Origin of the sequence: Rhodococcus sp. Leaf233 (assembly GCF_001426165.1) — a bacterium.
GTDB classification, from domain to species: domain Bacteria; phylum Actinomycetota; class Actinomycetes; order Mycobacteriales; family Mycobacteriaceae; genus Rhodococcoides; species Rhodococcoides fascians.
Map to the genome: position 1 here is coordinate 111,619 of NZ_LMRO01000002.1, position 43,396 is coordinate 155,014.

Annotated in this window: 40 protein-coding genes (1 of these 40 cut by a window edge); 4 read left to right on the forward strand and 36 right to left on the reverse strand. The window is 62.2% G+C overall.

Annotated features, from left to right (window positions below; all coding sequences use genetic code 11):
• Positions 1 to 1,141, forward strand: partial view of a hypothetical protein gene (locus ASH04_RS05965; protein ID WP_057473037.1) — the 3' portion only. Its footprint begins 371 nt before the window's first position; 1,141 of the gene's 1,512 nt are visible here — the last part of the coding sequence; the start codon falls outside the window, past its left edge; the stop codon is at positions 1,139 to 1,141.
• Positions 1,142 to 1,260: 119 nt separating this feature from the next.
• Here the strand turns inward: ASH04_RS05965 and ASH04_RS05970 are convergent, their stop codons facing one another.
• The 13 genes from ASH04_RS05970 to ASH04_RS27130 all read right to left on the reverse strand — a co-directional run bounded on the left by ASH04_RS05970 (position 1,261) and on the right by ASH04_RS27130 (position 16,005).
• Positions 1,261 to 1,587, reverse strand: coding sequence for a hypothetical protein (locus tag ASH04_RS05970; RefSeq protein ID WP_057473038.1), 327 nt, complete (start codon positions 1,585 to 1,587; stop codon positions 1,261 to 1,263).
• A gap of 113 nt (positions 1,588 to 1,700) precedes the next feature.
• Positions 1,701 to 2,042 (reverse strand): hypothetical protein, encoded by a 342-nt coding sequence (locus ASH04_RS05975; protein ID WP_057473039.1) that lies wholly within the window; start codon positions 2,040 to 2,042, stop codon positions 1,701 to 1,703.
• Between the two features lie 128 nt (positions 2,043 to 2,170).
• On the reverse strand, positions 2,171 to 2,605 hold the full coding sequence (locus ASH04_RS05980) for a hypothetical protein (protein ID WP_032399739.1): 435 nt from the start codon (positions 2,603 to 2,605) through the stop codon (positions 2,171 to 2,173).
• A gap of 113 nt (positions 2,606 to 2,718) precedes the next feature.
• Positions 2,719 to 3,219 carry a hypothetical protein gene (locus ASH04_RS05985; RefSeq protein ID WP_032373175.1) on the reverse strand — a complete coding sequence of 167 codons (501 nt, stop codon included), beginning with the start codon at positions 3,217 to 3,219 and terminating at the stop codon, positions 2,719 to 2,721.
• 2 nt (positions 3,220 to 3,221) lie between these two features.
• Positions 3,222 to 3,464 (reverse strand): hypothetical protein, encoded by a 243-nt coding sequence (locus ASH04_RS05990; RefSeq protein WP_032373174.1) that lies wholly within the window; start codon positions 3,462 to 3,464, stop codon positions 3,222 to 3,224.
• 603 nt (positions 3,465 to 4,067) lie between these two features.
• Positions 4,068 to 7,244: a UvrD-helicase domain-containing protein gene (locus ASH04_RS05995; RefSeq protein WP_057473040.1), complete on the reverse strand. Its 3,177-nt coding sequence runs from the start codon at positions 7,242 to 7,244 to the stop codon at positions 4,068 to 4,070.
• 256 nt (positions 7,245 to 7,500) lie between these two features.
• Positions 7,501 to 7,875 carry a hypothetical protein gene (locus ASH04_RS06000; protein ID WP_032373173.1) on the reverse strand — a complete coding sequence of 125 codons (375 nt, stop codon included), beginning with the start codon at positions 7,873 to 7,875 and terminating at the stop codon, positions 7,501 to 7,503.
• 115 nt (positions 7,876 to 7,990) lie between these two features.
• Entirely contained in the window at positions 7,991 to 8,221 is a 231-nt protein-coding gene (locus ASH04_RS06005; RefSeq protein WP_032373172.1) for a hypothetical protein, read from the reverse strand.
• A gap of 94 nt (positions 8,222 to 8,315) precedes the next feature.
• Positions 8,316 to 10,253 (reverse strand): AAA family ATPase, encoded by a 1,938-nt coding sequence (locus tag ASH04_RS06010; RefSeq protein ID WP_057473041.1) that lies wholly within the window; start codon positions 10,251 to 10,253, stop codon positions 8,316 to 8,318.
• A 116-nt stretch (positions 10,254 to 10,369) separates the two neighbouring features.
• Positions 10,370 to 12,205 carry a hypothetical protein gene (locus tag ASH04_RS06015; protein WP_057473042.1) on the reverse strand — a complete coding sequence of 612 codons (1,836 nt, stop codon included), beginning with the start codon at positions 12,203 to 12,205 and terminating at the stop codon, positions 10,370 to 10,372.
• Positions 12,206 to 12,321: 116 nt separating this feature from the next.
• Positions 12,322 to 13,626, reverse strand: coding sequence for an ATP-binding protein (locus tag ASH04_RS06020; RefSeq protein WP_057473043.1), 1,305 nt, complete (start codon positions 13,624 to 13,626; stop codon positions 12,322 to 12,324).
• Between the two features lie 184 nt (positions 13,627 to 13,810).
• Positions 13,811 to 14,782 carry a hypothetical protein gene (locus ASH04_RS06025; RefSeq protein WP_156394484.1) on the reverse strand — a complete coding sequence of 324 codons (972 nt, stop codon included), beginning with the start codon at positions 14,780 to 14,782 and terminating at the stop codon, positions 13,811 to 13,813.
• Between the two features lie 248 nt (positions 14,783 to 15,030).
• The gene (locus ASH04_RS27130; protein ID WP_057473045.1) at positions 15,031 to 16,005 is read right to left on the reverse strand and encodes a hypothetical protein; all 975 of its coding nucleotides are present in this window, start codon (positions 16,003 to 16,005) and stop codon (positions 15,031 to 15,033) included.
• Between the two features lie 665 nt (positions 16,006 to 16,670).
• Between ASH04_RS27130 and ASH04_RS06035 the strand changes: the two genes are divergently transcribed.
• A complete protein-coding gene (locus tag ASH04_RS06035; protein WP_032373169.1) occupies positions 16,671 to 17,042 on the forward strand; it encodes an Lsr2 family DNA-binding protein in 372 nt (123 codons plus the stop codon).
• Positions 17,043 to 17,101: 59 nt separating this feature from the next.
• On the opposite strand, the gene ASH04_RS06040 is transcribed toward ASH04_RS06035, so the two are convergent.
• From ASH04_RS06040 to ASH04_RS06055, 4 genes are all read right to left on the reverse strand, one after another.
• On the reverse strand, positions 17,102 to 19,321 hold the full coding sequence (locus ASH04_RS06040) for an SNF2-related protein (RefSeq protein ID WP_156394485.1): 2,220 nt from the start codon (positions 19,319 to 19,321) through the stop codon (positions 17,102 to 17,104).
• A 25-nt stretch (positions 19,322 to 19,346) separates the two neighbouring features.
• Positions 19,347 to 19,937 (reverse strand): glutaredoxin family protein, encoded by a 591-nt coding sequence (locus ASH04_RS06045; RefSeq protein ID WP_057473047.1) that lies wholly within the window; start codon positions 19,935 to 19,937, stop codon positions 19,347 to 19,349.
• Between the two features lie 160 nt (positions 19,938 to 20,097).
• Positions 20,098 to 20,781, reverse strand: a complete 684-nt coding sequence (locus ASH04_RS06050) for a GNAT family N-acetyltransferase (RefSeq protein ID WP_057473048.1) — start codon at positions 20,779 to 20,781, stop codon at positions 20,098 to 20,100.
• A 41-nt stretch (positions 20,782 to 20,822) separates the two neighbouring features.
• Positions 20,823 to 24,710 (reverse strand): hypothetical protein, encoded by a 3,888-nt coding sequence (locus ASH04_RS06055; RefSeq protein ID WP_057473049.1) that lies wholly within the window; start codon positions 24,708 to 24,710, stop codon positions 20,823 to 20,825.
• Between the two features lie 453 nt (positions 24,711 to 25,163).
• Here ASH04_RS06055 and ASH04_RS06060 point away from each other — a divergent pair, with 453 nt between their 5' ends.
• Complete coding sequence (locus ASH04_RS06060; RefSeq protein ID WP_032373166.1) at positions 25,164 to 25,541, forward strand: histone-like nucleoid-structuring protein Lsr2; 378 nt, start codon at positions 25,164 to 25,166, stop codon at positions 25,539 to 25,541.
• 65 nt (positions 25,542 to 25,606) lie between these two features.
• On the opposite strand, the gene ASH04_RS06065 is transcribed toward ASH04_RS06060, so the two are convergent.
• The 8 genes from ASH04_RS06065 to ASH04_RS06095 form a co-directional block, all read right to left on the reverse strand.
• A complete protein-coding gene (locus tag ASH04_RS06065) occupies positions 25,607 to 25,963 on the reverse strand; it encodes a hypothetical protein (RefSeq protein WP_057473071.1) in 357 nt (118 codons plus the stop codon).
• An 86-nt stretch (positions 25,964 to 26,049) separates the two neighbouring features.
• Positions 26,050 to 26,898 carry a hypothetical protein gene (locus tag ASH04_RS06070; protein WP_057473050.1) on the reverse strand — a complete coding sequence of 283 codons (849 nt, stop codon included), beginning with the start codon at positions 26,896 to 26,898 and terminating at the stop codon, positions 26,050 to 26,052.
• A gap of 183 nt (positions 26,899 to 27,081) precedes the next feature.
• Positions 27,082 to 27,426 (reverse strand): hypothetical protein, encoded by a 345-nt coding sequence (locus tag ASH04_RS06075; protein WP_057473051.1) that lies wholly within the window; start codon positions 27,424 to 27,426, stop codon positions 27,082 to 27,084.
• 136 nt (positions 27,427 to 27,562) lie between these two features.
• Positions 27,563 to 28,483: a hypothetical protein gene (locus ASH04_RS06080; protein WP_057473052.1), complete on the reverse strand. Its 921-nt coding sequence runs from the start codon at positions 28,481 to 28,483 to the stop codon at positions 27,563 to 27,565.
• A gap of 186 nt (positions 28,484 to 28,669) precedes the next feature.
• Positions 28,670 to 28,846, reverse strand: coding sequence for a hypothetical protein (locus ASH04_RS26450; RefSeq protein ID WP_156394487.1), 177 nt, complete (start codon positions 28,844 to 28,846; stop codon positions 28,670 to 28,672).
• A 34-nt stretch (positions 28,847 to 28,880) separates the two neighbouring features.
• The gene (locus ASH04_RS06085) at positions 28,881 to 29,123 is read right to left on the reverse strand and encodes a hypothetical protein (RefSeq protein WP_057473053.1); all 243 of its coding nucleotides are present in this window, start codon (positions 29,121 to 29,123) and stop codon (positions 28,881 to 28,883) included.
• Positions 29,124 to 29,310: 187 nt separating this feature from the next.
• Positions 29,311 to 29,727, reverse strand: a complete 417-nt coding sequence (locus ASH04_RS06090; RefSeq protein WP_057473054.1) for a hypothetical protein — start codon at positions 29,725 to 29,727, stop codon at positions 29,311 to 29,313.
• 86 nt (positions 29,728 to 29,813) lie between these two features.
• Positions 29,814 to 30,326, reverse strand: a complete 513-nt coding sequence (locus ASH04_RS06095) for a hypothetical protein (protein ID WP_057473055.1) — start codon at positions 30,324 to 30,326, stop codon at positions 29,814 to 29,816.
• 297 nt (positions 30,327 to 30,623) lie between these two features.
• Here ASH04_RS06095 and ASH04_RS06100 point away from each other — a divergent pair, with 297 nt between their 5' ends.
• Positions 30,624 to 31,133 carry a hypothetical protein gene (locus tag ASH04_RS06100; protein WP_156394488.1) on the forward strand — a complete coding sequence of 170 codons (510 nt, stop codon included), beginning with the start codon at positions 30,624 to 30,626 and terminating at the stop codon, positions 31,131 to 31,133.
• A 129-nt stretch (positions 31,134 to 31,262) separates the two neighbouring features.
• On the opposite strand, the gene ASH04_RS06105 is transcribed toward ASH04_RS06100, so the two are convergent.
• The 11 genes from ASH04_RS06105 to ASH04_RS06155 all read right to left on the reverse strand — a co-directional run.
• Positions 31,263 to 31,694: a hypothetical protein gene (locus ASH04_RS06105; RefSeq protein ID WP_156394489.1), complete on the reverse strand. Its 432-nt coding sequence runs from the start codon at positions 31,692 to 31,694 to the stop codon at positions 31,263 to 31,265.
• A 402-nt stretch (positions 31,695 to 32,096) separates the two neighbouring features.
• Positions 32,097 to 32,363, reverse strand: coding sequence for a hypothetical protein (locus ASH04_RS06110; protein WP_156394490.1), 267 nt, complete (start codon positions 32,361 to 32,363; stop codon positions 32,097 to 32,099).
• A 118-nt stretch (positions 32,364 to 32,481) separates the two neighbouring features.
• Entirely contained in the window at positions 32,482 to 33,099 is a 618-nt protein-coding gene (locus tag ASH04_RS06115; RefSeq protein ID WP_057473059.1) for a hypothetical protein, read from the reverse strand.
• A gap of 111 nt (positions 33,100 to 33,210) precedes the next feature.
• Positions 33,211 to 33,918, reverse strand: a complete 708-nt coding sequence (locus ASH04_RS06120; protein ID WP_057473060.1) for a CPBP family intramembrane glutamic endopeptidase — start codon at positions 33,916 to 33,918, stop codon at positions 33,211 to 33,213.
• A gap of 68 nt (positions 33,919 to 33,986) precedes the next feature.
• Positions 33,987 to 36,023, reverse strand: a complete 2,037-nt coding sequence (locus ASH04_RS06125; protein ID WP_057473061.1) for a DHH family phosphoesterase — start codon at positions 36,021 to 36,023, stop codon at positions 33,987 to 33,989.
• A gap of 214 nt (positions 36,024 to 36,237) precedes the next feature.
• Positions 36,238 to 37,542, reverse strand: coding sequence for an ATP-dependent DNA ligase (locus tag ASH04_RS06130; RefSeq protein WP_057473062.1), 1,305 nt, complete (start codon positions 37,540 to 37,542; stop codon positions 36,238 to 36,240).
• Positions 37,539 to 37,820: a hypothetical protein gene (locus tag ASH04_RS26760; RefSeq protein ID WP_057473063.1), complete on the reverse strand. Its 282-nt coding sequence runs from the start codon at positions 37,818 to 37,820 to the stop codon at positions 37,539 to 37,541. Before ASH04_RS26760 ends, ASH04_RS06130 begins: the two co-directional genes overlap by 4 nt.
• 83 nt (positions 37,821 to 37,903) lie before the next feature.
• Positions 37,904 to 38,155, reverse strand: coding sequence for a hypothetical protein (locus ASH04_RS06140; RefSeq protein ID WP_057473064.1), 252 nt, complete (start codon positions 38,153 to 38,155; stop codon positions 37,904 to 37,906).
• Between the two features lie 46 nt (positions 38,156 to 38,201).
• Positions 38,202 to 39,242, reverse strand: coding sequence for a DUF3560 domain-containing protein (locus ASH04_RS06145; RefSeq protein WP_057473065.1), 1,041 nt, complete (start codon positions 39,240 to 39,242; stop codon positions 38,202 to 38,204).
• Between the two features lie 3,294 nt (positions 39,243 to 42,536).
• Positions 42,537 to 42,902: a hypothetical protein gene (locus tag ASH04_RS06150; protein ID WP_057473066.1), complete on the reverse strand. Its 366-nt coding sequence runs from the start codon at positions 42,900 to 42,902 to the stop codon at positions 42,537 to 42,539.
• Between the two features lie 243 nt (positions 42,903 to 43,145).
• The coding region (locus tag ASH04_RS06155) for an excalibur calcium-binding domain-containing protein (protein ID WP_162247519.1) at positions 43,146 to 43,396 on the reverse strand (251 nt) is incomplete at its 5' end.

The following is a 43,396-nucleotide window of genomic DNA, read 5'->3' on the forward strand; positions in this document are numbered from 1 at the left end:
CCTCGACCAAGCCGCCGACGATTCGACCGGAGAATCCTTCGGTAAGGCCTACGCCTGGGTCGACTCCGGCATCAGGGAGTTTCAGAACGACAGTCGCTCCAGAAACTTCACTCTGGGAGTGAAGCTGACCCAGAACGGATTGAGGGCGATTCGCGGCTTGATCGACCAGATCAACAGGGGCCTGCCCGCTGAGCCGTCGGAGAGCGACATCAAGGAAGCCCGCCTTGCAGTGGCACCCCATTTCTCGAAGGTAGCGCTGTTGATGGCAACCGAGCAGAGGTACTGCACGAAGCTCAATCATCCTGTCGGAGCCGCGAATGCAGAATTTCACCGCAGACGCGCCGAGGCTCTTCTCGTCGGCGGCGACGCCGGGGAGCGCGAGGAGATCGGCGCAGTTTTCGAGATGGGCCGAGTGCTGCGACGTACGACCACACGCATTCCCGATGACGTGCTGAGAACGTTCCTGCCGAGACTGTGTGCAACGCAGGTGGCCTATCCGGACAGAATGGCAGCCGAGGAACACAAGGAGCTTGATTCCATACGCAGGCATCTCGTCGATGCAATCGACGGAGAGAAGTCGAAAGCAATGAAGCGCGCAATACAGACATTGTTTGCCTTAGCGGAGGTCGATCTCGGCAGATGCGAGGCTGCCAGCGAACGCCCGCCCGACCATCTGTCGGATCTCGTTGTCGTCACCACGTTCGGAGCTATCGGTCGAGTGCTCGTTGCGGATCATCTCCTGCGTGCAGCGGAGACGGCCGGTACGCAGAATGCGCTGTACAAGGAAAGCGATTTCCTCTCGATCAGTGGGCATGACTTTCGCCGAGCTGCCCGGTACTGGTATCGGAAAGCTCCGAGGAACATGAATGTCAGCGGAGCGTCATTCAAACTCTCCGAACGTGCCCGGGACTCGTTGCATTCGAGTGGCCTGGCGAGCGAGAGCGAACCGGATCGGTGGGCGATCCTCGACGAGGACTCGGATGGATTGAATATGTACTTCCTCAAGCAACTGGCGGTCGGGGCTGTCACCAGCAAACCGCCGACCAAGAAGCAGGCGGAGAACCTTCTGGACGAACTCGAGCCGTTCCTCACCGTTCTTCGCTCGATAAGCCAGGGCACAACCGAACCAGCATTCAGGTGACGACAGTGGTACCTACTGACGGTCACAAGTGCCGTGGTCCGGTCCAGGAAAGAAGAACGCCGCCTCGTGGGATGCGAGGCGGCGTTCCGGTTGGGAATCGAGCGATGGTCGATGTTCGATCAGAGTGGAGGCAGGGCGTCGTGACCGACGATGGTGCCTGCGTCGCGTGGTTCGCGTGGTTCGTCGCGGAGGATTCGGTAGATCACGGCTCCTGCAGCTGAGACGAGGCCGAGCATGCCGCCGGTGAGGACGACGGTCCAGGTCATGATGAAGGTGTTGCTGGGGTTGTTGCGGTTACTCCAGAACCCGAACGAGGTGATGATGATTCCGACGATCAGGAGCAGTAAGGACCACCTCGCGGCTCTGGTCTGACCCTCGGTGCGGAATGCGTACGACGCGATGGTGGCAATGATGATGACGCTCAGTCCGACGGCATGAATGGCCATGTGGCGTAGCTCCTTACGTTGCGCAGATCCAGCGTGTGGTCCTGTACGAAAAACGCCGCCTCGTGACGGTACGAGGCGGCGTTCTGTGCGCATGGGCGCTGAGGAGAGTTCGACTAGCGGGGAGTGAGCGTGTTGTTGCCGATCACGAAGGGGCCGAAGAATGTCTCTCCACCGATGTACAAGCGCTGGAAGCCGTCGTCGATGAATCCGCCGACAGGGAGGTCTTTGATCGTGTGCGTGATCGGTCCGATGGGCGAGAAGAGGGTGAGTTTGTCACCGTCTACTCGGGCCGGGGACGTCGACGGAATACCGAAGGCCGTCGTGGTGAAGGTGTAGTCACCGGAGGGGACGGCGGCCGAGGCGGCCGGCGCTGCGATGACCGAGCCGACGATGGCGGCACCGGTAGCTGCAACGGTGACTCCCACGGCGGCGATCCGGCGTGTGAACTTGTTCATGATCGTGTCCTCCCGACATATCGGCGACGACTCGGAACGGTTGCTCCGGGCGGTCGGTACCGACTTCTAGTAAGAGGGTATATCGATAGTCCGCCAGATACTCCAGGAGAAACTCCGAACGGGTCGAACTAGGGGTTCGCAGGGCCGCTGGGCGCTCCGAGAAGACCGGCCGCGTCGAGGATCTCGAACGGGTATCCGCAGGCCTCTGGTGAGTCGATGCTGGGCTCGGTGATCGCGGCATCCGGAGTTGTGACTCCGAGTTGACCCCGCTCGCCATACTCGGACACCTTCAGAACTGCAGTGATCTGTTCGGGTGTCAGGCCTGCCCGGTCCTGGTCTAGTACGAAGTCGGTGTAGGGGAGGCATAGCCACTGAGTCACGGCGCTGGGGGCATCGTCCTGCGCGGCGACCGTTCGATCGAAAGCGGAGAGCAGTGCCCACCCTGCTGCCATAGCGACGAGAAAGACGACGAGGAGGACTGCCGTCAGGGTGGCCGTCACAGTTTGCGCGAGAGTGCTCTTGGGGCGTGAGGTCGGCTGGGCTTTGGTCGATTCAGGAATCATCGGTGTCTTTCGTGAGGGCCGGTTTCCGGCATCGGGGGCGGGAACGATTCGGGCCCCTGAGCGAGTGCTCCGAGGCCCGGTGATTGGTTGTGTGGCAATTAGTGATCGAAATGTCAGTCGCCGAACTCCGGTGACTTCTTCGGGGAGGCAGGGAAGCGATCGTTCGGCAAGTTGAGGAGCTTTGTTGCGATGGTGTCGCGATCGGCTCGCAAGAGCTCGTCGAGACTTACTCCCGATGGACGCCCGAGGCGTTGCCCGGTCAAGTGGTAGACCGAGCCGAGTTCGCGCTCACCGAGCTGGATCACCTCTCGAATGGGAGTTCCGCCGGCTTCATCGGCGGGACGTTCTCTCCAGACGAGTCGGTACTTGGGTTTCGAGTCGGGGTCTGTCTGGATGTAGACCTTGTTGCAGTCCGACAGATCGGGGTAGGAACCCATTCGTTCGAGAGGCCGCACGGGGATCTCCCCGTCGCGAATTGCCGCGAGTGCACTGAGAGTGACGGTGAGCAGGCGGCGGGATTCGCCTGTTGGATTACGGGCCGCGGCGGTCGCAAGGCTCTGGAGATCGCGCTCGAAGGCCGGATGCAGCGCGAGCTCGAAGGGTGACCCGGCCATGATCAGTCCTGGTTGGTTCGGGTCTGCTTGTCGGCCCAGTCTTCGCCGACCTCACCGAGCGTTCGCGCGAAGGCCTCGAGATCGGTCGTCGCGATGGTGGTGTCCGAGTCGTTCAGACGCCGATCGAGCTCGGAGTAGAACAGGTCTTCGGAGTCGAGTACTCGACGGTCGTACTCTCGCAGACGGAGAAGGTCGGCGATGGGAATCAAGGCGGCGACAGGCTTGTCGTTGGCACCGATGATCATAGGCTCCGGCAGACCTTCGGCGAAGCGGCCGATCATCCGCAGAACTAGGCCAGGGGCCTGCGCCAAAGGTATGAGGTTGAAAGGTTCATCAGTATTCTGACTCTGAGCGTCGGGCATGGTGTTCTCTTTCGGTGTCGTGTCGCAACCTGAATCTGAAGTAGTGAAACTGGCTTCGCGGTTCCTCTCCGACGGGCTGCAAAAATCCTAGACCTGCTGGTATCCGACAAGGGGCATGTCATCTCCGGCCGTGGGGCCATCCGGGTCGATGAGAGTCCCTGCTTGGGTCAGATCGGCGGCTGGCTGAGTGTAGTGCTTACCACTTCCCTCCGACCGGTATATCAAGGTCAGCTCACTGATTGGCCGATAATTATTTGTATCCTCCATTACGTCTTCCTAATAATGTGTGACAGGTCACAAGTGGGCTGGTGGGTTTTATGAGAATTCGGGCTGGAGCCGATCAATCTGATTTTGCAGCCGCGCATTCTTTGCGTGGGGGCCTTGTGCAACTGACCAGAAGAAGATCAACTCCGGGGCGGTCGATTGGACCGCCCCGGAGTTGATGGTGAACAGACTCTGCATTTCAGGAACGATCACGCTCACCGATCAAAATGGTGTCTCCTGCCCGTCTCCGGCGACCGTGGACGCCGACACGGGTACTCGTGTGTCTATACCGACCTCGATGCCGAGCGCATTGATCTGATCGACGACATCACCTGTGACCAGGTCCGCCTCAGCGACCTCCACAATGCCGATCTCGTCATCACTCGGAGCTGCTGCGTTCTCGACCTCTCTTCGACGCAGAGCGTCGACCACAGCTTCGTAGTCGGTCTCGATCCGAGGCTTTGCGGTAGAAACACCCGCGAGGATGACCTCGTCCATCTTGGCCCGAGTCAGCGCCACGTACAGGAGGCGCTTGTACGACTCGTCCTTGCGACTGTTCGAGGTCTCGGGCTGCAGCACGACCACCACGTGGTCGAACTCCATTCCCTTGACACCGTGGACGGTCGAGACCATGAGCTTGGGGTCACGAGCGGCCATCTCCTCTTTGCGGATTGCGTTCTTCTGACCGGTCAGCGAATTCCGGATCGCGTTGTTACGAATTTCGTAGTCCAGAATCGACTTTCGCAGGTACAGGAAGAAGTTGGCATCGGTCATCATTCCCGAGGCCACCATGGCAAGCCATCCCTGGCACGGACCATTGGTCTGCTTCCACCAATCGACCAACGCATCGGTGAGGATGCGCTCGGCGATCTCGGTGTTACGAGGCTCCAGGGAGCTGATCTGCGCGCGGATCTGCTGATGGAACGTGAACGGAGCGACAGCAGGTTCGACACAGGTCACCTGATCCCAGTGACGCGCAATGAAGGTGGAGAAGGTCTTCATGCTGTACGCGCGATCGCTGACGAGGTTGTGGACAGCCTCGTCCGGGAACATCTCGACGAGAACCTCCTGAGCCATCTTGGCGTGACGGCGGGTCTGGCACAGTACGACGGTGGTGTCGCGGGCCGCGAGATTGTTCGTGAAGTACTCCGTGAGTTTCTCGCCGCGCAGATACTGCTTGAGATTCTGATCGAAAGCCTTCTGTGTTCCGCAGGACTTGCTCATCAGACGCACCGAAGCCGTGAAGCTATCCACCGTCGACGTCACGACGGAGTTGGCCTGCAGCTGGATGTTGGTGAACCGATTGGCTTCGATGTCGCTCAGATGGATATTGGCGAAGTCGAGGATTTCCTGAGCCGATCTGTAGTTCGTGGACAGTTTGCAGACCGTGAATACCCCGGAGGCCTCCAGCGCGGACAGCGCCTTCGGATTCGCCGCCCGAAACTCGTAGAGGGTCTGGCTGGCGTCGCCGACCATGTACAGCGCGCACTGATGCTTTGCTGCATAACGCATGGCGTAGACGAACTGGAAGGCGCTGTTGTCCTGCACCTCGTCGATGATCAGGTAGGCGGGGCTGGCGTACGGCTCCACAAGCCTGTCGATGAGAAGGTACGACAGAATGATCTCGAGTTCGAGAGTCGTCTGACCGATTGTGTTGAGGATGGTCACGACCTCGCTGGTGTAGCGCTCGATGAACGCACTCATCGCGATGATGTCCGCGTTCGTCTCCTTGGTGATCGAGTTGCTCACCAACCGGTGGAATTCGCTGAGGACTTTGTCGGTGTGGACCTTCGCTCCGAAGTAGATGCCCAGCGAGTTCCTGATTGTCTCCATTGTGGAGAGCTCTTGGTCGGCGAAGTTCGTCGTGTAGATCTCGTGGATCATTCTGGCGATCGTCTTGGACTCGACGCCGGGATTGCGATCTCGGATCTCGTCCGCCGCGGCGTTCGTGAAGGACAGCGTCAGAATCGAGCTGGCCGGAACGGAGCAGCCTTGGGTGAGCATCTTGATGCGTTCGGTGATCGTCCAGGTCTTCCCCGCGCCCGCGCCGGCCACCACCATCACCAGCGGATCGGTCGTCTGCACGGCCTCACGCTGCTGAATCGAGGCGTAGTCCGGAATGGTGTACCGCGCAGGATCGACGGGGCCCGGTACTGGCAGTAGATGTTTGACGGCATTGAGGCGTTGCAGTTCAGCGTTCTGCTTGAGCTGCATGTTGCGTGAGATCAGGGCCGACGAGATCGGCCCCGAGCCGTCCAGTTCGAGCAGCCCCGCATAGATCGCGGTGTAGGCCTCCAACGGAGTGGCGAAGTTGTCCAGGAACGCCAGCTCGCGGCCAGCGGAATCCATCTCGACCACCTCGACGCTCGTGCCGCGCGCCGTTGCAAGCCAGTTAGCTGCGGAGTAGAGCCGGTTGATGAAGGACATGATGGGTTCGACGACGAGCTCGGTTTGAAAGAGCTCGGCCGCGCTGCACAGGCGGTCGTAGACCGAGTAGTGATCGAGCGACCAGGAGACGAAGCCTTTCTTGTCGAAAGCCGGCAGGGACACCGAACGACCCGCCAGATAGCCCACTGTGGACTCGATCATCTCGGCCAGCGTCTCGGGGACGTTGAACGAATAGTTGATCGACACGAACGATTCGACGCCTTCGAACCTCAGCGGATCATGGGTCACGACGTCAGTGACAGCGGCGATCTCGCTGATCGACGGAGCAGTAACAGGATGGCCGTCGGAATCGAGAAGCACTGTGGTGCCGTCGACTTCGTACAGCTCGTCGGTGTGCTCACCTTCTGCGATCACGTACAGCTCCACCCGGTACCGAATGTGGGTGGTCTTGGTCCAGGCGTTCTTACCGGTGCTGACGTCCATGATGCCGCGGTCACGCAACACCACGAGCTGCGGTTCGAGGTTGAGCCACAGGCGGAAACCGGGTACACCGCCGCCGAGGGCCTTGCTCACGTCGAACATGTCCTCGACGAGACGGACCGAGACCTTCTTGCCCTTCTTCTCTTCCTCGAAGTGGGCGGTGGGCGGCACTGGGAAACGGTAGAGGTACGGGGCGGCGTCGAGCTCGGCGGCCGTCTGGCCCGCTTGGGAACGGGCGACGTCGATCGCGTACACGCGCTGCAGCGCTTCTTCGAAGTGCAGCTCGAGCAATGGCTGAGTGACGAGAGTGCGAACAGAGGTCTCGCCGTCGATCTGCTCCTTGGTCGGAGCATCGACCTTCGGTATGGGGTCGTAGCTCAGGTCGGGATTGGCCGGATGCACGGAGATGTCGATGCGGCCACGGTTGCCACCGGTTCCGCTGATGTCCTTGTGGAAATCTTTCGGGGTGTACTTCGGTTCGAGGTTCTGACCTGAAAGGTCGTCTTCGATGATGAGCGGCTGGATCGGCATGCCGGTCTCCTTTTCACGTGGTCAGTGGTGGCGTCTGTGGTGGTCCAGCTCGCTGAAGTCCCGCGATCCAGCCGGCACTCAGCCCGGCTGGTGAGCTGTCTCTGACTCCCTCCGGCGCGCCCGATGGGCGCGCGCACTGCGCTCTGCAGTCCGATCAAGGCGATGAGCCACCCCATACCGACCCGAATGGATCCTCTCGGCGAAATATCGCGACCGGGGCAGCAGCAAGCCGCCCCGGCCGGAAGGTGGTCTCAGGTCAGAACTGATCCAGCGCGAGCAGGGAGAGAATCCGGTCCTCTTCGTCGGCCCCCTCGGGCAACCAGTTGCCGATAACAGCCGTCTCGGGACGACCGCGGTCAGGCTTGGCGGTTCCGACGCCGAACAGCGAGAGTGGCGAGGTGGTGACCGAATCGGCGCGCTGATCTTCGTGGATCTGCACCGCTTGGTCGACGAGAAGAGTCAGAGCGTGCTCGAAGGTGAACAGACCGCCGTTCTCGATGGCCCAGACCAGAGCGTCGGTGGCAGACTCGCCACTGTCCTGATGGATGTTCTCGCACGAAATCACTGTGGTTGCGGCTGCTTCGGTGAGATTTTGTGCGTAGGCGCTCGGGGCCAGTTGCAGGAAAGTCATGATGTCTCCTCGTTGGTGTCCCCGTGAGTGGGGTGGGTGGGTGTCGGTCAGATGGCCGTGAGCCGTCGCGCTCATCGGCGGATGGCCCGTAATTGGGCCGAACGTGCGGCCCAGATCAGTTGTCGCCGTAGTGATTTGCGACGTAGTCGTCGATCTCGGCCTCGATCGCCGAGGCTGCACCGGGGTCTACGAGATGCGGAGCGATGGCCAGCCGGTAGCTCGATCTCAAGTCGTCTATGAGCTCGAAGACCAGTTCCTTGGTGTCGAGGTCGGCGAGTCCTCGTATGGCCTGATCGAGATCGCTGATGATCTCGTCGGGGCTGCGGGTTTCGAAAGGCGTGGTCATGGTTGTGTCTCTTCTCGGGTGGGCGAGCCTGCCCCGTCTAGAGCGCGCAGGAGCCTCGCGAGTCGCGAGACCCCTGCGCTGTGCGGGTGAATTACTAGCTGGGATCGAGAATCTCCTCGATCCAGTTCCGGACCGTCGGCTCGGCCGGCCGCGCGCCCTGGGCGGCCACGTAGCTGCTGTCGATGAAGTCGGCGATCTGGTCGTCGCTCAGCTCCTCGGGCAGTGACGCAGCCAAGAACGGGTTGGTTTTCTCGATCTCGGCACGAAGGCGCACGAATGCAGAAGCGAGCACTTTCCCGTACGTCTGCTCCGAGATCAGGTCGAAGGCGACAATCCAGGAGAACCTGCCCAGCAGCTCGGGCTCGAAACCGCCTCCACCACCATGTGTTTCGGTGAGCGCCTTCGTCAGCTGCTCTCGTGTCAAGGAGTTCGCTCCCGCCGGCGACGTCGAGCTGAAGCCCAGCGACATTCCACCCTTGGAGATCGCGTCACGACCAGCGTTGGTGGTGGCGATGATCAGAGCCTTGGAGAAGTCGACCGTTTTGCCAGACGCCATGCGCACCGTGCCTTCCTGCAACGCTGCCAGGAAGATCCGCTGCACGTCGCGGTGGGCCTTCTCGAACTCGTCGAGGACGATCACCTGTCGCGGGTTGGCGTCCAACGGGTCGAAGGGCATCTCTTTGTTCGAGTCCGACCCGACGTACCCGGGAGCGGATCCGAGCAGTCGCGTGATCGACATAGATTCGGAGTACTCGGCCATGTTGAAGATGATCGGCTCGGTACCCATGATCGAATGCGCGATCTGCCGGGCAACCTCGGTCTTACCGACACCAGAGGTACCGGCGAACATCCAGCCCATGGGCTGACGGCGCGGGAAGATCCCGCGAGCGTCCCTGCGCAGGAGTGTGATTGCTCTGGCACACACCAGCTCCTGACCCTCGATGCGGGCGAGTGCTTCCGTCAGAGCAGATTCGTCGAATCCGCGAGCGACGGCGTCGGAGCCGTGCATGCTTTCCGCGGTCTCTTTGATCACTGCTCGGGTCAATGGAAGTGCGTCCGTGGGAGCCATCAGCGCAGCGATGTCCGGCTTGTGCCTCTTGATCGTGAGCTTGGCCAGCGACCTGTCCAGGAGGGTCAGGGCACTGTCCGGGCGGTGGAGTGTGGTGAGGTGCTCGTCGGCAAGGGTGATGACGTGATCGAGAACGGTCTCGTCCGCCGACACAGACTTCTTGTAGTGGGTCAACAGACCCGGCAGGACTGTGCGCAGGACCTGCAGAGTTTGATCCTGGTTGAGCTCGGAGACCCCGATCCGGGTGAAGCGACGCGCGAACGCCGGATCCGACGTCAGACGGCGGCCCTCTTGATCGGTGGTGGCTCCGATGACCCGGAGATCGCCGCGAGCGAGAGCCGGTTTGAGCGATTGTGCGAGTTCTTCGTGCGAAGTGGAGCCGTGGCCGTCAGCGGGAACGAGCTGGTGGATCTCGTCGATGAAGAGGATGACGCCGTTCTTCGGCTCCTTCGCGAACGCGATGAGCGCCTCGAGCTTCTGCTCCATCATGCCGCGGTACATCGTCCCGGCCATCAGCGACGACAGATTCAGTTCGTAGATCGTCTTGTTCTTCAACCGCGGCGGAACCGACGGGTCCTTGGTAGCGATCCGACGAGCCAACTCCTCGACGATGCGGGTTTTGCCGACACCGGCTGGGCCCAGAAGGATCGCGCTGGGCTTGTTCTTGCTGATGAGGGCTGCTGCCGTGCGGTCGATCACTTCGTCCCGGTACTCGGCCGGCAGCGCGGAGGCGAACTTTTCGTTGTAGTCGGTGAGCATGGACTTGGCGACGTCGTCGGGGTCCTCGGGTGCCGCCCCGCCGGGCAGAAATCCGCCCATGAGCGCACCGAGTGCACTACCCGACATCGGGGTGGCCGATCCGGGACCGGCGCCGGATCCCGTCTTATCGTCGTCGGAGAAGTCGTGCATGTCCTTGGCTACAACCGTGAATCCGTTGTCGCGCAGAGCAGTGTGGTGTGTCATGGGTGAGATGTCCTCTCTCGGAATGGATCAGCAGCGCGGGGGTGGCCACGAGGTCTATGGGGAAGTTCGACTGGCGAAGGGGAGACGAGAGTGAAGATCCCGTCTCCCCGTGTTGGTCAGCGGTTGTCGAGCGCCGCCCCCGCATAGCCCATGCCGAGGATCTTGGCGTCGATGTTCGGATCGAGCGGGCGCATCGAGTTGATGAAATTGGCGCAGTTGTACTTGACCGAATCCCAGCTGTGCACGTTCGAGCGGTCGAATGCCGGGAGGTAGACGACGTTCTCCGGGTGGGTGAACATGTGCGAGGAGTTCGCGACCCAGCCGAAGTCGGTGGCGACGACGTTGAGCCGACGGCGACGGTCCACGCTGGCCTGGACGAAGTCGTAGATCAGGGTGAAGTTGTTGCCGCCCCCGACTTTTGGCACTGCGGCAATCAGTTTTCTCATCTGGTCGATCGACTTGCCTTTGACCGGCAACAGAATCTCCGGAGCGAGCAGGTGGCTGTGCGAGCTGAAATAGAAGTTCATGTCGAACTTCTTGGCCATCATCATCAGGAACAGGGCGCCGTCCATGTAGTCCTCGAGGCTCATCGAGCCGGAGGTGTCCGGGTAGTAGTGAATGTCGGGCATGAACTCCTTGCGCAGGGTGGTGCCCGGTACGTCTGGGCTGTCGGGTCGACGGCGGTTGGCCCGGGAGAAGGTTTTCTGCCGGTAGAGCCGGACGTTCTCCGACTTGTTGACTTTCGCCATGCGGTCGAGCTTGAGCCGCAGGTCCATCAGGATCTGCTTCGGCGGTGGGGCCGAGTCGAAGAAGTCATCTGCCTGGGTATCTCGGCGAGTCTTTTCTTCGAGTTGACTACGTGAGTTGACAGCCGTTCGCTGGGCATTTCGCAGCCGGTTGGCGGCTGCGCCGAGGCGGGTGATCGTCCTCATCGACATGATTTTCAAACCGCTGTTGAGCTGCTTGGTCACCCACGTCCACTGAGTCCTGATGTCGGACGGAACGCGTCGGGCGTGGGCGTCGAGATTGACGAAGACAATGGTCTCGGGGCAGATCAGTTCGCTGAGGTCGAAGGGCATCAGCGCTGCATGCGCCGGCACGGCATCTGCTGCTGCCGTGGACCGTTCGCTCTTGACGAAGGTGAAGAGCGAGTGCACGACCAGTCGGGCGAACGAGTAGTCCTCGGTGGGTGTGCCGGCGCGCGAACGCAGACGGAGAGTCTCGGTGAGATCGTTCAGGTCGATGGCTGCACACTGACGGCACTTGTCGAGAACATCCGAGGAGATCTTGCTGCTGGCGTGCAGGGCCGTCGCCACCATCATCAGATGTTCGCCGAAGCGCTCGAAGGTGTCCGGGCCGAGCATCGCGACGCCGAGGGTCGGGGGACGGAAAGTCGCCGCCAGAGCGACGAAGAACTGCGTCCATGCGGTGTCTCCCTCGTCATATGCGGTCGGTGATGCGCCGGCACCGATGAGTGCGAGCAGTTCCTTCGCTGCGGGTGAGACGGAGTTCTCGGCCGAGTAGATCACCCGTCCCGGTTCCGGGGCCGGCATTCCAAGTTCGCCCAGGCCCTGATTCAGGAAAACGTGACGAACGTAGGGATGCGACGTGCGCGAGATCGCAGATGTCGTCTGTGCCAGCAGATCCAGAGCAGCGGCATTGCTCTCAGGTGTGTCGCCGCGGGTCTCGCCGGTGAAGGCGTCGACGAGAATCGGAGTGGCCAGGACCTTTCCGAGAGCTTCTGATGAGATCGGGCTGCCCGACACCGAGTCCACGGCGGTCGCCGGCACGGTGGGGACCAGCGGCGAGAGCAGATGCGAGAAGGCAAATTTTGAGAGCACCGCGGTGGGGTCGTACTCGATGCCGGGATCGGCCGAGTCGGTGACGAGTGGCGGCGGGAAGTCGAATGCGCTGAGACGGTGAGGCGTCTGCCCCGAGATGACGATTGCCATGGGAATGGCCCTTTCTTGGTGTGCGAGAAGTGGTCTCGGATGTGTGTCGAACCATCTCCGGGAACGCCGAAGCCCCGGATCGCAGCGAAGCGATCCGGGGCCGTGGTGTCGAACGGTCAGGCTGCGAGGAAGTCGTGAATCCGCGACAGCGACAGGACCAGTGGGGCGTTGGACTTGTCCAGGAAGTAGCTCACCGATGCGGGGTTGAGCGCATTGGACGTTGCTCGGTTCAGCAGGGCGCTCTGCTGATCTTTCGTGAGCGAGGAGAGCGCGCCGTCGTCGACGATCCGATCGAGAACCTTCTTGGTGAGATCGTTCTCTGCCTTGGTTGTGAGGGCGAAGATGAGCACGTCGGCCTGCTTGTCCGTGGTCAGAGAGGACACGATCTGTTCGATCTGGTTCTGGGTCGTCGCTGCACGCAGCTTGTCCCAGGCCGCCGGGCGGGCGATGGTCATCGACCCCGGTCCTGAGCTCGCGGCGGGTGCCAGCAAGGACACCAGCAGTTTGGCGTGGACTTCGTTCGTGAACGCGGTGTTGCCGGTGTGAGCAAGCATGCCGAGCATCAGCTCGGTGGTCGTCTGCCCGTCGGGACCGACAGCTTCTTCGACCGCTAGTTCCGCCATGACCGTGGCACCGAGCTCGTTCATCCAGAGATTGAGCCCCTCGATGGTGCGCGGTGCCGTGTACTGACTCATGTCTTGCGAGTCGTCCATCTGGGTGGAGAACTCCGCCATCTGCCGATCGGAGACGGCTCCTGCACTGACGCTGGGATCATCGTCGTCGTCCGGAGTGGCGACGATCAGCCCGGCCGGGACCGGGCTCTGAAGAACCCAGTCCGGATGCTCGGTGAGCACCTGCCGGATAGCCGGCTGCATGTCGTCGCCGAGCAGATCCAAGAGGACCTTCGCATCGGGACGCACGGGGTACAGCGCGAAGCGCGTGAGCGAGGCCGAGTCGAGCATGGAGATGTTGCCCTTGTCGTTGCCGGTGACGATGAATCGGATGTTGTCGGCGAGCTTCAGATTGCCGCATCGACGAGAGGTCAGCAGTGTCAGCGCCGCCGAGGTGACGTCGGCGCTGGTGCGGTTGATCTCGTCGAGCAAGATGATGACCAGAGTGTCGGGGTTGGCCTCGGCATGATCGTTGGCCTCCTGAATCGTGTAGTGCGGGAAGAAGATCTGCACGAAACGATTGGGGTTCTTCGGATCCGGAACGGTCCGTACGCCGGTCAGATCGGCTGCGTCGGAGAGTGTGTTGACGTCGATGGAGAACACGGCGAAGTCGCCGTTCTTGGCCAGCGCGTTGACTGCCATCGTCTTGCCGATCGCGGGCGGCCCGAGAAGGCAGGGCGCGACCCGCGTATTGCGCAGGTCCGGCCGGAGGTGGCGCAGGATGAATTCTTCGTTCAGGAGGAAGGTCATGTCTGGGATCTCTTTCGTGTCGGTGTGGTGGCGTAAGAGGGGCTGTGTTCGGTCGAGAGGGGTCGTTCGCCCTCGGGGCAGGCACCTCGCTCGGACAACCTCCGGTCGCGCCTTCGGCGTCGCCGCCGTCGTTGCACGTCGAGCACTCCTGCCAGCACGCCTCTCTCAACCCACCACTTGCTCTTCAGCTCTGGGTGTCGAGATGATTCAGCGCTTCGGCGCAGCGTTTGAGCAGGTAGGAGGCACCGGATCGGCGTTCGTCGTGCTTCGCCCGAGGAGGGAGGGTGCGGCGAGCGACGTGGTGCACGACCCGCAGAACTTGCTGGGCGGTCTGTTCCGAAGTGGCCGTGGAGGTTCCGGTGATCCGGTCGATCGAATGCCTGACATGAAGTTTGGCGTGTGTGATCGCAGCAATCCGGATCAGCCGGGACATCTCCCAACGGGAGGTGTCCCCACCGAAGTCGTCGTCGAGATCCCGGGCGCTCTCGTGCCCCAGGCTTTCGATCACTGTGTGGACGACCTCGAGTTCCATCGGTGTCAGATCGGGGCCGTCGGCCAGTGCGAGCATCTGGTCGTAGTGCCCGGACGTTCCTTCGCTGGCGGCTTCGCCGCCCGGCGCGATCTCGATCAACTGCCCGAACACGCCTTCCCATGTCAGCATCTCGCCCGTTGGTTCGGCTGCCGCAGCAGAGAGCCGTTGCGAGGGAATCTGCCTGCGGGTGAACGTCGTCCAGTGGTAAAGCAGAACCTCGTACCAACGTTGCGGGTGCTGAAGCTTGGTCGCGCGCGCCGCCCGCGGGAACGACGCGATGTTCGACGGCACCGGCAGCAGCACGTGGTATCCACGCCCTGATCCCGATACCTCCGCATAGAGGGCTGCCGGCTCGGGCGACGCGGTGTTTCCGGTCACCAGACGAAGTAGCTGATCGACGACCCCAGTGGGGCACTCGGGTTCGATGTCGAGAACCATCAACCCACTCGATCGCCAGTCCAGATGAGTAGCGACGTTGCTCGCGTTCGGGAGCGCTGAGGTGAGCTCGTCGAGGGTCAGCAGCTGAGCGTCGGCCTTCGAGAGCTGAGCGCCGTGAACCTCGGAGCAGTCGGCTCTGCCGCAGCGTGAACACTGCGAAACGTCGAGGGCCGCGACGATGTCCACGGGACGTTTGTTCGCATCGGAGACTGTCCAGAGTCGTTGAGCAGCAAGCGATGAACGGATGTGCGGGTTCGTGTAGAACTCCGGAAAGGTCGAGGACGGGTGCGGGTGTGTGCCCATGAGTGGAATCGGCCCTTCTGTTCGTGAGTGGTCGGTGTGGGCGGAAAAAGCACAGGGCCGCGAGACCCTCTTTCGAGGAGCCCGCGGCCCTGTGGTGGTCGGATCCGAAGATCTGTGACCGGAGGAAAAGCTCAGGCCGGAAGTTGGATTCCCGCGCCGCCCCAGCTGGGAGAAGGCGTACCGGCGAAGGGATCGTCGGGATTCCCTGCGGGCGCACCCGGGGCTGCTACCTGGTAAGCGGCGGCTACGGGAACGATCGGCTGTACCGGAGCCATCGGCGCAGCGGGAGCGACCGGTGCGGAAGGTGCCGCGGGCTGTGCGGCTGCGGCCGGCTGGATGGGTGCCACCGGAGCTGCAGGAGCCAGGGGCGCACTCGGAGCTGCGGGAGCTGCCGGCGCGACGGGAGCGGGGGCAGCTACCGGCTGGACCGGAGCTGAAGGTGCCACGGGCGCCGCCGGCAGGCCCGATGCGTCGGTCCCGACGATCTCGTTGGGAACGTCGGTTTCGACGCCGTTGGTGGCGACCAGAGGCGTCGAGAACGTGATTCCGTAGGAGCTGAGATCGAGATTGCGCGCACCGGACTTCGGCGCGTACGGAACCTCTGGGGTCGAGAGGATGATCGCTTCCAGACCGAGACCGAGCTTCTGGTACTCCCGCCCTTTCTTGTCCTTCGACTGGAAGGTCGTGACGACGATCCGGACGATGGTGTCCCTGGCGATTTCACCTTCGACGTCGACGACCTGACGGTACGAGCCGGGGTTCTCCGGGTCCACCGTGAGCAGGACCGGAAGAGTCTTCGTGACGTTCTTCGCCTCGAATCCGAGTCCCTTCTCAGGGTTCTTCTTGTGCTCGAAGAACAGGCTCTGCACATACGCCTCTTCCCAGCTCAGCTGAACCGGGTTGGCGGGCACGATCTCGGCCTTGGACAGAACCATCAACGTGTGTGGACTGTCGGTCGGATACTGGCTCTTGGCGTTGGCAACACGACGCTGCAGTTCGACACCGTCGATCAGGCTCGCGGTACGTGCGAAGGAGATAGCTCCCTGAACGACGATGACCTGTCCAGGACGGATGTTCTCGGCGGTGGGTGTGGTCGGTGCGGTCATGATGACTTCTTCCTGTGCGTGGTGTGGGCGGGGAGGTCGGTTTCAATGTCCCGACTCGGCGTATGCGCACGAGCGGTGTTTACGTGTGCCAGTCGGGACTCACATGCGTGAGCACGACGCGCCCCGACAGGGGCTGGCAGCTCGGAGATTCTTTGCAAGAGGTAGTGGCCGGGCGCGGGCGCTCGACCTGTCTCAATCGGTATTCGGGGGTGGGCGTCCATCAGGTGAGCCGCCCTGGCGCAGTCCTGTTCTTTCAGTCCGCGCCAGGGTGGCTCAACCCCACTGGAGATGACGGGCCTTCCACAGCTCGTTGTTCTCCACTTTTCACAGACACACCGCAACCCTTCCTGCGGGCGCCTCCGGCGCGCGCGGCGGTAACGAATGGTTTCGAAGACGGCTCTTTTTTCGCAGAAGTGTCTTCACTGCCCGAACCGTCAAAAACTACAGATTTTCCTATACAAACCACAGATTTCTGCGTGATCCAGGTCATGTTTTGATGGCACATCATATAGTTGCCAAGTTTTTCCTCGATAAAAACTTTGTCCCTCCCACACGCGCCTGACCTGTGCAAAGAGAATATCCAGACCGCATCCATGTAATATTCGAGATTAATGAGGCCGGCATGGTGTGGTGGCACAGTGACACAAGGGTGAGGTTGCACGCTGATGACGATCAAGGAATCGACGACGGTCTACAGTGACGCCACGGGTGAGGTGGTCGAGAACTGGTACCGGGTGGGTGTCGTGTTCGACAACGCCATTTGGGTCGTCGACGTAGACCGAGACAAGCTGGAAGACGAGCTGAAGGCGATCACCGTCTACGACGTGGTCAAGAAGGGTCGCCGAGTCAAGAAAGTCGGTCGCAACGCCCACGGGTCATTGAACGCTGCCATGCATCACGAAGCCAGGCTGTGGGCCAAGGCCAACGGTATCGATGTAGGCGATCGCGGGATGGTCAGCAAGGAGATCATCACCAAGTACCACGAGGCCAAAGGCATCGGACCTATCAGCTTGCTGGATCCCGCACACAGCGAGTAACACCGTTTGACGGCATAAGCCACACCCCCGCACCGTCCGGAGCGGGGGTGTGTTCGCTTCTATCGACTCGAATTGGCTTCGGCGATGGCACCGGCCATCGCCGTCTTGAACTCGGACCGAGTTGCCTGCATCAGACGCTGCTGACTGGCCTGTTTGTCCGACAGAGCGCCGGGCATCGCCATGTCGATGGTCCCCTCGGTCAAGATCGTATGCACGACAACCGGTTTGCTCTGACCGAGACGATTGAGCCGGGCCGGGGTCTGTCCGAAGTGTTCGTTCGAGTCCGGCAGGGTCGTCCAGATCAGCGTGTGACCACCGAACTGCAGATTGAGTCCGTGCCCGGCACTGGCCGGATGGACGAGCATGATCGGAATCTCACCTCTGTTCCAGGCCTTCTTGGTGTCGGGCATGCCGTTGTACGCACGAGCACCGGGATACCCGGCGCGTTGCAGACGGTGGAGCAGGATCGTCTTCTCGAAGTCGAATCGATAGGCGATCAGGATCGATCCACCATCTCCGCCAGCGAAGTGGCGGTCGCAGATCTCGATCACTCGGTCGAACTTGGCCGAGTGCAGTCGCAATGTCGGCCGAGTGGTCAGTTCGGTGGCCCCGGCGTAGCCGTCGGTGTGCTTGTCGATGTCGAGATAGACCGCACCAGAGGCGAACTGGAGCAGCTTGTTTCGTAGCACACCGCCGTTGACTGCCTCGATGTAGAAGGCGGAGGCGTCATCGAGAGTTACCGCATCGTGTGCGGCCTGCGCACGGGTGCGATCCCCGGTGGTCTCGACAGCTCGACACCTGGCTGCGGCAACAAGGGTGTCGATCTCGTCCTTGCCCACGCCGTTCCTGACTGCCTGCATTCGCGCAGCATCATCGGCGGCGGTGACTGCGTACATGTCCGCTGTGGCCTCCATGGCCTCGTCGTACGCGCGGAGTCGTAATTCGGCGAGACCGGTCAGCAGGACTGACAACAGCGCGTCTCGCCCGAACGTTTCGTAGGCACCGAGTAAGTCCGAGGTCATCGGCACGACGTGGGTGACCGGTGGCGCGAATCCGATGAGCTCGAGTTCGGTGTTCTCCGCAGAGATAGCCAGATGCGAAATCGCTCGATGCAACTGGGTTTCGTTGTGGCGACTGATTTCCCACCGAGTCACTTGATTCCGAACGACTTGCTCCGGGGTGAACCAGGTTGCGAGGTGGTCGGTGTAACTTGCGCCGAAGGTGAGGCCCCGATCGAGGAGGAAGATTTGGGGCCAAATTTCGTGCGCCCCCTCGGGCGTCGGTGTGCCGGACAGTTCGATGATGCGCCGGATGTGCGGTCGCACCGCGGCCATTGCCTTCCAGCGCAAGGATTGGGGGTTTTTGAACCCCTGGGCCTCGTCGATGATGACCGTCGGGAACGGCCACAGCGAGTAGTCGGCCTTGGCGACATGAGCGGCCACCCTGAACTTGCGGCCGGTGACATCGGTGATCACCGCGGCGAGGTCTTCGCGCACTTGCTCGGAGCGAAGCAGTTTCGCCGACGTCGGATCACTGTGTGCAACAACTACTGTCGGCGGGCCACCGGAGGCAGTGGCAGGTTTGAGCTTGGTCAAGCTGGCCTCGCTGAAGGCCTTTCCGATTGCCCGATAGTGGCCCTCGATCGCGACCCTTTCATCGTCGGGTGAACCTTCGATTCGAGACAGAAGCAGTGAGGCAAAGTGGCGCTCGATCTCATCCCGTGCATCTCGCACGGCGTCGAGATCGATGACGTCGTCGTCGCGTGTAGCACCGACCGGTCGTACCCGAGGCTCGCCCGCATAGATGATCCGTCTGACCAACTCGGTGAAGCGGTCCGAGCCGACAGTGTAGAGACCGGCGGCGTCGGTTCCCAGGTTGTCCACGAGCGCTCGGAACTCCTCGGGCTTGAGGTTTCGCTGCCTTTTGCTGGGTCGTCCACTCTTGCTTCGCATCCCCGGCGGGGTGATGTTCAGCGAGGTCACGCGCAGAGGAATGTTCCAATCGAAGATCTCCTCCGGCCAAGTATCCACAGCAATGTTCCGAGGGGCGACGACCAGGATATGGCCGGGCTCGCGTAGGTAGGACAGGGCAGAGAGTGCGACCAGCGTCTTGCCGCTGCCCATGGTCATCCAGACCGCGGACGCCGGCCGGGTGAGGATGAATTCGCGTACCCGCTTCTGAAAGGGCTTGAGACTGTCCTCGATCTTTTGCATCCAGGCAGGCGTTGCTGGCTGAAGTGCGGCGGATGTCTCGGCCACGGTGGGAAGTACGGCGGTCATCGTCATCTCCAGACGTGAAATCGGGTCAGTGAAGCGGGGGAGTGGACTCAGAGCGTGAAATGTCGAGCAGGGTGCTCGATGCCGAGAGGGGCTGCGGCGCTGCTGCGCGAGATACCTGTTCGTTGGGGCAGTCGGAATGACTCGCCGCGAGTGCTGCGAAGACATCCGGGCGGATGAAGGGGCAGCTTTGACCCGGTTCGATTGCGGAACCGAGGTCGGCGACGTACAGATCGACCGATGGGAGATCGAGGGAGTCTTCGAGATCGCGCAGACGTGAGCGGATCGCTTTGACGGCGAGCTGGGCGAGATCAGAACTGAACCCGCTGAAGTAGGTCGGTGTCGTGAACGTGTTGTGTATCAGTACGATTGGAGTCTGCGCGACGTGAAGTTCACCGTGGAAGAGCTGGTAGGCGTCGGGCTCGTCATCGAGTGGGGCAGCGACTACCGGGATTTTTGCGGCCTTGAACAGGGTCTTGAGTCGGTCACAGTTCGGGCAGTGCGGCAGGGTGTACATCACGGCGTGGGGGAGCAGGGGGTGCAAGGGTGCGAGTCCGCTGAGGTCTGGTCCTTGTGCGGTCAGTTCGGAATCGGAAACGCTGCTCAATGGAGAGATCATTTGGGTGTTGCCTCTTTTCGTGGTGGTTGTCGATGATCGGCACTGCTGCTGGCCTATCGGGGAAGAGGGTCGGCCGCCGGCGATGTGCTCGCCATGTGCCCGCGTGCGAGTGACGTGGGTTTTTGGTTGGCGCGCACGGTATTTCTGGGACGTGTGAGTTCTAGACACCATCGAAGCGCGACGGCCGATTGTGATGCCTGTTGAGCGTGTGGTCGACGAATGAGGAACGATCCTGTTGTAGATCGGCGGGGGTGATCTCGAACAGCTCGGCCGCAGGGTCCGGCGGGAACGCCGATTCCCATGTCGACCGTAGTGTTTGCTGCTGCGCGCAGCGACGGAACCCCATCGAGAGCAACGCACGACGAGAGTGCTCGTTGTCGCTGTCGACGAAGGCCTCGGCCAGCTGGACCCCCTCGGACGAGAAAGCGTGGTCGAGCGCAAGAGCCAGAGCTGCTGATCCGACACCCTGACCGGTGAACCTGTGACCTATCCAGGCACCCACCCGCACTGCGCGGGTGGGTGCCTGGGTCAGCCCCGTCAATTCCATTTGACCGGCGAACCGGTTGTCGACTTCGACGACCCACGACCAGCCCAGCCCGAGCTCGATGCGCTGCATGGCGGTGCGGTGCACAGTCATCCAGTTTTCCGGACGGTTCTGCTCGGCCCATCGGGCCGCACCGTCGACCGGAACGAGCCCTTCGATGCGAGCAGCTAGACGCTCGGCATCGGCCAAGCGCAACCGCGACCACGCGAGCCCATCCAAGGGGGAGGGCTCGCGTAGTCGCAATCGACCGGATCCGATGATGATCGGACCGACCTCGGGAATACGAACTCGATTCGTCATCGGACTCCTTCGTGGGGATGAGGTCGAAACATCGAGCTTGGTCATCGTGATGCGTTGCGCCAGTTCTCTTCGTAGGAGCTGGCGGCCATCGCGATGTATGCCTCGGTGTCGATCGAGGCCAACAAGTGCTCGAGTAGAGCAGTATCCGGGTGATCGGCGATCGTGTGGTTGAACACCAGCATCGGTGTCGACGGGTCCACTCCGCTGTGCCGAGCCAGGATGAGATCTCGAGTTCGGCCCTGATGCGCCGAATCTTCACCAGCGACTGTGAGGAGGTGCTCAGCGATCGGATCGACACCATTGGGGTTCGTCGGTCGCAGACCCTTGTCCTCACGTGAGGCCCAGGTGCTCGCACTGACGACCCGTGCTTTCGCCGCGGCGATCACGAGCGGATCACCGAACAGATTCCGATCGACCGTGTCGGGTCGCACCAGAAATACCCGAGTGAAATGCCCCAACAGCTGTACCTCTGCTGCCTTCGGATGCCGATTCAAGGTGCCACCCTCACGCAAGAGCTCATCGTTGTCGGTGACGCTGCGCGGGTCACCCGGGAAGGTGAGATGCGCAGTGGCGGTGGCGTCGATGACTACTCCCGACTCAGGGTCGACCCGGTACGGCGCAGCGTAGAGATAGCTGCCCGCGGACGGTGAAGAAGCCAGCAGATTCTGATAGAGCTTGAGCAGGTCGCGAACACCGAGCTGACGGTGCAGCTCGCGTAACACTTCACGCACTGCTGCGGTGTCCATGGACTCGAAGATCGAGACCGGTCCGGTCAGTGCGTACGGAACGGGCCGCTGCTCTGGGGTGTACGCACCGGCGACGAGCTTGAAGTACTCCAGAAGCAGTCGATCGACCATTGCCGGGTGAGCCAGCGCTTTGCGCGGACTCGGCCCAGCCCAGCAGGCGAGAGTCCCGCCACCCGCAGAAGCGACGACGCGGTACCACGGCTTGCCGGCGATTTCCTCGGGTCGATACTGCGGTTCCCCGCGGCTGTCGTCGGTCAGGATCTCGAAGGACTCTTCGGCCGTCAGAAACTCGACACGGTTGTTGGAGTCCTTCGACACCAGGGTCAGCGACTCCGGTTCGATCTCGACACCGATGGCTGCAGTGTGCTGATCGAGTACCTTCTGGTTGGTCTCGGAATCGAGTGTGGAGTAGAGACCGTCCGTGTTCGTCGACACGATGCGGCCGCCGGCGAACGTTTGCGCCTGTCCGATTCGCCAGCTGAAGAGCTGCCCGATGATTCGCATGGTGATGATCATGTTGTTCATCAGGATCGGCGTGTCATGGCGCGCGTCTGCCGCACCGGACGCCGCGTTGAGGATCAGCTTGGTCCCCTCACGTAGGACGCTGAAGTTCTCACGTTCGGCGGCAGTGAGCGACTTGTCCTTACGCAATTTCCCGTATCGCTCCTTGTCGCCGAAAATCTGGCTGTACTTGTCAGGAGCAGGTTGTCCCGGTTCAGCCAGGTCTGGGTTGGTGAAGGCCGCCAGATTGACCAACATCAGAGGGTAGTAGCTGGTGAAGTCCTCATGGATGACGTCGGCCACGGAGGTGAACCGGTACTTCGGGTCGAGCTTGTTGTCATCGTGAGTGGTGCCGGCCGGGAACAACGGGAACTCCTTGCTCTCACGCGCAGTGAACAGCTCCACCCCCCGGTCGCCCTTTGGACGATCACGCAGGATCGGGTTGCTCGACTTGGATCCAGATTTGAGCATGTCCCCCCACTCGACGGTGACGATCTGATCCGTCGATGGGTCGACCACGTCGATGCGAAGCTTCTTACGGAACCACCACGCAGCCATAGCCAGACGTCCGCCTGAGTAGTTCACACCGGCTGCGTCCACGATGGGCGGCATCGAGGCCGCATTGTCGGCCACCCACTCGGTACCCGTGCGGACGATGACCTCGGTCTTCGCATCGAGAGGTTCCCCGCCGGCCGTCCAGTCCTCCATGACGTGTGCAGCCTGCAGAAACTGCTCTGCCGCCGTGTCGAGCGCGGCGCGAAAAAGTGCCCACCGACCCCGAGAGGCATTTCGTTCGACGGCGAAGGCACCGAGGTCCGCTTCTGCTCCATGGATCCCACCCGTGGAGAAAGTCGCGAAGCAGCTCGTCGGTTCACCGGCGCTGTCGAAATACGGGATGTTGCACGGCAGCTTGCCGATCGATGCGAGTTCGTAGGACACGTTGGTCGCGTGATTTCGGTCGTTGCGCCATTCGATGAGGGTCTCACTGAACGACGCAGGCCGATCCGCTGGCCAGTAGGGCTGAGCGGCATCTGCCCGGGCAAGGACGATGATCTTGAGACGATCGATGTCTGCGATCAGTTCCTTGTGCGCGATCTCCGACGAACTGTGTGTGTTCGCCCATGCGATGAGCGCCTTGCTCAGCGCCGCGAAGGTGCCGAGCGTGAAGCGACGAGGACCGTCGCCGGCGGCCGACGATGCGCCGCCGAACAGTTCGAGAAACCGCTCCGACAAGTCAGCTGTCGAGACGACGTCGCGACCGCCGGCCGATTCACGAGCCGCGGCCGCCTCTAGTTGCGCCGAGATACGGCCGGTGATCACTACCGGAGCGAACTCCTTGTGCTGTGCATCGTCGAAGTTGAGGCCTTCGATTCGCCGGTAGTACCGGTAGATGTTCTCGAAGGCCTGATGCGCGGCCAAGCCCGCCTGGGTGTCGGCCGGGACGGTCTCGAAGAAGAAGTCTCGGGTCGCGGTGAGAACGTTGGTTGCGGCACCGATGTTTGATCCGTTGTGTCCCAACGGATCAGGGTAGCGGTACGAGACGACAGGTAGATCGGCAATGTGTCCGGGAATGGCTCGCAGATCTCGGTAGGGTGCGAGGATCCTCCCAGCGAATTGCGCTGAGGAAGTGTCCGTCGTCAGACGGGGTCGCGGCCAGGTCAGGACCTGTGCCGTGTCCAGGACGGGAGTTCTGTAGTCGCCGTTGTGGTTGAAGACTGTCTCGGGATAGGTGCGCAGTAGGCCCGAGCGCAGGTCGAAGCTGCCCGTATACGTGTTGTCGTCGAACAGCAGCGCTGTGCCGACGGTGTCTGAGATGTTGTATGCGGCCAGTTCGAAGAAGTCCTCGAGAGAATCGAGGTGAGCGTTCGGGCCTGCCAGCCTTTCCGATTCGAGTATCTGATGACCGAGCATCCCCAGCAACCGCTTCAGCGCGACTTTCTGCTGTAGCTCGTTCAGCCTGGCGACATCGAGGTGGCGACCCGACGACAACCAGTTGCTCCTGATTTGAGCCGCTCGACGGTTGCCACAATGAGATAGGTACCGAGACATCGAAGGACGGTCTCCACTCTTGTGGAGGGCGAACATGTCGTTGTTGTGCGCCCTCATCTGCGCAGCCGTCACGCGATGGGGCCTGTAGTGCTCGTCGAAGCGAAGGGAAAAATACAGAGCGAGCATCGTCGTGTCGTACTGGTTCGAGTTGTACCCGGCGACGAATGCGTGGTCGGGTAGCCGATGGTCGTAGTCAGGGTGTGTATCGCAGACGATCGCGGACCTGCTGATCGGGCATTCGCTGCGCAGGTGCATGTCGCCTTTGTCCACGACGCCGCCGAGCAGCCGGGCCAAGGACCGGGCATTGCTGTCGTTCGCCAAATCCAGGAACTTGACGATGCGACCAGGCACGCTCCCTGGAGTCTCGCGTTGCCGCGCCAGCAGTGCCGGATTTGAGCGATACAGCCGAGTCATGAGCTCACCCGACGGGTCAGCAACTGCATTGCGGACCGCGTGCGACGTCAGACCGATACTCGGGTCCTCGTCGATGAGGTAGTAGACCACGGCTGCGGCTTCGGAGGTGCGATAGAGCGCGACGGTGAAGGCGTTGTTCAGTGACTCGATGTCGTAAAACAGAAACGCCGACTCGGCGGCGGTAGCCGGAGCCTTACGGGCGTACGGGGTCGGTGTCATGATCGACGTCTCCTTGTGTCTGGTCGGCCAGCGGGGGCGTGATGCGGTCAGCGTGGATTGCTCGACGGGGGTGGGTGTACAGGGTCTTTAGGTGCAGTCCAGGGCAACCGCATCAGCGATAATCTGAAGGGTCTGCAGGATTGGGTTCGCAACTGACAGTTAGGGTTCCGTCGCCAAAACGGCACCGGTCAGGGGCACGCCGTGCCGCTGAGGGGGTGCTTCTGTGGATCTGAGCTACGGAACGTTTGTCATAAACGTTGTTCTCAGCGCAGGCGTGATTGTCGTTCGCTGCGCCGGCACGACGCAGATCAAACGACTGCAGCAAATCGAATGCGCTGCCCGACGGTGGCTCCGATCACCGTGTCGATGAAGAATGCGTCTACCCAGGCTGACTACCCTCATGAAGACAAATACGGTTCAGCGTAGGAATGTCTCGATGAAAGGTCTTCGACTATGGCCAGACAAGAAATAGTTCAACTGATTGACGACATCGACGGTTCGGACATCGACGGGGCATCCGGCGAGACGATTGAATTCGCCGTGAATGGGGTCGAATACTCGATTGATCTGAAAGCTAAGAACGCCAACGAGTTTCACAAGAAGCTTGACTACTACATCGGACACGCCACGCGAATTGGTGGGCGCAAGCGCAAACCCACTCCCGCTGTAGCCGCAACGACAGCAACAGCAGGGACGCCAGGAAGGCGCGGGCCGGAGCAAACACGGGCGATCAGGCAGTGGGCCTTCGACAAGGGGTACGAGATCAGCGATCGCGGCAGAATTCCGGCACATATCGAAGCGAAATTTGAGGCGGCCCACCGCAGTCGCTGAGCTGCTAGCGAACCCGAAGGGTGGACTGCGGTAGCAGAAATGCAATGGCTGAATATGGTTGTTTACTAGGGTGTTTCGAAGTCCAGACGTTCGCGGTCGTACCGCTTGCACGCGGCAATTGCCGCTGCTGCTGCGTCATCGGATCCCCAGATGTAGCGGTAGAGCGGCGTGGCCACGTCGGGTAACTCCAGGCCTCTTCCGACGGCTGTCGGGAGCCAAGGCCGGCGGGAGTGAGTGTTGACGGTCTTCTTGCTCATGCCGAGCGTTTTTGCTGTTTCGGTTTGGCTGAGGCCGCTCAGAAGCGCGGTCTTGACCAGGGCTTGGTCGACGTAGCTGTCGGCAAGGTAGGCGACCTGTTGAACGAAGCGGCGTGATCGCTGGCGTTGCTCGGCGAGTGCATCGATGTCGGGCGTGTCAGTCATACTCACAGTATTGCGGTACACCTTGAGTACCGCAATACCGGAGGGTTGCGATGGCGCGAGGACGTCGACCAAGATGCGGTCGGCAGCTATTGCGCCGCTGCAACCGCGACGGGGCGGTGGACTTCGAGATCGTCGGCGACCGTGGGTATCCAACGCAGACCCCCCTCACCGAACATGGGTGCGGCCAGGGTGTGGCGGCCGGTCCGATGCGGCGTGCCGCGACCGTGCACAGTCGTCTCGAGAGTGATGGACTTGATCCGACCCCTGCCCTGTTCGATGCCTCCGTAGCCACAGACGGTGGAGGAAACGGTCAGATCAATGCCGGGCATGCGCCCATCCGACAAGATCAAGATGCTGGCATGCTTTCGGTTGCGCGCAAGCAAAGCCCTTGCGCGCGTGGGTGGTACATCTCGACCGTGCACGGTCGTTACGACCAAATCCAACCCGTCCAGACAAATCGAGGCGGCATCGAGAGGGTCGGTGTTTCCAGGATCGACAAGATGTACTTTTGAGAGATTGCCGCCGTGCTCGTGGACGGCAAGCAGGCTCAGGCGTGGTTGGCCGATCAGAGCGACGTGGTGACCGGCCGCGGACGCTTCGGCGACGATAGCGATGAGCATTGATCCAGCCCCGGTGACGGTCACTGCAGTTCCACGAGCCAGTGCCCCGCGCGGGAGTAGTGCGGCGAGTGGCGGTGGCGCGGGCATCGTCCGAAGGGTTGTGCCGCGTGCAGCGGCGATGAGGGGTGCTGGATCGTCGGCGGCGGCGATGGGCGCGGATGGTGCTGGTGGTTCAGGTGCAGTGATGGTGGGCAGGTCGGCGGGCGCGTGGCCACGCCGGCCGCCGGGCACGGTAGCCAGGCGTCGACGGAGGACTTCTAGCTGAGTGGCCTTGTCGAGTCCGGTGAGGTCTTCGATTGCATCGACGTTGGCCATGAGGGGCGACCTTTCGCCGGTCCAGTAGGAACTATCGACACCCTATCGAACGAGCGTTCGACTGACCAATTCGCCCGCGAGCCGATTCAGCTAGACAGGTCGTCCGCGCGGAGGGTCTTCTGAGGCGAGAGTCGGGTCGATGCGTTCGGTATCGGCCAGCGCTCGCGACGTGGTCGGGCGGGGTCAGCAATTCCTTTGTGCGGCTCCGACCGTGGTTCTAATGCGCTTGAGGTCGGCGGCGGGGCTGCGGTTCCAGACGATATAGGTGTTAGCGGCGGCGACGGCGAAGACACCGAGTATTTCGATGGTGAGGTTGCCGATTGTTGTGCCGAAGGCAAGAAGAAAATAGACGCCGACTGCGACGGCAGCGAGATTGATTGCAGTACAGACAAGTTTCAATGTGGTGCGGCGGGTGTCGTAAAAGGTGGTGGCTACCGCAAAGTACTTGCTCACGCGCTGATCGCTGCAGTCGGTACGGAGCAGTTCGCGGGCTCTTTGGTGTTGTCTCGCTGCGGTGATGACGTTCATGGTCCCCCCCCATGTGTGTCGTGATTATGGATGCGATGATGCCAGGTGTGACCGACATGTCGATATTGTCGAACCCATGTGAGCCTGGTGCCAGCTGGTGAGTTGGCTGCACGAGTGTGTTCCGTCGGCGGCCTTATCAGTTATGGCGACGGTCCTCCTCGACGCCGTGAAGCCGATCGAGTTCGGCGCGTTGCAGCGAAATTTCTTCACGTAAGTCCGCAGCGATCATCTTCTGTTCGTCGATGCGTTCGTTGTAGTCGCGGCGAAGCTCGGCCTCACGTTTGACGGCGTCGTTGCGCTGATCGGCGAGTGCTGCTGCGTGTGTTCGATTGTTGTCTTGATGTGCGGCGCGTTCGGCCGCCAGATCGGCGCGCAGGGCCTTCGCCTCGGTGCGTACCTCGGCCAGGTCGGCTTCGAGGCGGCGTTCTTTTTCGTCGTAGCGGTCGATCGCTTCGCGATGACTGGTGGTGAGCGAGGCCACGATGGAGTCGTGGTTGTCCTGCAGGGCAGTCATTTCCGCGCGTTGGCGTGCGTCGAGCTCGTCGAGGGTGCGCTGATGTGCTGCTTTCTGTTCCTCGAGGTCTGCGCGGGCCTGCTCGGCAGCGGTCTCTGCTGCCTCTGTGTGCTGCCATGCGTCGGCCGCGTCGGCGCGGAGCTCGTCGTTTTCGGCGTCGAGTGCATCGGCACGGACGGTAGCTGCGTGCGCGGCAGCCTCAGCGGACGCGGCGCGCTCCTCGGCGGCGGAAACGGTGCGTGCGGTTTCAGCGCGCATCAGCTCGAGACGCTGGTCGAGGGCTTTGGGGTCCGCGACGGTCCCGATTGCGGATTCGACCCGCTTGACAAGGGCTGTGATTTTCCCGAACTGGGCTTCCAGTTCCGGGAGGACTGCAGCGAGGGATGCGACGGCAAGTTCTGGTGTGGCGGTATCGGCCTCGTCGACTATGGCAGCTTTGGCTGCCTTCTCGGCCGCCCGGGCGCGGTGCGCCTTGACACGGTCGGCGGGGGACGCGTGAATCTTTGGCCGGCCTGGCTTGAGAGGTGGTTCGGCTGAGGTCATGACCGAACAGTATCATTTCATTTCGTTACATGTAATGAAATGAAATTAAATGCAGCTGGAACGCTGCCAGGGTGGGTTGGCTCGCCATCTCGGGCGTCAGCACCAACCACCTGCGCGACCCACCTATCCAAATGACTAACAGCAGCATGGCGGGGCCAGCGAGGGCTAGATGGGGGCGTGCGGTCGTCATTTGCGCTGTCGCTTCTTAGGGTCGGAGGTCTTGTCGTAGGGGTGGGTGCGTTGCCTCCGGGGCCGCTTGGGCGCAGGACCTAGGTCACCCACACCGGACGCGCCACCGGCGATGAATGCGCCGATCCAATAGCCGACGGACTTGACGATCCACACCACGTATTTCCAGAACACGTTTACCAACCTTTCAGGCCGCGGCAGGTGGTCCTTAATTCATGCACCAGAAGGACGCGACCGGGATACCTGCGTCTGGCACTCCCGCACACCAGAGGCAGGTGCTGTCGTGCGCCAGGCGGCTGAGCACACCTTTGGCTTCTTCAATGAGGATGGGTAGTTCCAGGACCCGAGCGAGGGCGAGTGCTTCGGTGGCCCATGGCACGGCTCGGGGGTCGGCGGCGGACGCAACGGCCGCTGCCCCGATGAGGCCAGTGATTCTCTGATGATCGTTCATGACTGGGGACCTTTCTGAGTGTCGAATGGAGAGGTCCCAGTCGGACCTGCCATGTGTCAGCTTGGATAGTCTCCCAGAAACACAGATGCCGCAGTCCTGGTGTGCACCAGGATCTGCGGCGAGTAGTGGGAAACGTCAGAAGTAAGTAATCAGGGCCTTGATGGGTCCCTGAAGGTACGTGTCGAAGCTATTTCGTCAGGGTGAACGACAGCACCGGGATCGGGCTGTCGAACGCCGTGAAGTACATCCGGCCGTTCAAGCGGTTCGGGTCGTTTGCGTCCGGAGTCACTTCGTCGTGCACGAACATGCCGAGCTCGGGCGAGAGCACGCGGTAGTCGATGTGCGTTACCGGCGAGCCGTCGTAGATCGACGGGCCGGCATAGACGGCGGCGGGGAAGCGATCCAACCCGTTGAGGCGGTTGATCACAGAGGTGCCACCGCCGGAGATCGTCTTGCCCTCCCAAACCGGCACCTGGGCACCGTTCACCGTTCCGCGGTAGACGCCATCGGGCAGAGTGTCTGCGGCGGCAACGCCTGCTCCCAGGACTGCAGCGGCAGCCAGCGTTGCGCCGAGCCCTGCTGTACGGGTGAATGTTCTGTTCATATCTCTCCTGGTGTGATCAGGTTGCGCGCGCTGCATGGATGCGAGCGTGCGGGGGTGGGCAGGTCGATGTCCGGTGAATCGAGCCCTCAGCAGGTCGGCTCGTGGGAGAGACCGAAGTTCTGCGGACCCCGGTTCTGTTGCGCGTCACGGAGAGCCTGCAGAGCCGAAAGCCGTTGCGGCCGAGGGGTCTGATAGTCAGGGCCATGTTCGGCGACACCGTCGTACGGCTGGACGTAGTCGGGCGAGATCCCGATTCGGTCAGCCGTTGCTGCGTAGCTCGGAAATGGTCGATGATCGGGCTCTTCGATCACGTACTGGACGTAGTAGCGCCAACCGATGAATTCACGAGTGGTTTCGTCGAAGAGGGGGTGTTCGTCGATCTGGTCGTAGATGACCGTTCCGTTGTGATCGATGATTGCCTGGAGTGCAGCCTCGGCAATGACGTCACGGACGGTAGTCGTGTCGAAGAATTTCGTGCAGATGTGCCAGTACCCGCCCTGAAGCGTGAGCTGGTTCATCGTGGGATGGGTACCGGTCCACAACTTGGTAGGCGGAACGAGGAGATTGTTCTCGTCGTAGAACGCGGTTGCGACTTTCATGATTGCGTTCCTTCTGGTTCAGGTCTGCGGGGCAAGACGGCGTCTGGGGGAGGCCAGACTGCGACATCCTTCAAAAAAACACCCGGGTACAGGCTCCGCCGGTGCCAGGGAAGGCGTTGTTCCCAAGACTGCGGGGCCAGGGAACACGTCAGGCGCACTTGCCTTCGGGCAGTGCGCCCGTAGTATATATCTAGGAATTAGTTATTCGGTCGTTCGCTAGTGTTTCAGCTGGTTACAGCTCCGTCGATCTACCGCCGAATAACTATCTAAACGCGTCAGGATTGATCAGGGGAGCACATGACGACAGGCAGTCTCGGAACATCGAGGGGTGGGGCAGTAGAGCAATGGAGCGCCGCGAGAAGTCGCGGAGTCCTGCCCGAAGAACTGAACGTGGCCACCGCGCACCTGGTCGATGTCCGCGGAGAGAGTTCAGAGTGGAAGGTGCAGTGCTTCTGGCTCAGCGCCGAAGACAGGGAAGGCACTCTGGGTGTGGGGACTGCGTTGCGTCCGTGCGCGGTGGTGACAGCGTGCGAATTGTGTAGAGACGGCCTGTCCGAGCTGCCGGCAGAGGGCCGGGAGTACATGGCGCACGATCAGCGCCACGCGGTCGCGGGTGACCCAGCCGTGGGCTACCGACTACTTCCGGACCTCTGCGGCATGTCTCTGGCGCTGGGAGTCGACGACCTGACCTCGAGCTGGTTGGGCGAGTTGCGGCGGAAGCATGGAGAAGGTCTGTACCTGGTGCATCCGGCAGCAGTTGCCGACGGATCGTTGATCGGAGTCGATCCGGTACGAGTGGTCGACTGACTGGTCGTGGATTGCCTTCAGCAATGACCCCGCGCACTGAGTTGCGCGGGGTCATTGCTTTTGAAACGCGCGGTACCTATGCCGAATCCATGCTCGGCAGAGGTGAACTCGTCCGACGCGGCGTGACGATCAGGTCCTGTCGTTGATCCGGGTCAATGTGAAGGTGTCTGGCGAGTCTTCGCCGGGGATCACGGTGTAGTCGAAGACCAATTCGGTTTCGAACTCGCCGGCTACCTCCACGTAGTGCTCGTTCAAGTCCGGATCGATCACGGTCCACTGAACGTCGTCAGGCGCGCCGTAATAGGTCGGTTTGTACACTGGTCCACTCCATTGGACGACAGCTGACACACGCACTTCACCGATGGACGTGCCGTCTTCGTACTTTTCCGCTTCGTCGTAATCCATTGTGGATGCGTCGATGTCGACATCATCGACGACAATGGGCCCTTCCTCGATTTCAGGCCCGAGGTTGACATAGAAATCGCTGGGGCCGGTGTCGAGACTGATCTCGAGCTCGTGACTGAGCAACTGTTTGTCACCCTCGACAGCGGCCTTCAGCACTTCGTACACAGTGAGGGGGAGGGGATACGGGCTACCAGTTCCCGCCGACGGGCCGGTGACCGTACTGCCTGTGCTCGGGACGGCGGTGCGTCGCAGAGCCGCGGGATAGGTGATACCGGGGTTCGCGCTCTTGTACGCGCGAGCAGGCTTCTTACGGTTGTTGTTTCGTGTCATTACAGGATCCATCCACTGGTGGTGGCGACGTCCCGCATCCATCGCACACGGACTCAGTGCACGAACATTTCCTGCTTCGCAGATCCGAACTTCTGAGGACCTTGCCCTCCGGCGTTGTGTCTGTGCGGTGATGCGGGCACCTGATACAACTCGGGGTCAGCCATGCGATACGGCTCTGGGTAAAGCCTACCGCATGCGTAGGTCGGCGGATCGAATCCGAGACCGAGTTCAGACACCCCAGATCAGCAGAAAGACCGACAGCCCACCCAGTAGCACCGCGGCGGTGCCGAGCACGGCTGCGGACAGGCGAGTGTCACCGAACCTGAGATCCTGCGACTTGGCCGCCAGACCGAGAGCTGCGGCGGCGATGGCTGCAACCAGAAGGACCCACCAGACGGGATCGAGATTGCCGACGATGTGTTTGAAGCGTTCTACGAGAGGCGGGGGAGCGACGGGGGTTACGGTGATCTGGGTGCGAATCATGTTCAATGTCAACGGTTTGTCCTCTGGTGGGGTTGAGCTTCATAGCGTATCGAGCGGGCGTCAGTTCGCGTCGACGCACTTACTGACGGATCCGTGATGCCGGCACCGGAACGTATTCTGAACTGCGCCCTCAGGCGGGCCGACTGCGACCCGCCCATACCTCGTGCATGGGGTGAAGTGCGCGAAGATGTTCGGGCGCAGTCCGATACAGGTCAGTGTGTACAAGCATGGTGCCGCCGATGACCTGAGCCACCGTTGTTCCGCGGCGGTAGACCCGGCGAGGCGAGAGACCATCGAGATGCCCGAGGGCGAAGACACGGCGGGATCCTGGTCCCCACTGCCGCGTCTGGTGGTCCCACAACTCTTGGTAGAGCGGCAGCAGTTCGGCCAGCATCCCCTCGTCCGGGGAGACCACCCAGGGTTGCGGGCGTGGGTGCAGAGCCTTCGCTTTTGTAGGCGACTCGGCTACCTCGTAGATGCAGGGAAACGCCTCGGGCAGAGTGATTCTCGTGCGCTGACGTAGAATTTCGGCGCGGAGGCGATCTTCCCAGTCGGGGGACTGCGCGAGAGAAGGTAGATCGGCCATCGTGGCCGCGCTGACCCAGTCTTCGGCGAAGCCGCCACGTTCGTCCAGGCGATAGTCTCCGGAGTCGATACCTACCGTGTTGGGTTCGTAACGTAGGTCGCGAGGGTGGTGCGGGGAACGCTCACGCGCTCCGTCTGCGGGATAAAACCGTTTGTCGTTCATGGCGGATAGGTCTCCTTGTCGGTTGCGGTGGCAGGACTATGGACAGCTCCGGGGACTGCGCACTGGGTAGATGCAACTCCCAATGCGAAGCTCGATTCGATGAAAGTTTGTTCAACGTCTCGTGAGAACTGCAGATCGCGCGGCCGCGCTGATCAGCAGGAGGAAAACGGCGAATAGGACGAGTACAGGGACGGCGGCTGAGCCGTGAGCCAGAGCAGATACTGCGGCCGACGGTACGAGCATCGAAGCTGTGTTCATGGCGACGTGCACCAGAATCGGTGCCGTCAACGTCCCGAACACCTCCCTGGTGATGCCGGCGAGTAAGCCGATGGCGCAGGCCATCACGACATCTCGCGTGTGCGGATGCACGAGAGCAAAGACCGCCGTGGTCAGGGATACCGAGAGAGCAACGGGGGAGACACGGCTCAGCGCACCCTGCAGAAGGCCGCGGTAGAGGATCTCTTCGGTAACCGGGGCTATGGCGAGCACGAACAGCAGTGTGAGCAGGTACGGCTCGACTCCAAGCCGTTGAGTGGAGTTCTCTTCATCGGTGATGAGGAGTCGGGCGACTATGGCACCCATCGACCAGAGACAGACACCGGCGAGCACAGCGGCGGCCACGAGGATTCTTGAGGGTTTGTGCGCAGAGCCGGACCGTCGAGCCGGATAAATCCGGAGTGCAGGCGCGTAGTGCCCGATGGCGAGGGAGAGACCAATCATGCAGGCAGAAGTGGCGATCACCGGACTCACACCGACGCCGCGTAGCAGCAGCTGGGGAACCGTCAAGGACACGCCGACGCCGACGACGGCGACAACCACCAGGCTCCACGCAGACAACCCCCGGCGGACCGAAGTCCGTCGAGGGTTGCTGTCACGGTGAATGCTCACTAGCTGTTTTGCACGGACGGACCGGAGTGAATCTCCAGGGACGAGACGATCGCCTGAGGTCGAATATTTCCCATGAATTGGTTCGTCGACAGGGTGATTGTCGCAGTCACCAGCGCAGCGTCCATGAGCGTTTGATACTGGTCAGCCTTGTTCCACCACAGCAGGTCGAGGCCGTGCCCGGTCGTAATCTTCACGTGTTTGTAGTCCGCTGGGTCAGGCTCGACACCCTTCTCCAGTTCGCCGGCCTCCTCCTTCCGGCTCATCAACTTCACCGCTGCGTTGACCGGCTGGAACGTGACCCGAATGTCTGCAGCGGGAAAGCCCTGGCCGAAGGGCGCGAGTTCGCTCAGGCACTTCGCCAGATCGACGAGCTCAGTGGCCATGGGTACCGGAATGTCGGGCTGCAGCCGTAGGAGAGTGTCGGCTGACGCCACATCGAGCCTGGCGAGGGACTCGATGTCCATCATGTGCAGGTCTGCCCGCAGATCCGCCGGGTCCGGCTCGGGGAGTGAACGAACGTAGCCGTCGATGGCCGAGATCAGACCTTCCAACGCCTCGAGCTCGGTCGCTCCGACACCACACGCTTGATGGTGTCCGAGAGCATGGAGGCGAGAGTCGTTCATGTCGGCGACGAATCCGAGCACGTCGAACCATTCTGGAGCCCGCGCGGATCCGGAGAGCGTGTGCGGGTTTACGACCATCGTCGGCATCCCCGTCTCTGTGAGCAGGTTGGATGCGAGCAGTCCGAGCACACCAGGCTTCGCCTCGGAGAACCACAGGTAGGGCGCGTAGGGCTGCTCAGCGAGGTGAAGGTCCTCCATAGCGGCCTTGGTCAATTCCTTGCGGTTCTCGTTGTTGAGGAGCAACGTGTCTGCCGCGATGCGGCGGGCCTTCTCGATCTCGGAGTCTGAGGCGAATACATGGGGCATGTAGTCGGGCCGCGAGGCCCGGACAGCCTCCGGGACGAACACCATGAACGAGTCGGCCATGTCAGCGTCGACGCGGCGGGTGGCGTTGAACATCGGTGTCAGTGTGAAGCCGAGGAACGAGACGTCGAGACTGTCGACAGAGCTGACCTTGCCGACAGCAATCAGTCGAGCCAGTAGCAGCGAAAGACCTCGTAGAGCCTGGCGGTATCGCCGGTCGTGATCCTGTCCGTTGACGATCCGCATGAGAGTGGAGGTGTCGGGATCGATGCGATCCGGCTCTTCGAGGTTCCACTCGCCGATCTTGTAGCGCTTGATCGGATTGTCCTCACGAAGAGAATCCTGCTTGGTGTAGACCGGCACCTCGGGCAGGGCCAGCACCAACAGTCCGAGCGCCCGGCGCACCAGCGCACGGGTCTGTCCGCGCAATGGCATCACATCGGCGAGACCTCCGATGCCGCCGAAGACCGAGAGCATCGCGATCGCTGGTGACTTCGTCGGATAGTGGGCGCGGGCGTAAGCGTCGAGAATGTGGAGCGCGACCTGCGAGCCGCAGATGTCCGGCTCGGGATAGGTGCATCCTGTCCTGTTCGGGTCGACCACAGCGTCGGCCCGGCACACATCGACGGTCTGGATGTGGTGGTCGGTCACGATGACCTCGATCCCGCGCTGGTGGGCCCGGTCGATCCCGTTGTTTGAGTTGATGCCGACGTCGCAGGTGATGATCAGCGAGGTGGTGGGGTACTGGGCGACCGCCTGGTCGACCTTCTCCGCGGTTATCTCGCGCGGGCCCTCGTAGTGCGGGACGACGAGCTCGACCTGCGCGCCGAGCTCGGCCAGGCCAGCGTAGGTAAGGATGCCGGCAGCAACCCCGTCCATGTCGTAGTCGGTGAGCACAGTGATGGTCCGACCTTGGGTGATGGCGGCATGAATGAGTGCCACGCTGAGTTCCAGGTCGGGCAGGGGCTCGTGGGTGCCGAGCTCGAGCTGCTCGATCGCGGCAGTGTCCCAGCCCCGGCGCTCACGAATGATGTCGAAGGGGCGGCGCTTGGAGAAATTGCGTGCCACGGAGATGACGCTGTCGAGCACGTGTTCGGCCGGAGTGGTCATGGCAGATGATCCGTTCGTTCGATCCGGCGGTACACGTCACGCACGGAAGAGATTTGATGGTCGTGACACGAGTTTAGCATTGTCCAAAAGTTATTGTAATTAGCATTTGACCTGCTGATCTGCTGGCTAGAAAAATAGTCGATATATTTCTCTCGGGAGACGAGGACCCGGGACGCGATCATGCGTTCCGGGTCCTCGTCGCATGAGCGATGGGTCAGACGATCCGACTGGTGCCGGCTGCAACGAATTGGTCGAGTTGACACTGGGCAGCGGGTTTGTCCGTGCGCTGACGAATGAGCCGCGGTTGCACCAGGCGGGGATGGCTGGGGTCGGTGACGTACAGGAATGTCACCACCCACACCTCGCCAAGGGACAGACTCCCCTTACCGATCGTCGACGCGGAACCGACCTCGACAAGAGTTCCGTGCTCGTCGTGAACCGAGAGGGTGGCGGACTCCTTGGTGGCATGAAGGCCGGAGATGACGACGTCGACATCCTTGACCAGCTTGTGCTTGAGTAAGCCCGTCGAACGACGTCCCTGCTCGTAAGTTCCGGCCCCTCGACGTGCGATGAGACCTTCTCGCTGCTGCAGTACCGCGTCGGCGAGCATCAGAGTCTTCGCCTCGGGACTTGAGGCGACCGGTGCCAGCACCACGGGCGAGCCTACGATTCGGTCCGGCACCGGGATCACGAGAAGGTCGGCGATGACCTGCAGCGCCTGATAACGAGCGATGAAGGGGTCACTCTCGGTGACCCAGGTCCGCAACCCGGATGCGAATGCGAGGTCGAACAGCACGAGAGTGCGGCCTACGACTTCTCCGTCGAACACCCACCGACCCCGACGTAGCGCCGTGAACGGCAACAACTGAGCACGACCTACGTTACGAATCTTGTTTTCGCCCTGCCGATTTAGCACATTGATCCGGCCATCGGTGACCTCGATGAGGACACGGTCTCCGTCGTACTTGAACTGAGTGACCCAGGTATCGGAGTCCATCACCTCGTCGAGATGAGCGGGAGACAACGTCGCGGCCAGCATGGGCCGCAGAGGTAAGCCCACTCCAGCTACTGGGTCGGCGGCCGACCCAGTGAAGACGGCGGCGAGAGCGGAATCCACGGCAACAGTCAGATCTGGCAGCGTTTCGGGGCCCAGATCGACAGCCGCGGCGGGTTCTTGGGACACGCCGGCCGCAGCCTTGTCCTTCGAAACGGGTAGCTGCTGCGCCAGCTCGTCGAGAACCCCGAGATCATCTGGACCCACAGGTCGATCAAGCGTCAGCGAACCGGCCTTGTAGGGGACGTAGCCCTTCTTGACCTTCGAGGTGAACTTGGCGGCAGCAGCTTTCGCGGCAGCGTCCTCGGATGCGACTTCGATCAGCTTGGTGAACGTACCGATGGTGCCGTTGCGTCCGTACTGCGTCACCCAGGTCGATCCCAGGACGTACGTCCGGTAGAACTTGTCGTTGCCCGCTCGCGGGTCGATGTACTGGGCTTCGGTGATGTGAATTGTGGTGCTCATAACAGTCCGTCCCGCATGTGTTGCTCGAAGTCGGCGTTGCTGAGTCCGGCGATGTGGTGCAACGAGGGCGGTGTGACGGGAACGATGTCGAATTCGTTCTCGGCGAGCACAGAGGTGCGTACGGCTGAGCTGGCGGGTTGATCCCATTCGACGACGTACTTGCGCACGCCGTTGCTGTACCCAGCGAATCGGGCGACAGTGCCATAACTGGACTCGTGGTCCAGTTGGCTACGGAACGCGATACGCGTGCCGTTGTCGATGATGAGCAAGTCTGTCATCGGAGTCTCAATTCATATTTCAGGATGTTCGAGGGCTTTGAGCGGGGGTTAAAGGCTGTGGGTGGCACGAATCGGAGGCGAGCTCAGCCGAAGGAGAAGGTCTCACCGACGAGATGAGCGTGGTCGGCGCAGTCGACGACTGTGACCTCGTGAATGCCGTCGATGTTGGCGTAGATGGCGTCGCCTTGACCGGTGAACGGAGACAGCTCATCGGCTGCCCAGTCCTCGAGGTCGTCGGCACCAGGAGGCGGAGGGTTGACTGTGACGGTCTCAGTACGGGGCGCGAACTCATCGCCGTTGGCGTAGGTGTCCTCGATTGTGATGGTGATCTGCATGGGTGGGCTCTTTCAGTTCGGGTGCGGTGGGGAAGGTCGCCGTCGGTCAGGGCGTCACAGCGGGCTCGTCGGCGGCTTCGTCACCGATGACGCGTGCCCCGTCGACGACGCGGACGGGGACGGCCTCAGCGGTCCGCAGAGCCCGAATTTCCGTGTACGGGATCCGGTCGGTCCAGCTGCCGCCGACGATGGAGCGGATGGCGACGGTCTTCGCGTTGACGCGTACGACCTCGTTCCACTTGCCGATGTAGTAGACGTGGTCACCCTTGGTCACGACGTCTGGATTGAAGGCGGTGACCTTGCCGTCTGCGATGTGCTGAGCTCGGACACCCTCCCAGTAGGCGAGGTCGTCGGTGGTGCGCTCGATTTCTGCAAGAACACGATCGCGGTGGGCGCCCTCTGCCGGAGCGTGTGACTCGAGGTACTTCTCTCCGGTTTGACTGTTGGTGAACAAGGTGCGGGTGTGGCCGTCGCGGGCACGCTCATGACCGCGAAGTTCAGCGGCGAGCTTCGCGATTCTGCGAGCTACCGACACCGGGGCGTAGCGAGAATCCGTGGTCCCGGCCGCGGCGTCGGCCCGGCCACGCGCCCGGGCGGCCTCACGCTCGGAGAGCACGGCCTTGCCGAGCTTGTTCCAGGCCTTGTCGACAGCGTTGCGGTGCCGACTCTCGCTGTGGTGGCCGATTTTGATCGGTTCGCCACCCTCGGGCAGTGCGGCATACGCAGCCCGCTCGGCATCCCAAGCAGCCTCGGCTACGCCTGCCTTGCGCTCAGCCTTCGCACCGAGCGCCTCGACACGACCTTCCTGGCGGGTGATCTTGTCCGACTCGACCTCGGCCGTTGGCCGGTACGTGTCGTCGATCGTGATCTCTACGTCGAACCCGGCACTGCGCAGCGCCGAAGCCGTCGCGTTGATCTGCGGAAGCTTGGCCAGGCGGTCTCGCGAATGCGGGATGTACCAGGACACCAGATTGCGTGACCAGCGCCAGCGCTGCGCTTTCAAGATGTCCGAAGAGCCGTCGCCTCGAACTGTGCCCTCGATGAGGGTGCCTTCGGCATGGGTGTGGGTGATGGTCAGTGAAGTCACGTGAACGTTCCTTTCGGTGAGTGGGGGTCCAGCGAGCGAGCGCGAGAGCAGCACTCCATCCGGGCCGCGTACTAGCGGCCGATTAGGTGATGTCAGTTTGTGAAGAATAAAAACCCGATAATCGCAACGACTATCTCTTAGTGGACTTCTACGACGCCTCTTTCAGGGCCAAGTTCGCCGTCCTCATGTCGTTAAACACGAGGTTTGCGTCACATCGGTGACTAAACCATCGACCCTCTGGCAACGGCTCGTTGAACGACGCCACTATTAATCGATAAACCCACATATGGAGCCCCGATATAAATGTTCGGGAGTAACTTCGGGGCCCGATGTGCCTCCGCCCGAAGTCGCTACCTCGTCGTCCGGCAACCAGGTACCGACGGGTCCCCCGTTCCGGGCGTGAGCGACCATCCCGCGCCCGTCTCGACTCGGGTCTCGGGCGCCGGCCACGGCCGGGGTCCGGGACCGCCAGGTGCGGCTGGCCGACTCAATGCCATGAAGCGGAAGGTCGACACGCTCGCTCGGATTTCGGCCACGCCGGGCCATGCAACGGGAGGGATACGTGGTGTCGGCGGGCTTCCCGCAGCACCCTTCGGGTGCCGGCCACCGGGCTGCCCCGGTCGTGCGCTTCCCACCCCAGCGAGGTTGCTTGCGACCTGACAGACGGAGGTGGAAATCCCACTCTCTGACTGCTGCCCAATGAAGCGCGAGCGGAGGCCGTGACGTCACATCTACAGGTCACAGACAGACCTCATTCTCCGATTCGAGCTGTCTCCAGCCGCGCGGTGCAAGAGGTGGTGCAGGACGGCTCCGAGTCCGGTGTGGGCCGCGAGCCGAATCGGACACGATGCCCCTCGGCGGCGGCATTTTTGCAATCTCGGATTCCGCAATCACGGTTTGCGAGGCGTCGGAACATCCGACGCTCAGGACGGTCCGGCCGACACGAACTGGTCACTCCGCGGGTGCCGCGGGCGGCAGCAGCGGTCTCGATTTCCGGCCCCACCCGTCACAGCAACGCGCGCCAGGGGCGCGATACGGGCCGGCAGGACGCAGCAGCAGCCACAGGACACGAGCGAGCGAGTGACCGTCCCCGGAACGGGCCGCAGGCGCGCCAGCGCCGAGCACCGCCGGTACGGAAGCAGCAGCGTCCCCAGGGCACCCCGCAGGGGTCGACGTAGGTGAACGAGGGAGGGCGCGCCAGCGGCCGGAGGAGAGAGCCGAAGGCGATGAGGACCCGAGCGCAGCGAGTGGCGACGAGGCGCCAGCCGAGGAGGTCGTCCCGGCTCTGCCGGGCAAACAAGGGTGTAGTGAGCGAAGCGAACGGAACCCGCCGTGCGTCACGACTCCTTATGCCCTTTTAGTGTGGAGCCACAGCAACCGACCCAGAGCGTTAGCGGCGGGAGGTTGCGGCCGTGGCGATCTGGGGAAACATAGCAGAATCTCCGTCCTTGCGACCGGTCGCAGACCGGCGACAGCCGCCCGGAACGGGTGGTCGCAAGGACGGTATCGATGTCGTGTTTCCCCAGCCTGGAGCGGTGACGCCTTGCGCCCTGTGAGCCAGGAGCCTGACGCAGACGGCGCAAACCCCGTTTTTGGGTTTGTGGCGGTCTCAGAGCCGCTGGGAGCGCAGCGACTGGCGGGGCTGCACCCATGGTGGCGTCAGGGTCACACGGGCCGCGCCAGCGGTCCGTCTCAGCACGGTGACGCCGTGCCCGCGGCGTCAGCCGCGGTCCCCCGGGTGGGTCTCTATCTCAGAGCAGCAGGCGGCCTCGGCCGCCGTCCCCACCGTCCGCGCAGGTGCAGTGGTCTCGTGGGTCCGATGCCCGCGCGTCAGCGCGCCCGAGAGAGTAGATGGCATCGGTGAGGGCCCCACGAGAACACGGAACCGGAGCGGTCCCGGCACGAACAGGCCTCGATGGCCGAAGGCCACCTCGACCCTTGCCGGGTCGGTGAAGTCCCTGTCGTTCCCCCGGTGTGGCGGAGAGTCTCGACCGCGCGTGAGCGCCGGCGGTGCCGCCCTCGGCAACCGCCTCGGGCTCAGGCCTGCCGCAGTTCTTCGCGGCAGACCGTCACGGGCGCGCAGCCGCCCGGCCGCAGGCATCTCCCAGACGTGTCACTGCCCCGCTCGACGGGCTCCGAAGCCTCGCCGCTGGCAGCTTCGAGGGGTGATCCGGCCGCCCGGTGACGTCACAGCGTCGGCGGCCGTCCACGGTTCGGTCGCCCGCCTCAGCGGGTGGCGTGATCAGGGCTGCGAACGGTCGCTGCGAGTGGGATCTGACGGCCCGGCAGGGCCGCTCCACAGGCCCGGCGAGACCCCGTGCGGCGTGCCAGCTTCACCGGCCGGCCGCACGGCAGCAGGGTTGGGTCGGTCTCGCTTCTCGGGGCTGTCGCAGCCATCGGGCTGCGGGGGTCGGCTGCGGCCCGATGGCTGCGGACGGAACGGTCACAGGCGGGCTTCTCCGGCGCACGTGGGTGGCGGCCGCAGCGCATTTCTGCGGACGACGGTGGCCCCCGGGCCGCCGGCCAGATCACCGGTATCGCATCGAATATCTGGTGCCCACGTGCGCCGGAGAAGTCTGTTTTATCGGTGTCGCGGAGTATCTCGCCTGTCCGCTTCGACTCGGTTTATCTCGCGTGGCTCAGAGACGTCAGTGAAACCTCTTTATGGGTCATAATCGGCAAACTGAGCCGCTCTTATTGGAGTCCGAACATTCACATTCAGTGCGAGAACATGTACTGCTTTTCGGTATTCGGCAGTTGTCCGAAATCGAGCGCTCCTATCCGCTGAAAAGTCGGTCTCGACTATCTTGGAACAGTATTTTTGTGCGTGCTGCGGGGCGTTGGTGGCGATTCTGGACGTGACGAACGGCCAGGTCAGCGGCTTACGGCATGGGAATCGGCCATGCCTTGCTTCGGTGGGCAGCCTTGAGTCGGAGTGACCGTGCTGTAGCCGGTGTATATCCGTAGTCCCGCCGCTCTACATCCACGGTGCGTCCGTAGCGCCGCCGCACGTGGGCGAGAGCCTGTGGATATCCGTTGTATATCCGTAGTACCGGCTGTTGCACGGAAATACAGCGGCACAGATCGAGTTTGTCGCCGACACGGCGGTGCTTGTCGGCTGTCACCAGTGCGGCCACTGCGTTCGGCGGATATCCGGACTGTGTGGGAAAAAACAGAACCCGCACTCTGCCGGGGGCAGAGTGCGGGTTCGTGCGGTGGACGTGGTCCTTCGATCGGGTTCGTTGTGCTCCGTGAACGTCAGTGTGCGATCTGGTCGAGTTCGTTCACGCCCATTCAGGCGTACACGGGTACGGCGACCGAGACGAGGCGTTCGAGCTGTGTGAGCACGCCGGCTGTACTTTCCAGCGCCATGCCGCCGTCGCCGAGCACCCAGGACATGGCGTCCAGGTCGGTGCCGCTCAACGTGACGGTGGTGTTGTGCTGCTCCGGATCCGCGAATTCGACTCCCGCGATGGCGAGCTGGTCCGGCGTGATGTCGTTGAGCCAGGCCACGGCATGGAGTGCGTCGCCGATCTCTGCAGCGGATTCTCCGAGATCGATGGGGTAGGCCTGCCACAGGTTGTCGACCGGAAGCGTTCGTGCGGGGAGGACCAGCAAGGTCAGTGCTGCGCGGTCGATCGTGGTGAGGGTGACAGTCATGGCGTTTCTCCTGCTCGGACGGCTCTGTGACGACGGCGGGGGTGCCTGATCGCGTCGATGTTGCTTCGAGGTCGGCTTCGCCGACTCTGACGTCTGGCAGACGAACGGCGATGTCTGCGGCCATCGAAATTGCGGCTGCGCCGTCTGCTGGCGCAGCCGGCGAAAAAGAAGACCCGCACCTGCCGTGGAGGCAGGTGCGGGTTCTGGGTGAGAGTTCGGTCAAGAACGGTGTCGCCACCGACGCTATTCGCAGCCGACACCGTCGCCGTCACCGTCGAACTTGGTGCTGAAGCCGGGTTCTCCGACGCGAATCGGTGCGGCTCCAGCGGCACGAACAGCAGCGCAGTTCTTGTAGGTGACGTTCGACGGTGCGGGTGCCGGCGGTGCCTCGACCGGAGCCGGCGCAGGAGCCACCGGTGTCGGCTCAGTGGACGGGGCCGCTTCCGCGACTGCGGCGGCATTGCCGCCGCAGTCGCCGAGAACCCGAACGATGG

Bases quoted from the DNA above. Each gene is read 5' to 3' on its own strand.
- ASH04_RS05970 (WP_057473038.1), bottom strand. From the start codon at position 1,587: ATGGCCATTCATGCCGTCGGACTGAGCGTCATCATCATTGCCACCATC.
- ASH04_RS05975 (WP_057473039.1), bottom strand. From the start codon at position 2,042: ATGAACAAGTTCACACGCCGGATCGCCGCCGTGGGAGTCACCGTTGCA.
- ASH04_RS05980 (WP_032399739.1), bottom strand. From the start codon at position 2,605: ATGATTCCTGAATCGACCAAAGCCCAGCCGACCTCACGCCCCAAGAGC.
- ASH04_RS05985 (WP_032373175.1), bottom strand. From the start codon at position 3,219: ATGGCCGGGTCACCCTTCGAGCTCGCGCTGCATCCGGCCTTCGAGCGC.
- ASH04_RS05990 (WP_032373174.1), bottom strand. From the start codon at position 3,464: ATGATCATCGGTGCCAACGACAAGCCTGTCGCCGCCTTGATTCCCATC.
- ASH04_RS05995 (WP_057473040.1), bottom strand. From the start codon at position 7,244: ATGCCGATCCAGCCGCTCATCATCGAAGACGACCTTTCAGGTCAGAAC.
- ASH04_RS06000 (WP_032373173.1), bottom strand. From the start codon at position 7,875: ATGACTTTCCTGCAACTGGCCCCGAGCGCCTACGCACAAAATCTCACC.
- ASH04_RS06005 (WP_032373172.1), bottom strand. From the start codon at position 8,221: ATGACCACGCCTTTCGAAACCCGCAGCCCCGACGAGATCATCAGCGAT.
- ASH04_RS06010 (WP_057473041.1), bottom strand. From the start codon at position 10,253: ATGACACACCACACTGCTCTGCGCGACAACGGATTCACGGTTGTAGCC.
- ASH04_RS06015 (WP_057473042.1), bottom strand. From the start codon at position 12,205: ATGGCAATCGTCATCTCGGGGCAGACGCCTCACCGTCTCAGCGCATTC.
- ASH04_RS06020 (WP_057473043.1), bottom strand. From the start codon at position 13,626: ATGACCTTCCTCCTGAACGAAGAATTCATCCTGCGCCACCTCCGGCCG.
- ASH04_RS27130 (WP_057473045.1), bottom strand. From the start codon at position 16,005: ATGACCGCACCGACCACACCCACCGCCGAGAACATCCGTCCTGGACAG.
- ASH04_RS06035 (WP_032373169.1), top strand. From the start codon at position 16,671: ATGACGATCAAGGAATCGACGACGGTCTACAGTGACGCCACGGGTGAG.
- ASH04_RS06040 (WP_156394485.1), bottom strand. From the start codon at position 19,321: ATGACCGCCGTACTTCCCACCGTGGCCGAGACATCCGCCGCACTTCAG.
- ASH04_RS06045 (WP_057473047.1), bottom strand. From the start codon at position 19,937: ATGATCTCTCCATTGAGCAGCGTTTCCGATTCCGAACTGACCGCACAA.
- ASH04_RS06050 (WP_057473048.1), bottom strand. From the start codon at position 20,781: ATGACGAATCGAGTTCGTATTCCCGAGGTCGGTCCGATCATCATCGGA.
- ASH04_RS06055 (WP_057473049.1), bottom strand. From the start codon at position 24,710: ATGACACCGACCCCGTACGCCCGTAAGGCTCCGGCTACCGCCGCCGAG.
- ASH04_RS06060 (WP_032373166.1), top strand. From the start codon at position 25,164: ATGGCCAGACAAGAAATAGTTCAACTGATTGACGACATCGACGGTTCG.
- ASH04_RS06065 (WP_057473071.1), bottom strand. From the start codon at position 25,963: ATGACTGACACGCCCGACATCGATGCACTCGCCGAGCAACGCCAGCGA.
- ASH04_RS06070 (WP_057473050.1), bottom strand. From the start codon at position 26,898: ATGGCCAACGTCGATGCAATCGAAGACCTCACCGGACTCGACAAGGCC.
- ASH04_RS06075 (WP_057473051.1), bottom strand. From the start codon at position 27,426: ATGAACGTCATCACCGCAGCGAGACAACACCAAAGAGCCCGCGAACTG.
- ASH04_RS06080 (WP_057473052.1), bottom strand. From the start codon at position 28,483: ATGACCTCAGCCGAACCACCTCTCAAGCCAGGCCGGCCAAAGATTCAC.
- ASH04_RS06085 (WP_057473053.1), bottom strand. From the start codon at position 29,123: ATGAACGATCATCAGAGAATCACTGGCCTCATCGGGGCAGCGGCCGTT.
- ASH04_RS06090 (WP_057473054.1), bottom strand. From the start codon at position 29,727: ATGAACAGAACATTCACCCGTACAGCAGGGCTCGGCGCAACGCTGGCT.
- ASH04_RS06095 (WP_057473055.1), bottom strand. From the start codon at position 30,326: ATGAAAGTCGCAACCGCGTTCTACGACGAGAACAATCTCCTCGTTCCG.
- ASH04_RS06100 (WP_156394488.1), top strand. From the start codon at position 30,624: ATGACGACAGGCAGTCTCGGAACATCGAGGGGTGGGGCAGTAGAGCAA.
- ASH04_RS06115 (WP_057473059.1), bottom strand. From the start codon at position 33,099: ATGAACGACAAACGGTTTTATCCCGCAGACGGAGCGCGTGAGCGTTCC.
- ASH04_RS06125 (WP_057473061.1), bottom strand. From the start codon at position 36,023: ATGACCACTCCGGCCGAACACGTGCTCGACAGCGTCATCTCCGTGGCA.
- ASH04_RS06130 (WP_057473062.1), bottom strand. From the start codon at position 37,542: ATGAGCACCACAATTCACATCACCGAAGCCCAGTACATCGACCCGCGA.
- ASH04_RS26760 (WP_057473063.1), bottom strand. From the start codon at position 37,820: ATGACAGACTTGCTCATCATCGACAACGGCACGCGTATCGCGTTCCGT.
- ASH04_RS06140 (WP_057473064.1), bottom strand. From the start codon at position 38,155: ATGCAGATCACCATCACAATCGAGGACACCTACGCCAACGGCGATGAG.
- ASH04_RS06150 (WP_057473066.1), bottom strand. From the start codon at position 42,902: ATGACTGTCACCCTCACCACGATCGACCGCGCAGCACTGACCTTGCTG.